The sequence below is a fragment of the Providencia sp. PROV261 genome, assembly GCF_028477945.1.
GTDB classification, from domain to species: Bacteria; Pseudomonadota; Gammaproteobacteria; order Enterobacterales; family Enterobacteriaceae; genus Providencia; species Providencia stuartii.
In genome coordinates this window covers 1-57671 of sequence record NZ_JAMPMC010000015.1, presented here as the reverse complement: position 1 = coordinate 57671, position 57671 = coordinate 1, and the positions used below count along the sequence as shown (strand labels likewise).

54 protein-coding genes, 1 tRNA gene and 3 pseudogenes (1 of these 58 running past the window's edge) are annotated in these 57671 nt (G+C 40.8%); 31 read left to right on the top strand and 27 right to left on the bottom strand.

All coding sequences use genetic code 11. The features are described from left to right. From PR675_RS10970 to PR675_RS10955, 4 genes are all read left to right on the top strand, one after another. Positions 1-416, top strand: the end of a protein-coding gene (locus PR675_RS10970; RefSeq protein ID WP_004915840.1) for an ABC transporter permease. Its footprint begins 742 nt before the window's first position; only the last 416 of its 1158 coding nucleotides appear in the window; its start codon lies off the left edge, out of view; the stop codon is at positions 414-416. 404 nt (positions 417-820) lie between these two features. Next, positions 821-1228, top strand: a complete 408-nt coding sequence (locus tag PR675_RS10965; RefSeq protein WP_004915844.1) for a DUF350 domain-containing protein — start codon at positions 821-823, stop codon at positions 1226-1228. 16 nt (positions 1229-1244) lie between these two features. After that, positions 1245-1973, top strand: coding sequence for a DUF1190 domain-containing protein (locus PR675_RS10960; protein ID WP_004915846.1), 729 nt, complete (start codon positions 1245-1247; stop codon positions 1971-1973). A 2-nt stretch (positions 1974-1975) separates the two neighbouring features. Then, the gene (locus PR675_RS10955) at positions 1976-3172 is read left to right on the top strand and encodes a glutathionylspermidine synthase family protein (protein WP_060561478.1); all 1197 of its coding nucleotides are present in this window, start codon (positions 1976-1978) and stop codon (positions 3170-3172) included. A gap of 168 nt (positions 3173-3340) precedes the next feature. Here the strand turns inward: PR675_RS10955 and PR675_RS10950 are convergent, their stop codons facing one another. Next, positions 3341-4216, bottom strand: a complete 876-nt coding sequence (locus PR675_RS10950; protein WP_060561477.1) for a U32 family peptidase — start codon at positions 4214-4216, stop codon at positions 3341-3343. Between the two features lie 13 nt (positions 4217-4229). After that, the gene (gene ubiU, locus PR675_RS10945) at positions 4230-5225 is read right to left on the bottom strand and encodes a ubiquinone anaerobic biosynthesis protein UbiU (protein WP_004915849.1); all 996 of its coding nucleotides are present in this window, start codon (positions 5223-5225) and stop codon (positions 4230-4232) included. Between the two features lie 347 nt (positions 5226-5572). Between ubiU and ubiT the strand changes: the two genes are divergently transcribed. Together ubiT and PR675_RS10935 are read left to right on the top strand one after the other, a co-directional pair. Beyond that, on the top strand, positions 5573-6097 hold the full coding sequence (ubiT, locus tag PR675_RS10940; protein WP_014657334.1) for a ubiquinone anaerobic biosynthesis accessory factor UbiT: 525 nt from the start codon (positions 5573-5575) through the stop codon (positions 6095-6097). Then, complete coding sequence (locus PR675_RS10935) at positions 6091-6594, top strand: GNAT family N-acetyltransferase (RefSeq protein ID WP_004915851.1); 504 nt, start codon at positions 6091-6093, stop codon at positions 6592-6594. Before ubiT ends, PR675_RS10935 begins: the two co-directional genes overlap by 7 nt. Here PR675_RS10935 and PR675_RS10930 read toward each other — a convergent pair. Beyond that, on the bottom strand, positions 6567-6878 hold the full coding sequence (locus PR675_RS10930) for a GIY-YIG nuclease family protein (protein ID WP_036942694.1): 312 nt from the start codon (positions 6876-6878) through the stop codon (positions 6567-6569). The genes PR675_RS10935 and PR675_RS10930 overlap by 28 nt on opposite strands. Positions 6879-7174: 296 nt before the next feature. On the opposite strand from PR675_RS10930, the gene PR675_RS10925 reads away from it, so the two are divergent. Next, positions 7175-7426 carry a DUF1471 domain-containing protein gene (locus PR675_RS10925; protein WP_004915853.1) on the top strand — a complete coding sequence of 84 codons (252 nt, stop codon included), beginning with the start codon at positions 7175-7177 and terminating at the stop codon, positions 7424-7426. A gap of 114 nt (positions 7427-7540) precedes the next feature. Next, entirely contained in the window at positions 7541-7978 is a 438-nt protein-coding gene (locus PR675_RS10920; RefSeq protein ID WP_060561476.1) for a YhbP family protein, read from the top strand. Here PR675_RS10920 and nrdG read toward each other — a convergent pair. Together nrdG and nrdD are read right to left on the bottom strand one after the other, a co-directional pair. Beyond that, positions 7975-8439, bottom strand: coding sequence for an anaerobic ribonucleoside-triphosphate reductase-activating protein (gene nrdG, locus PR675_RS10915; RefSeq protein ID WP_014657338.1), 465 nt, complete (start codon positions 8437-8439; stop codon positions 7975-7977). The genes PR675_RS10920 and nrdG overlap by 4 nt on opposite strands. A 4-nt stretch (positions 8440-8443) precedes the next feature. Continuing rightward, positions 8444-10582 carry an anaerobic ribonucleoside-triphosphate reductase gene (nrdD, locus tag PR675_RS10910; RefSeq protein WP_014657339.1) on the bottom strand — a complete coding sequence of 713 codons (2139 nt, stop codon included), beginning with the start codon at positions 10580-10582 and terminating at the stop codon, positions 8444-8446. A gap of 1778 nt (positions 10583-12360) precedes the next feature. Between nrdD and PR675_RS10905 the strand changes: the two genes are divergently transcribed. The 8 genes from PR675_RS10905 to PR675_RS10870 all read left to right on the top strand — a co-directional run bounded on the left by PR675_RS10905 (position 12361) and on the right by PR675_RS10870 (position 19699). Beyond that, positions 12361-12912, top strand: a complete 552-nt coding sequence (locus PR675_RS10905) for a fimbrial protein (RefSeq protein ID WP_004915868.1) — start codon at positions 12361-12363, stop codon at positions 12910-12912. A gap of 214 nt (positions 12913-13126) precedes the next feature. Further along, positions 13127-13705 (top strand): fimbrial protein, encoded by a 579-nt coding sequence (locus PR675_RS10900; protein ID WP_004915870.1) that lies wholly within the window; start codon positions 13127-13129, stop codon positions 13703-13705. 57 nt (positions 13706-13762) lie between these two features. Continuing rightward, the gene (locus tag PR675_RS10895) at positions 13763-16282 is read left to right on the top strand and encodes a fimbria/pilus outer membrane usher protein (protein ID WP_060561475.1); all 2520 of its coding nucleotides are present in this window, start codon (positions 13763-13765) and stop codon (positions 16280-16282) included. A 28-nt stretch (positions 16283-16310) separates the two neighbouring features. Then, on the top strand, positions 16311-17042 hold the full coding sequence (locus tag PR675_RS10890; protein ID WP_060561474.1) for a fimbrial biogenesis chaperone: 732 nt from the start codon (positions 16311-16313) through the stop codon (positions 17040-17042). 31 nt (positions 17043-17073) lie between these two features. After that, a complete protein-coding gene (locus PR675_RS10885) occupies positions 17074-17502 on the top strand; it encodes a hypothetical protein (RefSeq protein ID WP_060561473.1) in 429 nt (142 codons plus the stop codon). Then, the gene (locus tag PR675_RS10880) at positions 17495-18028 is read left to right on the top strand and encodes a fimbrial protein (protein ID WP_004915879.1); all 534 of its coding nucleotides are present in this window, start codon (positions 17495-17497) and stop codon (positions 18026-18028) included. The genes PR675_RS10885 and PR675_RS10880 overlap by 8 nt, the downstream gene beginning before the upstream one ends. Continuing rightward, on the top strand, positions 18028-18561 hold the full coding sequence (locus PR675_RS10875) for a fimbrial protein (RefSeq protein ID WP_004915882.1): 534 nt from the start codon (positions 18028-18030) through the stop codon (positions 18559-18561). Before PR675_RS10880 ends, PR675_RS10875 begins: the two co-directional genes overlap by 1 nt. A 13-nt stretch (positions 18562-18574) precedes the next feature. Next, positions 18575-19699, top strand: a complete 1125-nt coding sequence (locus PR675_RS10870; RefSeq protein WP_306169839.1) for an adhesin — start codon at positions 18575-18577, stop codon at positions 19697-19699. A gap of 604 nt (positions 19700-20303) precedes the next feature. On the opposite strand, the gene PR675_RS10865 is transcribed toward PR675_RS10870, so the two are convergent. From PR675_RS10865 to PR675_RS10830, 8 genes and pseudogenes are all read right to left on the bottom strand, one after another. Further along, a complete protein-coding gene (locus tag PR675_RS10865) occupies positions 20304-21257 on the bottom strand; it encodes a hypothetical protein (protein ID WP_036942710.1) in 954 nt (317 codons plus the stop codon). Between the two features lie 752 nt (positions 21258-22009). Then, complete coding sequence (locus tag PR675_RS10860) at positions 22010-22459, bottom strand: GNAT family N-acetyltransferase (RefSeq protein ID WP_004915894.1); 450 nt, start codon at positions 22457-22459, stop codon at positions 22010-22012. Positions 22460-22737: 278 nt separating this feature from the next. Beyond that, positions 22738-23124, bottom strand: coding sequence for a 2-iminobutanoate/2-iminopropanoate deaminase (gene ridA / locus PR675_RS10855; protein WP_004915899.1), 387 nt, complete (start codon positions 23122-23124; stop codon positions 22738-22740). 104 nt (positions 23125-23228) lie between these two features. Further along, complete coding sequence (gene pyrI / locus PR675_RS10850; RefSeq protein WP_004915901.1) at positions 23229-23693, bottom strand: aspartate carbamoyltransferase regulatory subunit; 465 nt, start codon at positions 23691-23693, stop codon at positions 23229-23231. Positions 23694-23706: 13 nt separating this feature from the next. Next, positions 23707-24642, bottom strand: a complete 936-nt coding sequence (pyrB, locus tag PR675_RS10845; RefSeq protein WP_014657345.1) for an aspartate carbamoyltransferase — start codon at positions 24640-24642, stop codon at positions 23707-23709. 15 nt (positions 24643-24657) lie between these two features. Further along, complete coding sequence (locus PR675_RS10840; RefSeq protein WP_004915905.1) at positions 24658-24807, bottom strand: hypothetical protein; 150 nt, start codon at positions 24805-24807, stop codon at positions 24658-24660. Between the two features lie 469 nt (positions 24808-25276). Next, a pseudogene (locus PR675_RS21005) lies at positions 25277-25413 on the bottom strand (IS6 family transposase); the annotation flags it as partial. Between the two features lie 170 nt (positions 25414-25583). Further along, on the bottom strand, positions 25584-26573 hold the full coding sequence (locus tag PR675_RS10830) for a LacI family DNA-binding transcriptional regulator (protein ID WP_014657347.1): 990 nt from the start codon (positions 26571-26573) through the stop codon (positions 25584-25586). A 347-nt stretch (positions 26574-26920) separates the two neighbouring features. Between PR675_RS10830 and PR675_RS10825 the strand changes: the two genes are divergently transcribed. The 4 genes and pseudogenes from PR675_RS10825 to PR675_RS10810 form a co-directional block, all read left to right on the top strand. After that, on the top strand, positions 26921-28165 hold the full coding sequence (locus tag PR675_RS10825) for an MFS transporter (RefSeq protein ID WP_060561471.1): 1245 nt from the start codon (positions 26921-26923) through the stop codon (positions 28163-28165). Between the two features lie 30 nt (positions 28166-28195). After that, a complete protein-coding gene (locus PR675_RS10820; RefSeq protein ID WP_004915914.1) occupies positions 28196-29404 on the top strand; it encodes an adenosylhomocysteinase in 1209 nt (402 codons plus the stop codon). A gap of 84 nt (positions 29405-29488) precedes the next feature. After that, complete coding sequence (locus tag PR675_RS10815) at positions 29489-31366, top strand: metallophosphoesterase (protein ID WP_060561470.1); 1878 nt, start codon at positions 29489-29491, stop codon at positions 31364-31366. A gap of 111 nt (positions 31367-31477) precedes the next feature. After that, positions 31478-31846: pseudogene (locus PR675_RS10810) on the top strand (HAD-IA family hydrolase); the annotation flags it as partial. 107 nt (positions 31847-31953) lie between these two features. On the opposite strand, the gene argF reads toward PR675_RS10810, so the two are convergent. Then, positions 31954-32979: an ornithine carbamoyltransferase gene (gene argF / locus PR675_RS10805; RefSeq protein ID WP_014657351.1), complete on the bottom strand. Its 1026-nt coding sequence runs from the start codon at positions 32977-32979 to the stop codon at positions 31954-31956. Between the two features lie 163 nt (positions 32980-33142). Between argF and rraB the strand changes: the two genes are divergently transcribed. Further along, positions 33143-33556 (top strand): ribonuclease E inhibitor RraB, encoded by a 414-nt coding sequence (gene rraB, locus PR675_RS10800; RefSeq protein ID WP_060561499.1) that lies wholly within the window; start codon positions 33143-33145, stop codon positions 33554-33556. A gap of 172 nt (positions 33557-33728) precedes the next feature. On the opposite strand, the gene PR675_RS10795 is transcribed toward rraB, so the two are convergent. From PR675_RS10795 to PR675_RS10770, 6 genes are all read right to left on the bottom strand, one after another. After that, positions 33729-33926, bottom strand: coding sequence for a heavy-metal-associated domain-containing protein (locus PR675_RS10795; protein WP_004915936.1), 198 nt, complete (start codon positions 33924-33926; stop codon positions 33729-33731). A gap of 61 nt (positions 33927-33987) precedes the next feature. Continuing rightward, positions 33988-34449, bottom strand: a complete 462-nt coding sequence (gene cueR / locus PR675_RS10790) for a Cu(I)-responsive transcriptional regulator (protein WP_004915938.1) — start codon at positions 34447-34449, stop codon at positions 33988-33990. Positions 34450-34493: 44 nt separating this feature from the next. Next, positions 34494-34763 (bottom strand): glutaredoxin family protein, encoded by a 270-nt coding sequence (locus tag PR675_RS10785; protein WP_014657353.1) that lies wholly within the window; start codon positions 34761-34763, stop codon positions 34494-34496. Between the two features lie 58 nt (positions 34764-34821). Further along, positions 34822-37320 (bottom strand): heavy metal translocating P-type ATPase, encoded by a 2499-nt coding sequence (locus tag PR675_RS10780; protein ID WP_036942728.1) that lies wholly within the window; start codon positions 37318-37320, stop codon positions 34822-34824. A 203-nt stretch (positions 37321-37523) separates the two neighbouring features. Next, positions 37524-40664 carry an efflux RND transporter permease subunit gene (locus PR675_RS10775; protein WP_060561469.1) on the bottom strand — a complete coding sequence of 1047 codons (3141 nt, stop codon included), beginning with the start codon at positions 40662-40664 and terminating at the stop codon, positions 37524-37526. After that, the gene (locus tag PR675_RS10770) at positions 40664-41884 is read right to left on the bottom strand and encodes an efflux RND transporter periplasmic adaptor subunit (RefSeq protein WP_053110795.1); all 1221 of its coding nucleotides are present in this window, start codon (positions 41882-41884) and stop codon (positions 40664-40666) included. Before PR675_RS10770 ends, PR675_RS10775 begins: the two co-directional genes overlap by 1 nt. A gap of 308 nt (positions 41885-42192) precedes the next feature. Between PR675_RS10770 and PR675_RS10765 the strand changes: the two genes are divergently transcribed. The 3 genes from PR675_RS10765 to PR675_RS10755 all read left to right on the top strand — a co-directional run bounded on the left by PR675_RS10765 (position 42193) and on the right by PR675_RS10755 (position 43526). Beyond that, on the top strand, positions 42193-42483 hold the full coding sequence (locus PR675_RS10765) for a YdgH/BhsA/McbA-like domain containing protein (RefSeq protein ID WP_230089100.1): 291 nt from the start codon (positions 42193-42195) through the stop codon (positions 42481-42483). 29 nt (positions 42484-42512) lie between these two features. Beyond that, positions 42513-42866: a helix-turn-helix domain-containing protein gene (locus PR675_RS10760; RefSeq protein ID WP_060561468.1), complete on the top strand. Its 354-nt coding sequence runs from the start codon at positions 42513-42515 to the stop codon at positions 42864-42866. A gap of 261 nt (positions 42867-43127) precedes the next feature. Further along, a complete protein-coding gene (locus tag PR675_RS10755) occupies positions 43128-43526 on the top strand; it encodes a MerR family transcriptional regulator (protein ID WP_004915954.1) in 399 nt (132 codons plus the stop codon). 75 nt (positions 43527-43601) lie between these two features. Here PR675_RS10755 and PR675_RS10750 read toward each other — a convergent pair whose 3' ends face one another. The 4 genes from PR675_RS10750 to pepA all read right to left on the bottom strand — a co-directional run bounded on the left by PR675_RS10750 (position 43602) and on the right by pepA (position 49428). Further along, on the bottom strand, positions 43602-44102 hold the full coding sequence (locus PR675_RS10750; RefSeq protein ID WP_004915956.1) for a GNAT family N-acetyltransferase: 501 nt from the start codon (positions 44100-44102) through the stop codon (positions 43602-43604). 217 nt (positions 44103-44319) lie between these two features. After that, the gene (locus tag PR675_RS10745; protein WP_004915958.1) at positions 44320-47214 is read right to left on the bottom strand and encodes a valine--tRNA ligase; all 2895 of its coding nucleotides are present in this window, start codon (positions 47212-47214) and stop codon (positions 44320-44322) included. Positions 47215-47227: 13 nt separating this feature from the next. Further along, positions 47228-47677, bottom strand: coding sequence for a DNA polymerase III subunit chi (locus PR675_RS10740; RefSeq protein ID WP_060561467.1), 450 nt, complete (start codon positions 47675-47677; stop codon positions 47228-47230). Positions 47678-47916: 239 nt separating this feature from the next. Beyond that, positions 47917-49428 carry a leucyl aminopeptidase gene (gene pepA / locus PR675_RS10735; protein ID WP_004915960.1) on the bottom strand — a complete coding sequence of 504 codons (1512 nt, stop codon included), beginning with the start codon at positions 49426-49428 and terminating at the stop codon, positions 47917-47919. Positions 49429-49706: 278 nt separating this feature from the next. Between pepA and lptF the strand changes: the two genes are divergently transcribed. After that, positions 49707-50804 carry an LPS export ABC transporter permease LptF gene (gene lptF, locus PR675_RS10730; protein ID WP_004915961.1) on the top strand — a complete coding sequence of 366 codons (1098 nt, stop codon included), beginning with the start codon at positions 49707-49709 and terminating at the stop codon, positions 50802-50804. Beyond that, positions 50804-51880, top strand: coding sequence for an LPS export ABC transporter permease LptG (gene lptG / locus PR675_RS10725; RefSeq protein ID WP_004915962.1), 1077 nt, complete (start codon positions 50804-50806; stop codon positions 51878-51880). Before lptF ends, lptG begins: the two co-directional genes overlap by 1 nt. Before the next feature lie 79 nt (positions 51881-51959). Here lptG and PR675_RS10720 read toward each other — a convergent pair whose 3' ends face one another. Together PR675_RS10720 and ampH are read right to left on the bottom strand one after the other, a co-directional pair. Further along, on the bottom strand, positions 51960-52382 hold the full coding sequence (locus PR675_RS10720) for a hypothetical protein (RefSeq protein WP_004915963.1): 423 nt from the start codon (positions 52380-52382) through the stop codon (positions 51960-51962). 394 nt (positions 52383-52776) lie between these two features. Next, a complete protein-coding gene (gene ampH / locus PR675_RS10715) occupies positions 52777-54003 on the bottom strand; it encodes a D-alanyl-D-alanine-carboxypeptidase/endopeptidase AmpH (RefSeq protein ID WP_004915965.1) in 1227 nt (408 codons plus the stop codon). A gap of 464 nt (positions 54004-54467) precedes the next feature. Here ampH and PR675_RS10710 point away from each other — a divergent pair. From PR675_RS10710 to PR675_RS10690, 5 genes and pseudogenes are all read left to right on the top strand, one after another. After that, a tRNA-Leu gene (locus PR675_RS10710) sits at positions 54468-54552 on the top strand. A 294-nt stretch (positions 54553-54846) separates the two neighbouring features. Next, positions 54847-55188, top strand: a pseudogene (locus PR675_RS10705) (Arm DNA-binding domain-containing protein); the annotation flags it as partial. Between the two features lie 116 nt (positions 55189-55304). Beyond that, positions 55305-55529, top strand: coding sequence for a transposase (locus PR675_RS10700; RefSeq protein WP_072197236.1), 225 nt, complete (start codon positions 55305-55307; stop codon positions 55527-55529). A gap of 228 nt (positions 55530-55757) precedes the next feature. Further along, entirely contained in the window at positions 55758-56021 is a 264-nt protein-coding gene (locus PR675_RS10695) for a hypothetical protein (RefSeq protein WP_052038336.1), read from the top strand. A 221-nt stretch (positions 56022-56242) separates the two neighbouring features. Next, complete coding sequence (locus PR675_RS10690) at positions 56243-56866, top strand: hypothetical protein (RefSeq protein WP_060561465.1); 624 nt, start codon at positions 56243-56245, stop codon at positions 56864-56866. Positions 56867-57210: 344 nt separating this feature from the next. Here PR675_RS10690 and PR675_RS10685 read toward each other — a convergent pair. Further along, positions 57211-57671 (bottom strand): Hcp family type VI secretion system effector (locus tag PR675_RS10685; RefSeq protein WP_272582744.1); only part of this gene is annotated, 461 nt, incomplete at its 5' end.

Here is a 57671-nt window from a genome sequence, read left to right as displayed (position 1 = left end):
AAGAGGCGCCATTGTATCAATTGTGGATGCTCACTTTTCCCTTCTTGCTTGCCGTAATTGGGTTAGGGAAGTTGGTCACTGAGTGTTTGCGTAGTGTCGAGATGATTTATCTGACATTAGCGTTTATTACAACACCTGTCTTTTACATGTCCGGTACGATATGGCCCTTACAAGCCATGCCTGAATGGGTACGAATGATTGCTTCGGCTTTACCATCAACATGGGCAACGAGTGCCATGGCGGGTATCAATCAAATGGGGCTACCTTTTAGTGGCGTCTTGATGGATATTGTGATGATGTTAGTGCTCGGTGTGATTTATACCGTAATTGGTGTCTTAATTGGCATGTTGCGTGATGGTGAATTACGTCAGATTTCTCATATTATTCATCGTTGGCGTAAACAACATCATAATTAATATTATTCTTCTGGCGTGTTTGATTGTCAGAAAATAAAAAAAGATTGCAGTTGGTGGTAGCCAGCTGCAACACCACTAATCATTTTGCTCTCAATATTATTATCTTTATCTGTTTGGTATTCTTACTTAAATATAAGTGTTTTTAACATTAGATAAGAAAAATCCATTATTGGTTTATTCGTGACAGGATTGTCATCATCAATTAATCGTTTAGACCTCATGCAGTTATTCTATTATTAATAAAGCGACTTATTTGATACTACTACTCTATCATGCTCAGTAAAAAATGAATCATTAGATCATAGTCTCTAGATAAAAGTAAAATGCACTGAATTATTTATAATCTCTTTATTTTTGAAAAAGGTTAAGCTACATTTATTCCTTTTTCACGGAAATATAATTTCATGGATTTTACAGCTATACTTTCTGCTCTACTCTCCTTTATTAGTTATTTTGCAATTGGTGCTGTTATGGTACTTGCATTCCTCTTTATTTATACACGTATATCGCGTCATAATGAATGGGTATTAATTAAACAGAATAATACCGCCGCTGGCCTTGCGTTTATTGGTGCGATGCTAGGTTATATCACTCCGTTGTCGAGTGCGATTTCTCATTCTATTAGTATTCTTGACTGTATAATATGGGGTGTTATTGCATTATTAGTTCAATTGCTTGTTCTTGGTGCAACAAAAATCTATATGCCAAAAATCAGTGAAAAAATAGAGCAAAATAATATATCCGCAGGCCTCTTTTTAGGTGGAACATCACTTGGATTTGGTATTTTGAATGCAGTAAGCATGAGCTATTAATGAATAATGATGTTCTATGAAAAATAAAAATAAAATCAAAAGAAAACAGCGTAAGTATAATAAGGCTCAAGAGGGGCCTGAATTAAAGCGTATTGGCCTTGATGTAAAAGATGAACCACGCAAAGGCGCTAATATACTTACGTTGGCAATTATGGGAGGAGCCGTTTTTTTGGGGTTACGCAGTTGCAGTGACGAATCACCAACACCCAAAATAACGATTTTCAAGGGGCTTAATGATTGTGAGCTTGCAGGTTATACCAACTCTTTTTGTAAACAAAAACAAGAAGAAGCACAACAAGAATTGAATAGAAGCATGGCGATTTACAATCGATTAGTTGATTGTGAATATCATTATGGGAAAGATAACTGTGTTTTAGTTCATCGTGCCCTTAATATAAGAGAATATCAGCAATGCTTATTACAATCAAAGCCAGAATATTGCGATAGCATACAGCGTGATGTTTATGGCCCCAAATTGGCTGGTTTTGCGCTTAATGAATTTCCGCAGCCAGCAAGTAGTAGTCATACAACCAGCTCTTACTCAGGCTCTCATTACTATTTTTCACGAGTTCGTCCATTTTATCGCGCTAAAAATGAACCGAATATTTATCATGAGCTAGGTTCATCCGATAAATGGGTTGCTGATGGTTCGAATAGGCTAAAGCCTGCGAAATATAGTAATAATTCGACTAAAACAACATCAAGAGGGGGCTTTGGGCATAAATCGGGGAGTAGAGGTGGTTAATTATGTTACGAATACCTGTAAAGCCACGCGAAGATTTAGTGCGAATTACGCAAGATTATGGTTTTGACTTCCATATTATCGACAATGAAATTTATTGGGATGAATCGCATGCTTATTGTTTTACATTAGCGCAAATTGAATCTGGCATCGAAGACCCAACCGAAGAGTTGCACCAAATGTGCTTAGAAGTAGTCAATTCTGCTATCAATGATGAACGTATTTTAGAAGCATTAGCCATACCTGAATTATATTGGGATGCGATTGCAAATAGTTGGCGAAATAATAAATCATCACTGTATGGGCGAATGGATTTTTCATGGAATGGATATCAGCCTGCAAAGTTGCTGGAATATAATGCAGATACCCCGACATCACTTTATGAATCGGCATTTTTTCAATGGCAATGGTTATCTGACATGACAGATAGAGGTATGCTTCCTGCAAATGCCGATCAATTTAATTCGATACAGGAAAAGCTTATCCAGCGTTTTTTATTGTGGCGCAATGAGCACCCTTTTTATTTTTGTTGCTGCGAAGGCTCCATTGAAGATAGAGGAACTGTTTTATATTTGGAAGATTGTGCGCGTCAAGCAGGGCTACAGACACAATTTGTTTATGTGGAAGATATCGGATTAGGCTTAGGTGGTGTTTTTACGGATTTACAAGATCAAATTATTCACCAAGGCTTTAAATTATATCCATATGAATGGATGTTCCAAGATGATTACGGTCCAGTACTACGTAGTGAACGAACAGAATGGGTAGAACCTTTATGGAAATCCATTTTAAGTAATAAAGGACTATTACCGTTATTATGGCGTTTTTTTCCTAATCACCCTAACTTACTTCCTGCCTATTTTGCGGATGAGCAGAGCGATATTGTGGGAAAATTAAAACAGGATATGGGGAAAGCGTGGCAAGGGTTTACGACAAAGCCATTATTTTCACGGGAAGGCGCTAATGTTTCATTATTTTTTAATAATGAGCAAGAAGTGATCACGCAAGAATTAGGGATGTATGCTCATGAGCCTAGAATTTATCAGGCGAGTGCTTTTTTGCCTAAATTCGGTAATGACTACACTTTAATTGGGAGCTGGGTGGTGGGGGATGCCCCAGCAGGGATCGGTATACGTGAAGATAACTCTTTAATCACAAAAGATACTTCTAGGTTTGTTCCTCACTATATTATGAATGAGTGAGAGTGAGAGTGAGAGTGAGAGTGAGAGTGAGAGTGAGGTAATGCAGTGACCCGTGCAATTTATTCATTTTTCAAAAATAAAATCAATGAGATGCTTTAGGATGAATACACAGCGGGAAGCTGGTGTTTGCTCCCGCTTTTTATCCAATGGCGCTGATTGATATTGCGGCTAAGGCAGCATTTCTAATCCTGCCACTTGCCTCCAATAACCATTACAACTCTTGTCATTGATGACCAGTGGCGCTTCTCCGGTTTGATTCGCTTTAAATTGCGCCAATATGTCTAGAGACTCAATGTTCTCCGGCGAAATACGTACAATATCAACCAAATCAATCATAGATGTTTGCTCATTACCTAGGTTGTAGCAATAGCCACTTTGTGTCTGTAACCCGTTGAGAGTAAACACTTGCTGTTGTTCTTGAGAGAGCACCTTTCGCCCCTGAGGATAGTGAATGCAGCAAGTTTCACAATCATCTTTGGCACGATTTTCTGAGCGGGCAGTAAAACAGCGAGCAGAGTAGGCCAGCGGTAAATGACCATAACTCATCACTTCTACTTCAAATTTGCCACGTATCCCCAATTCATCGCATTGATTGAGTAAATTGATCAACCAGTCACGAGAAAGCTCTACAGGCATACACCAACGCTGCATGCCTTGGCGTAATAATATATTGAGGGTCTGTGCGTTATAACAATTCAAACCATGGCCAGCAATAAAAGGAAGATGGCGCTCAGAGAGCATATTGACGACACCAAAGTCATGGGCTTCAACCAAAAAATCGCCATTATCAACGAGTTTACTTATTTCTTTAAGTTCGGAAGGTGCCTGCAATAGCGCTAATGTACTTAAGATAATCTGCTTGCCACTTAGCGCTAGCGTTTTTGCTAATTCAATCCAATCAGCCGGTTTCATTTCACGGCGCTTGCTACAAACCGTCTCACCAAGATAAATAATATCGGCTTCACTTTGTGCTGCTTGCTGATAAAAATCATATAGCTCTTGTTTAGGCCAGTAATAAAGAACTGACCCTAATGCATACTTCATCATCTATTCCTTATTATTGCCATTTACGATGATAAGCGCCTAATGTGGTTTGGCTGCCTTCAGAAAGCCCACCCAGTACTTTTATCCATTGTGGATCTGCAATAAATTGCTCTGGGTTTGCATGATATGTATCGATAGCTTTTCGCCAGATGCGTGTCACTTCGGTGACGTAAGCAGGGCTGCGCTGGCGGCCTTCAATTTTGACCGAGGCGATATTCGCCGCCATTAGGTCTGGTAGTAATTCGATGGTATTGAGGCTAGTTGGCTCTTCGAGTACATGATATCGATGGTCATCCACCAAATAACGCCCTTTACAGAGAGTGGGGTAGCCTGCATTTTCATGACTTTGGTAGCGATCAATAAGCACTTCATTTAAGCGTGACTCCATGCCATGAGGCGTTTGTTGCCAACGAACGAAACGCGCGGGCGAGCATGCCCCAACAGTATTGGGGGATTCACCCGTTAAATAGGAAGAGAGATAGCAGCGTCCTTCCGCCATAATACATAGGCTACCAAAAGCAAAGACTTCTAAGGGGACAGGGCTACTTTTAGCGAGTTGTTTGACTTGATGAATAGATAGAACCCGAGGCAGTACAATCCGATGAACATTAAAATTGCGGGCATAAAAGCGAATCGCTTCGGTGTTGGTTGCTGAAGCTTGAACGGAGACATGACGTTCAATATGAGGGTATCGGTGTGCAGCATACTCAAGCATCGCGAGATCGGCAAGGATCAGGGCATCAGCCCCTAGCGAAGCCGCAAGATCGACCGAATCTTTCCAACGTTGAAAGCCATCTGGGTGAGCAAATGTATTGATAGCAATATGAAGTTTACGCTGATGTTGATGTATGTAGCGCTCTGCTTCTTGCAATTTTTTTTCAGTAAAGTTGAGTCCAGCAAAATGGCGTGCGTTAGTATCATTTTTCAAGCCAATATAAACCGCATCGGCACCGTTATCGACAGCGGCTTTAAGGGCCGGTAAGTTGCCTGCTGGGCAGAGTAATTCCATGGTATCTGTTCCAGTTTAAATTTTCGACAACTTAGCATTCTAGTCAACTCATGCGATGTAAATTTTGATTTAAGGCATTGAATTGGCTGTTGGCTATCTGTTTTTGTGGCTTATGAGGTCATGACTCCATGAGCTTTTTGGCATAATAAAAAATAAATGCTGGCGAGAAGTGTAAACCTTGATATAGGATCAAGTGAGTACTTATTTTCTCTGGCATGATATGACTATTCTATTATTGAGTATGTCGATATAAATGCCTGTTCTAATACTGATTTGCTACCGAGAGGCCGTAGCTGATGCTGGGGTGTGTATTTAACGGGCAGGCAATTGATACGGGAGTCAGTGCTGTGTTAGCTAAAATTCGTTCTCAACTTATTTCAAAAGGGCCTTCATTATTGAAGTTACCTTTAAAAGTGACCCCATTTGCAGTGCAGCGTCAAGTACTTGAGCAGTTACTGAGCTGGCAGTTTCGTGAATCGGTCAAAGAAGGGGAATTGGATTTTCTCGAAGGGAAATGGCTGAAAGTTGAAGTCAGTGACCTTGATTTAGTCTGGTTCATTAGTTTGCAAAATGGCATGTTAATTGTGCGTAATCAAGAGCAAGCCGATGTCAGTGTCTGTGCTACAGCCAATGACCTGATCCTTATCGCGGCGCGTAAAGAAGATCCTGATACGCTGTTTTTTCAGCGCCGTTTGGTCATTGAAGGTGACACCGAATTAGGGCTGTATGTAAAAAACCTTATGGATGCTTTTGAGCTAGACAATATGCCGACACCCCTGCGTTTTGCATTACTACAATTGGCCGACTTGATTAAAACGACTCAACAAAATGAGGACACAGAGCATAAAGGCTCCGTGGTTGCCTCATGCTAATTCGTGTTGAAATTCCTGTCGATGCTATGGGGATCGATAAGTTACTGCGTGACACTTTCCCGACGGAAGCAGAAGCCGATCTGGTACAAAAGCTACGAGAAGACGGCTTATTGACTCTGGGTGTTGTTGCCACGAATGACAACGGCGAAGTGATCGGTTATGTCGGCTTTACACCTGTCGATGTCAACAATGAAGACGTTCAATGGGTTGGCCTTGCACCGCTTGCAGTGAGTAAAGCGCACCAAAAACAAGGCATTGGTGGGCAACTTATTTATGAAGGGCTAGATAGTCTTAATGAGTTTGGCTATGGTGCGGTTGTGGTATTAGGAGATAGCAACTATTACCGCCGTTTTGGCTTTGAACCTGCCTCAAAATATGAAGTTTTCAGCCAGTGGCCTGAATTGCAAGAGCATTTTATGATTTGCGGGCTAGAAAATGGCAGCTTGAGTGACCACAAAGGGCGGGTGACTTACTCTTCACACTTTGATGTATTCTGATGCATTAAGTAATCAAGGATATTAATGGGCTGGTCAATAACCAGCCTTTCTTTGGCGGCTTTACTCAGTTGTTTTATCTGATATTCCAATCTTGACGCGGTAGCGCGATCCCCAGCTAAACAATCAAATACTAGCGTGAGCGGCATTTTCCCCTTCAACGCTTTTGCGCCTTTTCCCTCTTTATGTTGGGTAAAGCGGCGCGAGACATCTGTGGTGATCCCACAATATAACCTGTTATTTTTCTCTCTAATTAGGTAAATGTACCAGTTTTTCTGCGTAGACATTTTATTTTGTTGCCCTATTTTTGACTTTCTGTGCTGAAATTTAAGGGGAAATAATTCATAAATAGACTAAAAATCTCGCGAACAAGGATAGCCATAACTTATTAAATTATAAATAAAAAATGACACATTAAAGTCATAAATTTGTAACCTAAAGCGTGGTTTTGATTCAAAATATTTGAACTATAACAGCAAAATTAGCTAATTTTCATCGTAACTAAAAGAGCATAATATGATCCATATCACAGGGGGAGAACAAAAATCCCTGATAAAAATGAATATACAATGAGGAAAACATTATGAAAAAATCAACATTAGTCGCTGCAACTTTGGCTTTAAGTGCTATTTCATTTGGTTCAATGGCTGCTGAAGAAGTTCAACATTCTAGCCAACCAGCTGCGGGTTATGTTTCTGTATCAGGTGCTGTTAGTGTTAATGACCTGACTGAAAAGTTAGCCAAAAAAGCTGATGAAGCTGGTGCAACTTCATTCCGTGTTATCTCAGCTGGCGGTGAAAACTCAATGAATGGTGTTGCTGCAATCTATAAATAATTTATAGTACCTAGCAAATGTAATACCAAACGTTCAGAACAGCTTAAGCACGCTCAGCGATAGGATGTACATATTCAAAGAGCGTGTTCTGAACGGTCAATATGGGCTTTTGCTATGAATGATGAACACGCCTTACAACATATCCAACGTTACTTTTCTCGCCAACACGTCTTTTCTCTATTTACTTGCCACGGCAATGATATCTGGCCTGCCAGTTGTTATTATGCATTTGATGCTAAGTCGATGAGTTTATTCTTTATGACCGATCCTGCTTCACGCCATGGTCAACTGATGACTGAAAATTCTCACGTCGCAGGGACTGTCTCTGCCCAAACGAAAGTGGTTAGCCAAATCCAAGGGCTACAATTTATTGGGCAAGTGATAGCGCTGGATGGGAGCTTACGACAGCAAGCCCATCAATTTTATTGTCGTCGCTTCCCTGTGGCATTGACGGCAAAACTGCCTGTATGGCGTTTGCAGTTACAAGAAGTCAAAATGGTCAATAATAAATTGGGTTTTGGCAGCAAGCTCTATTGGTCTAGAAATCGCTAGCGTAATTTATGGATCACTTGATTACTGCTTCCTCGCCAAAGTAACGCGGGGTCATGCAGCGCTTTTACAAATTTCCCATCAACCAGTACATTGATCAAACTCACCACCTTATGTTGCTCGGCGGTCAGTTCGGCAAATTGATAGCCTGTCCATAGCCAAATGTCTTTATCTGGACAAACGGTTTTTACACGTTTAACCAACTGAAAGATCGCTGATAAGTTAGCGGGATGTAGTGGATCCCCGCCGGAAAGGGATAAACCTTGCCGACGGATACGGGTATCTTGTAAGTCTTGAATGATCCTATCTTCCATTTCCTGAGTGAATGGAATACCTGAATCGAGGCGCCATGTGCTTTGGTTATAACATCCTCGGCATTGATGAACACATCCTGAGACGAACAGTGTGCAACGTGTGCCTGGACCATTCACGACATCAACAGGGTAATATTGATGATAATTCATACTATTAACCTAACTGCCCATTACCTAGGTGTTTGATACGTCGCTTCACTTCTTCTTGCTTGCCTGCATTAAATGGGCGTGCATCAGGGCTGCCAAGGTAACCACATACTCGGCGGATCACTGAGACACGGTTAGTATCATGGTTACCACAACGAGGGCAAACAAAGCCTTTACTGGTACAGTTAAACTCACCCGTAAATCCACACTCATAACATTCATCTATGGGCGTATTTGTTCCATAATATGGAACATGCTCATAACTGTAATCCCAAACATCTTCAAGCGCTTTGAGGTTATGCTGCAAATTAGGATACTCGCCATAGCAGATAAAGCCCCCATTTGCGATGGCAGGGTAAGGTTGTTCAAAGTCTATTTTGTCGTATGGGTTCACGCGTTTTTCAACATCAAGATGGAAGCTATTTGTGTAGTAGCCTTTGTCTGTCACACCAGCTATTACGCCAAATTCAGCAGTATCAAGGCGGCAAAAACGATCACATAAGTTTTCACTAGGTGTACTGTACAGGCTAAAACCATAGCCAGTTTCTGCTTTCCACTCATCTGTTGCTTGGCGTAGGCGGTTAACAATCGCGATGGCTTTTTCCCTTAAGTGCTCACTGTCGTAAACATGGTTTTGCGTACCAAATAGTGCATTGATGGTCTCATGTAGTCCGATATAGCCGAGCGAAATTGAGGCTCGACCCTTTTTAAAGATTTCTGCAACGCTATCATCAGCGGCTAATCTTACACCGCAAGCCCCCTCCATATAGAGAATTGGCGCGACACGTGCTTTGACGTTTTCAAGGCGTGCGATCCGTGTCATAAGGGCTTTTTTAGCAATAGATAAACGTGCTTCTAACAGTTGCCAAAATGCGTCTTCATTGCCTTGTGCTTCAATGGCAATGCGAGGCAAATTAAGGCTGATCACCCCTAAATTATTGCGACCATCATGAATTTGTTGCCCCGCTTCTTCGTAGACCCCTAAGAAGCTACGGCAGCCCATGGGGGTTTTAAACGATCCGGTCACTTTAACAACTTGGTCATAATTAAGGATATCGGGGTACATGCGCTTGCTAGCACATTCAAGGGCTAACTGTTTGATATCATAGTTAGGATCACCAAATTGGTGGTTTAACCCTTTTTTAATGGCAAAGACCAATTTAGGGAATACGGCTGTTTTACGATTTTTGCCTAAACCTGCAATACGATTTTTCAAGATGGATTGTTGGATTAAGCGCGCTTCTTTCGAGGTGCCAAGACCAAAACCAAAGGTGACAAAGGGGGTTTGCCCATTCGCGGTATGCAATGTATTGACTTCATATTCTAGGGATTGGAAAGCATCATAGCACTCTTTTTCTGTTTGGCAGTCAGCATAACCTTGAGCATCATTGATCCCCCACGTTTCAGCCGTTTTAAGATGTTTTTCATAGCTGATGCGTACATAAGGAGCCAGAATTTCATCGATGCGATTAATCGTCGTACCACCATAAATATGGCTAGCAACTTGCGCAATGATTTGTGCAGTCACGGCGGTTGCTGTTGAAATTGATTTTGGTGGTTCGATCTCTGCATTGCCCATTTTAAACCCTTGCGTAAGCATGCCTTCAAGATCGATCAACATACAGTTAAACATCGGGAAAAAGGGGGCATAATCAAGGTCGTGATAGTGTATTTCTCCTCGTTCATGAGCGATAACGACATCACGAGGCAAAATATGCTGTTTGGCATAGTGCTTAGCCACAATACCAGCAAGTAAATCACGTTGAGTCGGGATCACTTTACTGTCTTTATTGGCATTTTCATTAAGCAGTGAAACGTTGCTTTGTTCGATAAGGCCACGAATATCATGGGTAAGTTGGCTGCGTTTTTCGCGAGCACTATCCCTATCATGGCGATATTCAATATAGGCTCGAGCGAGGTCTTTATAAGGGCCTGACATTAGTTGATTTTCAACAGCATCTTGGATCTCTCGAATATCGACTTTTTCACGGTTGCCAAGTTGCTCTGTGACCGTTGTAGCAACTTGAAGGCAATAGTCATCATCCTGAATATTCACAGCCGCTGATGCACGTTTTATTGCCTCTTGAATTCTTTGGAAGTCAAAGTTCACTTGGCAACCATCTCGTTTAATCACAACCGTTTTCACTGAAATGCTCCTTGTTGAGTTATCCACAACCTTAAACCTAGCGATAAGTTTCCGCTGCATGTGCGAAGGGAATGTGGATAAAACTGTGAATAAATACTATATGTAGTGTTTGATTATGTAATTAAAGCACAATATATAGTTTATTGCTCTTTTTTAGCTATCGATAATTTGATCCACAACAAGGAAAAAAATAAATTGTATGAATATCAAAAGCGGAGGAGATGAAAAATAAAAACGCCCCTAATTATTTAGGATGATGGCAACCTTGAGCACGTGATAGGTTTTCGAACAAATGGTTCTTTCCAACAGCGAGATATATCGAACGGTGACCTAAGTTGTGTCATTACTGCAATTGGCAACTTAAATGAGACTCTCCTATGCCATCATCATTGGATGAATGGAATATCACGCTCCCCCTGAACTGGCTTATGCTCTTTCCCGCGGAAGAAGCCATATTTCCCACTTTTTGCCGTTCAAGAGCTAGCGCATTTCTGACAAGATTTGGCGGGTTATATAGGCAAAGTGGCCACCAAAACTGCGGGCCAAATTATTTTGTTGACCATTATCAGAGCATAGGCGTGGCTCTGGATATTAATATCCAATTGATAATCGATTAGTCGTATTGTCGATGGAGGATTTGAGTCGGTGAAGATTTTGAGGATAGGGCTTTGATAAGGGTATTGTTGGCATTTAAAGAGCGCTGATATGCGATGATGAGTAATATTTTTATTTCACTGTTAAAAAACAATAAATTATCATTAAATAAATTTAATAGCGAAAATCGATAACGCATTTAATGAGTAATTAAGGTGAGTTATATTGTATTTAATGGGTTACACCTATGTTTATTATGGGTGTTCTTAGAGTGTGTCTAAGTTTATGAGTATTTTTTCTATTTTTTAATGGCGCCAAAAAATAAGCAATATTGAGGTTTTTTGTTTTATTATTGAAAAAAATAAAGCTATATCTCTTATAAAAATATCAAAATAATTAAATATGTAACAAAATGAAAATAGCGTTAAATAAAATCAACATACTCTCATTAAGAATAAGACATTGTTTGGAGATTTATATGATTTTGATTATCATGATTTATTGTAATCCATTGATATATAGGAACCAAATTAATATTTGGTTATGTCGATGCCATTAATAACAAATATTTAATAGTTATCACCTATCGAAATATGGAGACTTATCGTTAAAAACGTATTTACTCTAAATGGGGTTGGTTCTATATTCGCCATCAATTTATTATTTCAAAAATATCAAAATAATAGTTTTATTTTATGAATTTTTATTTGAGAAACTAAATTTAATATGGCAATAAAAATTCATTAAATATAAATATTGAGATTGTTTAAATAAAATAAGTTAGTGTAATTATTTCACGGAATGTTAATAATTAAATGTTAGATGTTTCTCCTATTTTAAGCCGATGAAATCAGTAATTAATATTTTAATTCCGGATACTATGCTCAACATTTTCGGGGAAATCTAACAGAATTTATTCTGTTCAGTCATGGTTAACTATGACGGCAAAATGTCAAATTAATTAATTCTATTTTAAGATTATATATAAATAAATTATATGGGTTAGCCTTAGCCTATAAGGAACTATTTGTCTCTTAGATATGGATAAGGGATAGGTAGCAGCAGGGACGGTGTTTTTATTAATGATGTAACCTTTGCTTTATCAACAAAAAATGAAATTAACACTCTTCAATTTATGTGTGGTGACTGGTTTCTATTGTCTTTTTACTAGAAAGGAAAAATAAATGAAATTAACAAAATTAGCAGTTGCAACTGTATTTGCGGCGTCTGTTGTGTCATTTAGCGCAATGGCGGATAACACCGGAACGATTAACTTTGTGGGTACAGTTGTGAACACGCCTTGTAATATCGAGCAGTCTTCTCTGAAACAAACCGTTGATTTCGGTCAGCTGTCTCGTAAAGCGTTGGAAAGTGGTAAGCCTGCGGAAGCAGAGTTCGAGATCAAATTCACCGGTTGTGACTTTGCTAACTTTGGTAAAGATACTGAAGGTAACCCTGTTGCGGTGAAATCAATGGAACTCGTGTTTACTGGCCAAAGCTATGCAGATAAAGGCAACACGCTGCTGGCAACTTCCGCGGGGAATTCGAACAACCTCGGTATTTTGATTGATGGTTTTGAGTTCGGTAAAGCCACAGACGTTCTCCCTCGTATTGCCAACACAAATGGTGAAAATACTTTAATTTTTAAAGCATTGGCGAAAGCGGTTGATACCACTAAAGATGTTGCGGAAGGGCGATTCAGCGCCATCTCTAACTTCCGTATCACGTACCAGTAAGTCGATACATTGACCGTCAGTGAACGCTGGCGGCCAAGGGGCTCACGAAGAGGGGTAAAGTGCAATCTCGCCCTCTTCGTCTTCTCAATCGAAAGTCAATAAATTGATTTTCTTCATGGAGTTAACAACCTCTAACGACTGCCGTCAAACAGTATTTGTTTGTTAACAGTCATAACACAGGTGGATTTTTTTACTGTCTGCAAGGGAGAAACGGGTGGCTGTTTATCAACGCGTGAGTTTGCAAACAACAGGGATCCTCTTTTCGCTGATTTTGGGGGGCACATCGGCTTTTGGCGCCAACGAGGTGGGCATGCGCCATGAAGGTGTCACTCAACTGGTTGGCAGTGTGATCTCAACACCATGCTCGATTGTGATGTCAAATCGCGACCAAACGGTCGATTTTTCGTCGTTAACGTTGACGATGCTCTCAACCGCCGTGGCGCGTGAACAACAAACACGCCCTTTTGACATTGAGCTTCGTGACTGTGGCAGTGTGTACAGCACCCTTGACAGTAAAACATGGACAATACGTTTTGACGGGCAAGGGGCCGATAATATCGACGCATTTGCCTTGCAAGGGCCTTCTCAGGGGTTGGGCGTATCCGTGCTGGATAACACGAAAAATATCGTGATCCCTGGGGAAACCTATCCTTTGTTTGACAGTGTGTTACGGCAAGGTCAATCGGGGCAAACCCTCTTTTTGCGCTATTTTTTACGGCTCGAGCTGACAGGAAAGCCGCTACAAGCAGGACGTTATCACGGGCTGGTTCGTTTTTTTATCGATTATCAATAAAGCACAGAAGCACGTCTTCAATGATGACATTGAGGAGGCATTCTTGCTGTCTTTGGGATGGTACAGAGCATGATGTTCAAACTTAGCAAAGTCAGGCAGGCCGTTTTATTGGCGGTGAGCGTCAGTGCATGCACGGTGTCTGCAACAGAGTTCAATACTGACGTATTGGATGCGGAAGATATGCAAAACGTCGATATGAGCCAATTTTCCGTTGCGGGTTATGTGCCTCCCGGAGACTATGTGTTAACCGTGTTTGTTAACGGCCAGCGCTTAGGGGCGCCTCGTGATATCACGGTCTTAGCACAACATGCCATTTGCATACCGGCGAACTTACTGGATCTGATTGGCCTGAAAGATTCGGCAAAACAAAAAGTCACCCTTTCCGAGGCGGGGCAGTGCCTTGATTTTTCCGCGTTAACTGGGGTGAAATCGACGGTTGAATTGTCCACACTCTCACTGAAAATCACCATTCCCCAGTTATGGATGGAATACCGTGATCCAAACTGGACACCCCCGGCGTTATGGGAAGAGGGGGTGAATGGTGCCTTTGTGGATTATAGCGCCAATGCGTCTGTCATCGAAGAAAGTCGCGGGAGCAAACGGGTCTATTTATCCACCAATGGTACAACAGGTCTTAACCTCGGTGCTTGGCGTTTTCGTGGTGACTATAACGCGAACTACCAAAAACAGCACGGTGGCAGCAACCCCCAAGAAACCCACCGTTTTGATTTTAGCCGGCTGTATGCGTTTACCTCCTTGAAGAAATTAGCCTCTATTTTGACCATTGGGGAAAACTACTTCTATTCTGATGTGTTTGAGTCATGGCAATACAGTGGTATCGCCCTCGAAAGTGACGACCGCATGTTACCGCCTAAATTGGTGGGGTACGCGCCGGAAATTATTGGCGTGGCGAACACGAATGCCACGGTGATTGTGCGTAGCCAAGACCGCGTGATCTTAGAAACCACGGTGCCCCCGGGGCCGTTTCGCATTCAGACCTTGGACAGCGGCGTACGAGGGGTGCTCGATGTCACTGTGCGTGAAGAAAATGGCGAAGAGAAAACATTTAGTCTCAACACCGCCTCACTGCCTTATTTAACCCGCCCGGGGCGCATTATTTATAAGTTAGTGGCGGGTAAAACGCGCTATGACGGTCATCGCCTAACTGGTAAGCCGGTGATCAGCGGCGAGTTGTCTTATGGGTTATCTAATGCGTGGTCACTGTATGGGGGGACGCAACTGAATGGGGATTACCAAACCGCAGCGATAGGGATTGGACGAGACTTGTTTGCATTTGGGGCATTGTCACTCGATATGACGCAGTCTTTTGCCCGCTTTACCCATCACACGCTGCAAGGCCGCTCCTATCGCCTCAACTATGCAAAGTCATTTGATGAGTTACGCACGGATATTACCTTTGCAGGGTATCGATTTGCCGATAGAGATTACCGCACATTAAGCCAATTTATAGATCAAAGCCGTAGCGGTCATGTGGCGCGTGTGGCAAAAGAAAACTACCAAATCTATCTGAACAAGTATTTTGATAATTTCAGTTTATCGTTGAATTATCAATACAGTACTTATTGGCAAGATAAACCGCAAACGCAATATGGTTTATACGCCAGTACCAATATCAGCATACCTAGGCTATCGCAGCAAGATGCCAATATTTCATTATCGGCGACGCGTACCGAGCGTGATAACGGCTATAAAGATGATGCTATCAACCTGTATTTAACGGTTCCTCTGTATCGCGGGCACAATATCACCTTCTCCGAACGCTATTCACGTGCCGGTGAGTATAACCAATATAGCCACAGTGTCGGGTATAGCGGCTATAGCGATCGTGATAATTACAGCCTGAATGTGGGGTATAACCACGGACAGCATATGCAGAGTCAGTCGAGTTTCAGTGGCTATTATTCACGCGATCTGTCGCAGGCTAACTTATCCACGAACGTCAGTTATGTGCCACAACAATATCGCAGTTTTGGCGCCTCGATTAACAGTGGGATCACGGCGACGGCTCACGGGGTAGCACTGCACCGTTCAGCAAATGGCGATACCCGCTTAATGATTGAAACACCGGGGGTGGGGGATGTGCCACTGGACAGTGGCGTCATCAAAACCAACCGTTTTGGGATTGCGGTTATTCCTAACGTGAACAGTTACCGTAAATCGACGGCGTCGATTAACACCAGTCAGCTGCCAGAGAATTTAGAAACGTTACAGTCAACGACCGACATTACCTTAACCAAAGGCGCGATAGGTTACCGCCGTTTATCGGTGATGAAAGGGGAAAAACTGTTCGCCATCGTATCGTTGAGTGATGGCAAAAATCCCCCGTTTGGGGCCAGTGTGCGCAATGCTGACAACCGTGAATTGGGCATTGTGGGTGAAGAGGGGGTGACGTGGTTGGTCGGTATTTCCCCTCAAGAAATCCTGTCTGTTTATTGGGCCGGAAAGAAGCAGTGTGAATTACGCATGCCTGACAATGTCACGTCATTATCCAGCATGTTATTGCTGCCTTGCGCTGCGCCCGCGCTGTCAACGGCAAATGTAACGCCAGCAAAATAAGTCTTTTATTCGTTTTATGAGGTCAATGATGTTGAATTTAGGTCAAAGATTATGCCATATGTGGGTGGGTATCGCGGTATTTGTCTCAATAAGTGCCTACAGCGCAGTCACATTAGATAGAACACGCATCATTTTTCCGGGAACGGAAAAATCGATTAACGTCACCATTTCTAACGATAACCCTGAAGAAGCTTACTTAGCCCAAAGTTGGATTGAAGATTTACAGGGGAATAAGCTCACCAAAGGGGCTATTTTGGCGACGCCGCCGTTGCAACGCATTGAGCCCATGAGCAACAGTTTAGTGCGTTTAAGCACGACGCCGGCACTGAGCCAATTGCCACAAGATCGTGAGTCGGTGTTTTACTTCAATTTGCGTGAAGTGCCCCCTAAATCCACCGATGGCAATACCTTACAAATTGCCTTGCAATCACGGGTCAAACTGTTTTATCGACCGGCCAGTATTTTGCCTGAATCGGACACTAAGTGGGCGCATCAAGTCACATTAACAAAGATAGCGAAAGGTTATCGCATCAATAATACCACGCCATTTCACTTAACGGTGATTGGGCTAGGGAACAGTCAAGCCGCGGCTGAGCACAATTCATTTGATGTGGTTATGGTGCCGCCTAAGTCAACACAGGATGTGGTATCCCCCGCACTGTCCACACCGTATCTGACGTACATCAATGATTATGGTGGTAAGCCCACGCTGGCATTTCGTTGCCAAGGTGAGACTTGCACGGTAACGGGTGAGCCGTAATTTTCAGCGTATGAGCGAACGGGAAAGGACGATGCGTAAACACAACATGTTCATCAAAACAGCCGGGTACAACGCGGTACTGTTTGTTCTTGGCAGTGTCTTGAGCCAATGGGCGATGGCTAATAGCCCTGTGGCGAATACACCGATTAATCAATCGGACTACGAACCGCAGCATCAAGGCCAAATACAGGTGAGTGCCACGCTATTTAATGCCCCCTGCAATTTGTCGTTAGATAACACGCTGCGTTTGATTGGGTGTGGCGCGGGAAACAAGTACCAAGAAATGGCGGTGTTTAATGCAGCAGCCAATACCCCAGCGAGTGTGCGGCTTTACGATGTACAACGCGGGGTGTTTTCAGTGCGTTACCCGCTGTCTTTGCTAAATGGGGATAATCCAATCGACCTACCGACATGGATGAAAGATGGGCACACGGTGCGTTTAGAGGTGAGCTATGAATAGGGCAGCAAAGTATATTTGGCTGTTTTCGGTGGCGCTTTTCGGGGGAGCTTCTCAGGTACGCGCGGCCAATAGCTTAGATATTGAGTTGAGTGGTGAGCTGGTCAACACGGCATGCCAAGTGGCAGCCGGCTCTCTCCATCAGAAAATCACACTGTATAACTTGCGTTGGCAATTGATTAATGAAAATGGCACCAGCGCGGTGACGCCCTTTACCATTGCCATCGATAAGTGTAGTGCAACGGATTTACAAAAAAGTATTCAATTAACGTGGAAAAGCAGCGAATTAGTCACGATTGGCGGTGAGAGTTTTTTAACCACCAAAGGCGACAGTGGGGTCGTCTTGGGGCTGGTCGATCATGATGAAAAACCCCTTGTGTGGAATAAGCCGATGACGATGGGTGATGTCAGTGTGGTTGACGGCTTACAACAATTTGATTTTGGTGTTTTTGTCCGTAAACCCGCCACTGGCGAAGCTAATGTGGGCGATTTTTCCGGGATCGTGACCTTTCAGGTGGAGTACGAATAGTGATAAGACTGAATAAGCTCAAACAGCCTCTCGGGTTACTCCTGTTATTGACCGTATTAGAGAGCCACGCTGACGTTTTGGTGGATGTGACCGCCACCATGGTAGATCCCGCTTGTAATATTCGCAGTGAAAACAGCAGCTCACCGCTGAAAATTGGTTTCGGCACACTTAACCCAAACTCACTGAATACATCGGCGGCAGTGAACGATTTTTCACTCTATATCACGGGGTGTAATTTCAACAATACATTAGCTATCGTGTTGAGCCCCAAAGGGGGCAGCAGCGTGTTATATAACGGGAAAAATATTTTAGCGACCAGTATCAATGGGCTGGGTATTGATTTTAAAGAGGTGACGGGCGGTACGGTGCGTGCATTGGAAGTGAGTAAAAAGCAACGAATTTACCCCGAACGGGTGGACGCGACATTGTACCGCATGGATTTACAAGCGCAATTAGTGAGTACGGTGCCGATCAATCAATTGGCTCTGGGGAAATTTACGTCAACCGTCACCCTTTCTGTGACTTATCATTAGTAGGATCATGATTATGTTGAACTTAAAAGGCATTATTCTTACACACGGGTTGCAGTCTTTTAAAAAAAAGAAAATCGGCTGGGGGGGCATTGCATCAGGCGGTTTATTACTTCCCTCGATTGCCCTAGCAAACTATGCACCGATGATCCAAAACCCAAATGATGGCTATTTGATCACACTGGCGAGTAATAGCGCAATCGTTTCGACGCCTGTCACCGGCTCTGATGGTAAAAATTATTATCGTGTGGGGGAGCCGATAGTGATTAGTAGCATTGACTCAGCGGTTAAAGCAACGGGAGCGGCAAAATGTATTGGTAGAACTTGGGGGGGAACAAGTACGAGGATTATTGGTAGTGATAGTGCTTACCACAGGCTATTCATGTATGTCCCTGAAGCCGCTACGATAGAAGGCAAACCAGGTTATCGCATCAATAGTAACGTCGTGATGACCGTTGAGAGTAGAATGCTTAATTGGATCAATATTACGGGAGCTGGAGTTTGTGCGAATGCTTCGAGTACAGCGATGATAGCGTCGGCATCTAATTTTGGAGTACAGTTTCCCATCACCGTAACATTTTATATTAATGAGCGCATTATTGATGGTCAGGTGATGATTGCTGCTATGCCTCTTGGGGGGTATGTACGTGCATTTATGAACCCTAAAGTACCGCCAATCTATACATCTTGGCCATTAGAGGAAACAACGGTTCCAATGCGCTTACTCTCTTCAACATTAAATGTGGGCTCATCGTGTAATACCACCACGACCACTGGGCAAGCGGGGACAGTAAACTTACGGCATGGACACTTAAACACATTAAATTACGATAGTGTTGTCACTGAACAAGTGACTTATAACTGCAAGTTCGCTATTCCAACAAATGTCAGGTTACGCCTTGATTATGCAACAGACAATGACCCACAGAAACGTTTACCAATGACGAGTAGCCAAAATAGTAATCATAAAATCTACAGTAACTTGACCATGACCGATGAAACAACGGGTCAAACGGGTAAAGATTTTAAAATTGAGATTAAAGACCTAAGAACAATTAAAATTACGAGTCATATCCAAGGAACAAATGCCGCCGCGGGGGATTATAAAGGTTCGGCTTGGTTGATAGCGACATTTGATTAATTGTTTATGTTTTTTCTCGATAAGATAAAAGTAAGTTAATAAACGGCCTTGATAAAATATCAAAGCCGTTTATTGACAGGGGCAGGAAATGAGAAAATCTTCCTTAGCTAATTTTGAATATTTCATCAATATCAGCCCCCTAAGGGGATAACTGTTTTTCTTTTTCAGCGCTAATTAATAGCCAGTCATCACTGGCTGTTAATTGCCAATTCATCAAGAGTACTATTTAACTATTGTAACTTTACCATCAATAATGGATAGATAAGGCGTTGTTGTAAAGATTTCACCATCTGCATATTTTTATAATTATAAAATGCAATATTTAACTTGGTGATAGTTTTAGTCTAGAAAGAACAATGGGTTATCAATAATTAATAGCTTCCTACAACTGTGTATTACTGATTAATTCTTTTTGAATTTTGCTATTTTTAGCATTGGATTTAAACTAACCCTCTTTAACAGTTGTCTCTTGCTCTGCTAATAATGTCTATTCTTCATTAATGGGGAGAGAGTGGACATGGCTCTATCATCATTTGTGTAGGGCCATGTTTAACATGGCCCGAGTTTGAATTACTAATGAGGATTATTGATGTTTAAAGTATTATTATCTAGAAATAATAAATTTTTCACCATCAAAGCGTAATTTCGGATTAATACCAATAGACTGACCAGACTCTAAATCTTTAAAAGCGATTGGTGACTTAAAAACTGAAATAACACGATTATCAAGGTATTTAGAGATCTCACTATTACTAGAAATATTGAGTGGTTTTAACTGATACTGCTCTTTGTCGAAAAGCATAGAAAAACCAAGGGAGTTATAATATGATTCAACGCTCCCTCCATCTGCGGAACTTGATTCTTCTAACATCTCATTAAACAATAGTTTTATTTTTTTCTCATCTTGTCGGTTAAAAGCATCCCATATTTCGGTGTAAATCTCTTTTAATTTAGCTTGCTGATCAAGAGGGAGGTCATTAACAAACTCGATGTTATCATTAAATTGGTATGATGTAGTCCACTTCCAAGCTGGAAAATCTTCTCTGATATTAAATTGTTGAGTCATTCTATAATAATTATCATCGTTACCAATGAATTCAACCTTTAAATCATCCACTAGTTCTCCCCAGCTAATGTTCGAATTTTTATAGTGAGATGCTTTTTTTATGTTAAAATCAATATCTTCGTTTGGTCTGTAACTAATAAGTGAAATATGGTTTAACTTATCACTTTCAAATCTATCTCTAGCTAGAAACTCAAAATTACACTCAGCACCTGTAGTGAAAATTTCGGAATTTTTATTTAGTGAAAATAATACAATTCTGATTTTATTATTTTTTTCTTTAAGAAAAGAACCAATACCAAATGTAGTGTTAAATTTATTCATATCAACATTATATATTAGCTTTACATCATTAATATATAGTTCTATCCCACATTGATTTAAATCAATACCTATTTTATAGTCATATTTTTTTAGTTCATTATCATGCATTTTTGTGGCAGCAACATTAGATGAAATGAAGATCAACATTAATAATAGTATTTTCTTAATCATAATTTACCCGTTAAAATGATAAATAGGTATCGTACCTTCAGCCTTAGGAGCGAGAACTATATCTTCTGGGAGAAATTCTCATTTAAATTTATTGGTAGTAGAACCTGTTAATTGACTTGTTCATTTCCCACTATACCAGCTTTAACCTCAAATTTATAATTGAATTTAAGTTACGGTTAAACCGATCCTATTTTTATCCACCACTAACCTAAAGTTAATACTGCCACTAAATTCCCCTTCTAATTTAGAAGTGAGCTTCATTTCATTATCAAAAGTTAGTTTTAATCCGCTGTCTAAGAGCCGAGCTTCAATGAAAAGGCCTTGTATAGCCATTCAAGTCTGGCTTATTGCGTGATTCCTCTTTTTCTTCCATATGCAGACAGAACTTACGCCATTTTTCTCTAGTTTCTGTACGAGTGAAAACAACATTAATAATATCAATTCATAATCCTAAACCAATAAGTGGTCCGAAGGAGAAGTCAAAGGGGTTGTTGTTAGCATTGTAATTAATATCGCTAATAGATATTTTCTAATGCTCGACTATATTTTAATGCATTGATATATAAGTGAATTGTTTTGAGATAATCAAGGGTGACTCTAAAGATAAACCTCAATAGCATATTATTTGAGCAATACTTATTATCCTTTGTGATGGCTTTAATTGCCAATCCCATTGAATACAAAAAGACCCCCAATAATTGGTTGCCCAGTTATTGGAGGCCACTTCAAGTCACGCCTTTAAATCAAAAGGGTTATTGTTTGATTAAATCAAACTTAGCTAAATACTCCCCCCAATCAGCTAGGCCTTGAAATTCAAACCCGACACTCTGATAAAAGTGGTGTGCACCCACGTTATCGGTGTGATAGCCAATCATAATGGCAGGAATATTATCCTTATTTGATGACTTTATCTCATCAATTAATAAAAGCATGGCCTGCAAACCATAGCCTTGACGCTGATGAGATTCATCTATCATAAAGCGATAAATCCAATAATTCCCATCGTCAGGGTCAATGCCATACATGACTAACCCAACGAGTGTTTCTTGATGCTGGATCCCTTTAACGATAAACCGTGGTAAGAATTGGACTTCGGCAATTGAATATAAATTGGAAGCAATAAATTGTGATTGTTCCTCTGATACTTGCAAATCAGCACAATCTTCCCAGTTATCTTGATTCAGCTCAACAAGTGTTACCATTAACTTCTCCTTTTTAGAGAAGTAAACCTTCTCTAAATTATGAATGAATAGAATATGCAGTGAATTTATTTAGATTGTTTTTACGCATGGTAACCCCCTTAGTGAAATTGATGGCATAGCCGAATTGGCAATTTAAAATGCGGCTCAAATATGCCGGAATGGTGATGAAATAACAAGATAGTGCACAAAATATTTTATTGTGCTGGTAGGAAATACATTGGGGCATTGATAAAAAAACCTGCCAATTTTATTTAGCAGGTTTTCCAATGATAGATAAATTATTTACGAACAGCGATCGCTTCGATCTCGATTTTTACATCTTTCGGTAAACGGGCAACTTCAACGCAAGAGCGTGCTGGGAATGGTGCATTATGCTGCTTGAAAAACTCTTCATAAGTTGCATTTACGGTTGCGAAATCGTTCAAATCTTTCACAAATACCGTGGTTTTCACGATATTGGCAGCGCTAAGGCCTGCTTTTTCTAAGATAGCTGCCACGTTTGCGAGTGATTGACGAGTTTGTGCCGCGATATCTTCAGGCACTTCACCTGTTTTTGGATCAACAGGGATCTGGCCAGATGTAATGACCATACTGCCTAAGTCAACACCTTGAACATAAGGGCCAATAGCTGCCGGTGCGTTTTCTGTACTGATTTCGTATGACATAAATACTCCGTTTAATCAGGTAAAAAAGTGGTAACTTTCGCTTATAGAAGTTCAGTATAAAGCTTTGAAGCTCACATACAAAGCCGTGGTCACACGAATCTCATTTATTGGTTATTAATAACGGCGTCTCTGTCGAACTCTTTTTCACAAAATTTACAGGTTAGCGCCACTTCTTTGCCCATTTTTTTCACCTTAAAGCTACTAGACACCGGCTCATTATGGCTAATACAGTTACTATTTGGGCAAATCAATACATTGTCGATATATTCAGGTAATCGTAACTCTAATTTTTCAACCACTTGGTAGTCTTCGATACGATTAACGGTTGCTTCTGGTGCATACATCGCTAATTGGTTGGCTTGCTCTGGTGTCAAAAAAGTATTTTCGATTTTGATTAAATCTTTTTTCCCCAAGTTATTCGAGGGTAAATTTAAACCGATGGTAATGCGCTCATCTGTTAAGGTGAGTTTAAATAGACTCAATAGCTTAAAACCAATTTGAGCAGGAATATGGTCGATGACAGTGCCACAACTAATTGCTTCAACTTGTAATTTATGATCGTGTGTCATGATGTGTTTCTCCTCAGATGGCCAATTCTTTATTTAAAACCAGAGACAACAAAGCTTGCCTTGCGAAAATGCCGTTACCCGCTTGTTGGAAATAGTAGGCGTAAGGGGTCTTATCAACATCAACAGTGATTTCATCAACGCGCGGTAATGGATGTAAAACTTTAAGATTGGGTTTGGCATCTTGTAAATCTGTGGCACGGAGTACAAATTGCGCTTTGACATTGGCATATTCAGACGGGTCTAAACGTTCTTTCTGTACTCGTGTCATATAAAGGATATCCAACTCAGGCAGCACTTCATCAATATTGTTATGTAAGCTGTATGTGGAGCCTTTTTCTTCAAGAAGATGCAGGATATGGATTGGCATAGATAGCGCTTCTGGCGCAATAAAATAAAAGTGATTGCCTTCAAATTTAGAGAGGGCTTGTGTCAGTGAATGGACTGTTCTGCCGTATTTTAAATCACCCACCATTGCGACTTGTAGGTTTTCAAGACGACCTTGGGTTTCTTGGATAGTAAAGAGGTCGAGTAGTGTTTGTGTTGGATGTTGGTTTGAACCATCACCAGCATTGATAATGGGAATTTCCCCCGCAAATTGGCTGGCTAAGCGTGCAGCACCTTCTTGTGGGTGGCGCATCACGATAGCATCGACATATTGGCTGATCACCGAAATGGTATCTGCGAGTGTTTCACCTTTTTTCCCCAGTGACGTGTTGGTGCTGTCAGAAAACCCCACAACAGATGCTCCTAGGCGGTGAATTGCGGTCTCAAAGGATAAACGTGTGCGAGTCGACGCTTCGAAGAAACAACTGGCGATGACTTTATGTTTTAAAAATTCTGGCTGAGGTTGCTGTTTTAGGGAGGCAGCCACTTTGAGCACAAGTTCAAGGTCGGTGCGATCTAAATCATTAATTGAGATTATGTCGCGTAGGTATAGAGGGTTCGGCATCGTTGTTCTCCTGTGTCAGCAAGACGTATAAGGTGAAAGGCCAAAAAAAAGCCCCTCAATGAGGGGCTTTTCTTGAAATACGGAGGGGAAAAACAGGCTGTCCAGACCGCCAGAAGGCAGTGCAGTGGAGGTGTTCTTTGAAACAAATAGAGCAACAGCGTTCATGTTTTCTCCCGGCAAATTGTGGCGCATTATACGCGTGTCTTTTCATGACGCAAGCGTTTGCATACAGAAAAATAGATTTTTTTGCGTCTAAGTCCACTTACGTTTCCAGTTATTTTGTATAAAAACAGTCAAATCAGAGAGATATTTGTCATTGACTGAGTCGCTTAGCGAGTCGTTCTAATTTAACCATCAATAACACCCTGACCTTTATCTAAAATATCAGGCTCATACATCTGCCACCATGCTTTTTCTTTGAGGTAAATTTCGTTAAACGGATCACCCTGTTGGGGTAGCAATAAATCCGTCACTCCATTAGGACTGCCTTTTTCTATCCGCAATCACGGCTGACCATGATTATATTTCGGAGAAGGTAAGAGTTGCAGAGGTGCTGGAGATTGCGCTAACACCGACATTATGCGCATAGCACTCATGCCCAGCACTAATTCCATCGGCATCGAATGCTCCCCAAGAGCTGCCAAGAAGAGACAGCTCGAATAAATTGATATTTTTTGAGTTTTTATGGAGTATCGGTGCATATTCAATAAACCAACGATAATTTGTCGAGCGATGAACCGACATACCGTGTTTGGCCAGCATATCACTGACTTTAGTGACATGACTTTTCCTAAAGAAGCGAGCAATGACCTTAATGTCGTTCACTTCGACAATTTTTGCAACAAGCCCACAAAAAGTGCAGTTTATCCTATAATCAACGCATCAAATACTCGACCGTCTCCTTTCACTTAAAATCAAGTTTCTTGATATTTATTCGAGGATTAAGCTTGTGTCGACCCTCTAGTAACAACTTTTAACGTAACGAACTGTTTTTCTATGATTTGTGGATTATTTGATATTTTTTCCAATAGCATTTTGATAGCGATTTCCCCTATGTATTGAGTCGGAATTTGTACGGTAGATAATTCTGGGTTCAAATAGCTGCAAAGATCTGTGTCATTGAATCCTATTACTGCCACATCGTTAGGAATATGAATGTTCAGGTGTTTTGCTGCCCGATAGATAGCGCCTGCTAAAATATCGTCATCACAAAAAACAATATTGGGTTTTTGCTGCAGTAATATCTCTGCATTCTCAGTTGATTGCGCGAGATTGAATGATGAATACACGATATGTTTAGATTTTTCTGGATTTTCTAATGAATTGAATTGCTGATCAAAAAGTTCATGCCGCGTTAAGAAGTGTTGCCTTGGAAGATCAATTCTAAAAGAACCAACTCTGAATCGTTTCATTTTACTTGCAATGTAAAATATAGATTCGATCGCTTTTTTTACCTCTAAGCAAATATCGTTGTTTTTTTCGTCATCAGACTCAATAAATATCAGTTTTTCTCGGTAATATCTTAATAATTCGATGTTTTTCTTGTCACATGAGTAAATTATACCGCCACTGATAAGCTTACTTTGAAATAATGATATTAGATGCTCATGCCATTGTTTGTTAGCATAACTATCTAAAAGAATTAAAGAATAACCAGATTTGGTTGCGAAAATTTCTGCTGCGTGAACAACTTTTGCAAAATAAGGTTGCTGAATATCTGGGACAATAAAGGCGATAGTCTTAGAATTCCCACTGCGTAAAACTTGCGCATTAATATTGGGATGATAACCAAGTTCTTTTGCAACGCTGAGAATTTTTTCGCGCGTTTTATCAGATACTCTGCCATGATAACGACCACTGAATACGAGAGATACTGTTGATTGTGATACATTCGCTAAACGGGCGACATCTTTGCTATTAACCGTAGACATTTCCTCTCCAACAATAAAAAACATAATCAATAGATAAATAATAATATATTCTTATATCAAATAGGTAATGACCGCATGTATTAATACTAAGGGATAAAACCTATTTGAGCCTACTAATTTATCAGTATTCTTCAATGATATGATCACCATCAAGTCATACGTATAACCTATTGTGAAGTACATCACTTTATTCTTACTAGTTAGTGAGTATATTAATTGAACATGATAAGCGTTTATGGGATAGACTGTGATTAATTTAAGTTAAAAAATATTTTTAAGTGCAATGCCTCGGCTCCCATAATAAATAAGTGTATTTATATATTATTTCGTGAGGTAAAAAGACTATCATGAGTATAATCACTCGATTAAAAATAGTTTCATTTTTACAGTTTTTCATATGGGGCTCTTGGTTAGTTACCTTTGCATCATATATGCTCAATACCCTTCATTTTAAAGGTGGGGATGTAGGGTTAATATTTAGCACACTAGGAATAGCATCATTATGCTCACCTATTTTAATCGGTCTAATAGCAGATAAAATCAACAATAGAAAATTAGTTTATGTCACAACTCATTTGATATCAGCATTTTTTCTAATTCTAATGGCGCATAGTTCTTCATTTAGCTTACTTTTTTTAATGACATTGTTTCATCTTCTTTTTTATATGCCAACAATGTCGATATGCAATAGCATAATTTTTGAAACTATTGGTAAGGAAAAATTAAATTCAGAAGAATATTTTCCTAAAATTAGAGTGTATGGGACGGTTGGGTTTATATCCGCAATGTGGATAATTAGTTTATTGGAATTAGAAACTAGCTATTATCAACTGTACATTGCTGCAATTGCTTCTGTTATTTTGAGTATTTATTCTATTGTTTTTATCTCAATAAATAATCACAGTAAATCTGTAATAGATGCTCCTCATGCTTTTGAATTTAGCGACTTAAAAATTCTATTTGGAAAGCCTCAAGTGGTTGTTTTTCTGTTTTTTTCTATGCTCTTAGGATCTGTTTTACAGATCACAAATACATTAGGCGTACCTTTTTTACAAGACCTTTCTGAATTACCTGAAGCCAAAAATTCAATTTTTTCAGCGCATCCGACAATATTCTTATCAATATCGCAATTTTCTGAGGTCTTGTTTATATTGCTACTCCCATTGTTATTAAGGTACATAAAAATAGAGAAAATTTTATTACTAAGTATGATTGCGTGGATATTACGTTTTGGATTATTTGCTTATGGCGATTTTACATATATAGGAACCATGGTGTTATTTCTTTCTATGATAATTTATGGTTGTGCATTTGATTTTTTTAATATATCTGGTTCTTTATTTTTGGAAAAAGAAATAACCCCGGAATTTCGATCTACCGCGCAAGGTGTATTTACTACATTGGTTAATGGTTTTGGTACTTTTTTAGGGGCAATACTGAGTGGTTGGGTATTAGACCTTAATACAACGAATGGTGTTGTTGATTGGAAAATGTTCTGGATTATATTCACTAGTTATACGCTTGTATTTACACTAGCTTATGTGGTCTATCTGATTTTTACAAAAAACAATGTTAAAAAAATTCATGTTTAATAAAAATGTAAAATTTTTGAGGTATATATTATGTTAGATATCGATCAGTACTCTATTCAAGATATGAGTTTGGCAGAACTTGGGATGAAGCGTATCAATTGGGCAAAAACACATATGCCTATTATGAAGCATTTAATAAAAAGACTTGAACAGGAACAGCCTTTTAAAGGAATGACTATTGGCATTTGTTTGCATGTTGAAGCGAAAACAGGAGTATGGCTTGAAGCTTTAACAAAAGGTGGCGCAAGAATTGCCATTACAGGCTCTCCTGGTTCGACACAGGATGAAACAGCCGCAGCATTGGTTAAGTATATGAATGTCAGTGTTTTTGCGAGAAGAAACGAGTCATTTGAGGATCATATTACCTATTGTAAAAAGGTATTAGAAATGAACCCTTGCATCATTGCTGATAATGGCGCTGATTTGCATGAACTAGTCCTGACTGATCCTAAATTTAAGTCGTTACAAAAGACAATTATTGGTGCAACTGAAGAGACAACAACAGGGGCAAATCGTTTACGAGAAAACTTTGTTTCTCAACTTTGGCCAACACTCATTATTAATGATACTCAGTCTAAGCGAATTATAGAAAACAGATATGGCGTCGGTTCATCAGTTGTTGAAAGTATTGCTCATGCGACTAATGTGATGATACACGGTAAAAAGGTTGTCGTTATCGGATATGGATATTGTGGTTCTGGTGTAGCGCAGCGCTTCAGAGGAATGGGGGCTCATGTTACTGTTGTTGACACAAATCCACTGACTCGGTTGGAGGCACATTTAGAAGGTTTTCAGACCGCGGAACTTTTGGATACTTTGTGTGATGCTGATTTTGTTGTCAGTGTAGTGGGACGAGATAACATACTGACCTCGAAGCATTTTACGGCAATGAAAGATAATGTCATTGTGGCAAATGCAGGGCACTTTCAACGTGAAGTTGATATAAAAGCGCTGAATTCCATCACATCTAGTTGCGAAGACGTCACGCCTAATATCAACAGATACCAACTGAAAACAGGTAAAAATATATTTTTAATGTCTGATGCAAATTTAGTCAATTTATCCGCAGGTAATGGTAATCCTATTGAAGTTATGGATTTAGGGCTGGCGCTACAAACATTAAGCTTAGAAAAAATAGCACTCAGTAGTAAAACATTAAAAAATATCCCACAACCAGTTCCTTTTGATATAGAAATGAAAGTGGCGCAACTCGCCTGTGATAATTGGATCACGCATTAATTTGAGTCAAGGCGTAATGACTTAATAAACATTAATGTTTAGTGCAAAACAATTATTATAATAAATTAATTTTGAGATAATAATATGAAGAGAATATTTCTTGGTTCATTATTAATAAGCGTTTTAATCTCATCATCGTATGCTGATAATTTAGTTGAGGTTAATATACTCAGTACATCAGATATCCATTCTTTTATTAGTGATGATAACTATTACAGTAATACTAAAAGCGAAAATTATGGTTTGATATCATGGATAGGCACTATTGAAAAGTTTAGACGTGACCATAAAAATACTTATTTAGTTGATACTGGCGATCTTTTATCAGGAAACCCAATCGGTAATCATGTCATTAAACGTTATAATCAGAATGATGCCTATTATAATATTTCTCCTATTATATGCAGCTTGAATGCCCTAAATTATGATGTCGCAACTCCAGGTAATCATGATTTTGATAATGGCATTGATTTTTTAAAGAAGTCTTATTCAGGTGCAAACTTTCCTGTGGTTTTAAGTAATGTTATTGATAAAGAAAAACAGGAAAGCCTTTATCCTGAGTATATTATAAAAGAAAAAAATGTAATCGATGACGTAGGTAAAAATCACTTATTGAAAATTGCTTACATAGGCTTGGTTCCTCCGCAAACAATGCTTTTTAATAAAAGTAAACTGGAAAATAAAATTATATTTTTTGATATGCTAGAATCTGCCAATAGCGCAGCAGATAAGGCTAGAAAGGATGGTGCAGATCTTGTAATTGCTTTATCCCATTCAGGGATTGATGTATCACCAATTGAATATGGAATGGAGAATGTAGCATATTATCTTGCAAGAAATCCAAATATTGATGGTGTTTTATTTGGTCATACTCATGAAATATTTCCTTCTAAAAAAACGATAGCGCATGAAAATATTAATATTGAATCAGGAAAAATATTTGATAAGCCAGCTGCACAACCAGGGAAATGGGGGGAGTCAGTATCTGCAATAACCTTTAACCTTGAAAAAAAGAATGGGCAATGGCTTATAAAAAGTAGTAAAGGTTATCAGTTAGAAAAAAGTGATGTGCCTGCTGCGGAAAATACTATTAAAAGTGTATTATCATGTATAAATGATACAGAAATAGACTTAAAAAAAGATTTAGATAAGGAGGTCAGTCTTGATCAATTTAAAATTGATAATAATTTTAATTTAATAGGAAATGAAAGTTTAACAACACTCCTTGTTGATTCAATTCATGATTATATGAAAAATTACACAAATGAAAATGATAAGCTGCTTGTTTCTATTTCACCTTCTTTTTCATTAAATGACGATAATTATATCATTGATATACAGGATAGAAAGCTTACGAATAGAGACTTAAATCAAATTTTCTACCCTGCTTATTTATCCGCCCTAAGAGTAAATAAACAGCAGATAATTGAATGGTTAGAAATGAGCTCGAATATATACAACTCCCCTGATGGTGACTCTACTCCTTTGATAAATAATCAGTTTCATAGTTTTCTATTTTACCCAATAATAGGGTTGACATATGATGTAAATATTAGCAATCAGCCGTTATACGACTTGTCTGGTAAGCGGAATGAACAGGTGAAAAAAGGAAGGATATCTAATATTCGTTATAATGGTATAGAAATAACGGACGAAGATTCCTTTATTATTGTTGCTAGTAAATATGCGCCTTTTTTTCAAAATAATAAAGATAGCCCTTATTTAGATATTGGAAATGAAAGAAATATTGATATTTTCAGTAAATATATTTCCTCACACCATGAATATTCTAAACCTAAAAATAATTATCGCATAATTTCTGACTTACCAGTACAAATGCATTTAGTATTACCGCATTACACAGACAAGTCAGCGACGTTCTTATGGAATAATCAATATGAACTGAAGTTGAATAGCCAAGATAAAAAGTGGATGACTTACCAAATAAAAATAAGCAAGTGACATTTGGAGACTATTTTAGGTCGTTGAGAATGGCTAAGGTAGTCTCCATTTTTAGTTGACCGTTACAGCTTACCTGTATTTAAAGTTTTTGGTTGCCGTTCGGTCGGATACTATTGGATTGCGAGTGATGATTTAGCGGCGGGTGGTCGCCTTGGCTTATGGATGGCGCTACAAAATGTCATTGAATTGGGTATCGATTCAGTTGCCCATTGCATTAAGGTTGATGATGCGGCACCGGGTATTGAAGAAGGGCGTAATGCGGGTATGTGGAGTGTTGGTCTTGCTTTATCAGGTAATGAGTTTGGTAAAACATGGGATGAATATCAAAGCATGTCAGCCGATGACACCACACAATTACGCCAGCAAGCAGCTAATAAATTATTTACTGCGGGGGCGCATTATGTGATAGGGACATTAGCTGAGTTACCTGATCTTATAGAGAAGATAAATATTCGACTGGCTAATGGCGAAAGACCTTAAGTCACCGTATCGCCGATTTCAATTAGGCTGAGTTCGAGTCTGTGCGATATTGTGGTGCCTATTACCTCAACTTTTATGAGTAGGCACCACCGACCTAAGCCACTCAATTAAATAACACCACGAGGTAATTCAGGTGCTAATGTTGCAACCATTACCGCTTTGATTGTGTGTAAACGGTTTTCTGCTTCATCGAACACAATGCTGTAAGGGGATTCAAAAACCTCTTCCGTGACTTCCAAACCTCCCCACATATCAAACTCTTTAGCGAGTTGTGCGCCAAGGGTAGTATCTTCATTATGAAATGCAGGTAAACAATGTAGGAATTTGACATCTGGGTTACCAGTGAGCTTAATGACATCCATATTCACTTGATATGGCTTAAGTAAATGAATTCGTTCAGCCCAGACTGCTTTTGCTTCACCCATTGACACCCAAACGTCGGTATACAGGAAATCTGCACCTTTGACCCCTTCAGCGACATCCTCAGTGAGCGTGATTTTCCCTCCCGTTTTCAGTGCCGCTTTTTGGCAAATTTCAACTAATTCAGCTTCCGGCCAGCAACTTTTTGGTGCAACTAAACGTACGTCCATCCCCGTCAGTGCGGCGGCTTCTAGCATGGAGTTCCCCATGTTGTTACGCGCATCGCCTAAATAAGCAAATTTAATTTCGGATAGAGGCTTGTTCGGTTGATGTTCTCGGATAGTGAGTAAGTCGGCTAATAACTGTGTGGGATGGAATTCATTCGTTAATCCATTCCATACAGGCACTCCCGAATGTGTTGCTAAGGTTTCAACCGTTGACTGACTAAACCCCCGATATTGAATACCATCATACATCCGACCAAGCACTCTCGCGGTATCTTTCATGGTCTCTTTATGCCCGATTTGACTACCGGAAGGGCCAAGGTAAGTCACTCTAGCTCCTTGATCAAACGCTCCAACTTCAAAGGCGCAGCGTGTGCGTGTAGAGTCTTTTTCAAAGATAAGGGCAATATTTTTACCCGCGAGTAGCGGTTTTTCGAGGCCAGCTTTCTTCTGTGCTTTTAGCCATGCTGACAGTTTCAATAATGAATGAATTTCGTTAGGTGTAAAATCAAGTAACCTAAGAAAATGCTTTTTATAGAAGGGGTTCATAAAATTCAGCCTTTTTTATTTGAATTAATATTCAATTTATATTCATAAAAATTCAAAATCAACCCCCAATAGAAAAGAAATTATTCATTCAGGTATGGTGTCACTGGCAGCCCTATGGGAGAATGGCCTAGAGACTAGCGATAATGAAAAAAGAGGTGTGGATATGGTGGATAAAGCTGAGTTAGAGGCACAATACGAAGAAACGCGTCTAATTATTGAAGAGTTACTGGAAGATGGCAGTGATCCTGATGCATTGTATGCAATTGAACACCATTTCTCAGCAGACAATTTTGAACTACTAGAAAAAGCAGCAGTAGAAGCCTTTAAATTAGGTTATGAAGTCACTGATGCGGAAGAGCTGGAAGTCGAAAATGGTGTGACGCTAATGTGTTGTGATGTGATCAGCGAAAGTGCACTTAATGCAGAGTTGATCGATGCGCAAGTTGAACAGTTGATGAAGTTAGCTGAAAAATTAGGTATCAACTATGATGGTTGGGGAACTTACTTTGAAGACCCTGATGCTGAATATGATGACGAAGACGAAGACGGCGAAGAAGATGGAGAACGTTTCCATTAATTCGGCAAAGGCTGTAATTTAAACCGTGTAATTGCCTGCTTTTGATATGTTGATCCTAACAACAAAGCAGGCACATGATGACCGAAAAATAGTTAACGATTCAATCCATATCCTAAATAACTGGCTAACATGGCATATCTATCTTAGTCAGCCAGCTATCAATAAACCTTTCTTAAGCTGGATCTGCTGGGTACCCTGCTGTACTGAGTGCGGTACGGAAAATACTTTCATCAATACGGCTGTTGATCTGCACTTTTTTCGTCGCAGGGTCTGCTTCAACCTGTGCTTGCGCATCAATATCTAATACCACTTTTTTGATTGATTTCGCGCAGCCATCACAAGCCATTTTTGGGATAGTTAAATTAATCATTTTTACACTCCTATTATCAATACGTTAATCAATATAAAGCTTCCCCCTATTGGAAGGTCAATCAATTTTTTACCATACGCATTGAGAAATTATCGAATCGACGATTTTTAGCTGGCGGCGTCTCATCGCGCTTTGTTGGGTTCACTAAATTTTCAATGATCGGACAATCAGGTTTACTGTCGCCATGGCAATGTTGAGTCAGTGTTTCTAATGTTTTAGCGATAGCTTGTAGTTCATTGATTTTTCTTTTTAGCTCGGAAAGATGGGTGAGTGCCATCGCCTTAACATCGGCGCTAGTGCGTTCTCTATCCCGCCATAAGTACAGTAAAACAGAAATTTGTTCAGTGGAAAAACCGAGTGCTCGAGCGCGGCGGATAAGATTAAAGCTATCGACATCGGATTGATTGTAATAACGGTATCCTGCATCGGTACGCTTAGCCTTGGGGAGCAAACCTGTTTGTTCATAATAACGGATCATTTTTGCTGAGATACCAGAAAGTTTGGCTGCTTGACCAATATTCATAATTTTACCTCTCCAACAGTATGATACCCCTTGAAACAAGGTGCTTATGACTTCTCTTTTGCCCGTTTAAGAGCGGCGATAATGTTTGGTTTTTGTGAGGCAAAAGTGCCGTAAAATAGATGCTCTCCAATTAGGGTAATTGGCGCGACGCGTACACCAGTACGCGCCTTCGCCTCAGCCATAATTTGTGGGTCGGTCAGATCCCGCTCGTCAAATGTAAGTTGCTCTTTAACCAACCACTCTTTGAGCAATTGGCAATCGGGGCAGGTGGGGGTGGTGTAAATTGTAATTTTAGGTTGAGATGTCAGCGCCATCATGTTCTCCTTTCGATTGGTATAGCCAGACCTGAGCAAGGCCTGGCTTGTCGATTGTTTATTGAGTGATACCTTCTTTCATCGGTGCTTGGAAGCGTTTAAGACGTAAGGCGTTACCTAATACAAAGACGCTAGAAAGAGCCATTGCCGCCGCCGCTAAAATCGGTGAAAGCAAAGTGCCATTAATTGGGTACAGTAAGCCTGCTGCCACTGGGATCAAGAGCGCGTTATAAGCGAACGCCCAAAATAGGTTTTGTTTTATATTACGGATAGTCGCTTGGCTTAAGGCAATTGCATCGACAACACCACGCAAGTCACCTGACATTAAGACCACATCTGCCGCTTCAATGGCGACGTCTGTTCCCGTACCGATAGCCAACCCAACATCGGCTTCGGCAAGTGCAGGAGCATCGTTAATACCATCCCCCACAAAGGCGACTTTATTGCCATTACTACGGAACTGTTTTAGTGCTGCGACTTTGCCGTCAGGCAGTACTTCGGCAGCCACTTCATCAATACCGAGTTGCTTAGCGATTGCAGCAGCCGTTGCCGCATTATCACCGGTGATCATCGCCACTTTTAAGCCTAATGAATGTAAGGCTTTAATCGCTTCTGGGGTGGTCTCTTTTATTGGGTCAGCAACGGCAATAATTGCTGCTAAACGCCCATCAATTGCCGCATACAGCGGGCTTTTGCCTTGTTCGCCTAAGCGTAATGCGGTTGGTTGGAAATGGCTCACTTCTAAGCCGAGTTGTTTCATAAAGCGGTCTGCCCCGACAGAAACTGAACGGCCTCCTACTTTCGCTGAAACACCAAACCCAGGTACAGCTTCAAACTCTTCGATTGCGGCAAATGAAATCCCTTTTTCTTTTGCGGCAGCCACAATGGCTTCGGCTATCGGATGCTCGGAGCGGGTTTCAATCGCAGCAACTAAGGCTAAAACTTCATCATATTCAAATCCTTCTGCTGGAACGAGATCAGTTAATTCAGGGCGACCTTTTGTTAACGTACCGGTTTTATCCAGAGCGACGACACTGACATCACGCAGAGCTTGTAAGGCTTCACCTTTACGGAAAAGAACACCTAATTCCGCTGCACGACCAGTACCGACCATAATAGATGTTGGTGTCGCAAGGCCCATCGCACACGGACATGCAATAATCAATACCGCAACGGCGTTGATCAGAGCAAAGGTGAGCGCAGGATCTGGGCCAAAAATCAACCAAATAAAGAAAGTGATAACTGCACCTGCCATGACCGCTGGCACAAACCACATCGTGACTTTATCCACTAATGCTTGGATTGGTAGTTTGGATCCTTGCGCTTCTTCAACTAAGCGAATAATTTGTGCTAATACGGTGTTTGAACCAATTTGGGTCACACGGAAACTGAATGCCCCTGTTTTATTGATAGTACCGCCGACAACCTCAGAGCCTATTTCTTTTGAGACAGGAACTGGTTCACCGGTGATCATGCTTTCATCGACATAAGAAGCCCCTTCGATAACAACACCATCAACAGGAATTTTTTCACCCGGACGAACGAAAACAATGTCGTCGGTGGCGACTTCATCGAGTGGAATTTCGATCATTTTGCCATCACGTTCCACTCGTGCTGTTTTGGCTTGTAAGCCAACAAGGCGTTTAATGGCTTGAGACGTCTTCCCTTTTGCTCGCGCCTCCAATGTGCGACCAAGCAGAATTAATGTCACGATAACGACCGCGGCTTCGAAATACACATTCGCAGTGCCAACGGGCAGAATTTGTGGCATAAAGGTGGCAACAACGGAATAGCCGTAAGCGGCTGCCGTACCGACTGCAACCAGTGAGTTCATATCCGGTGCAGCACGCAGCAACGCGGGAACCCCTTTTTGGAAAAAGCGCAAGCCTGGGCCGAATAAAACGAGAGTGGCTAACACAAATTGGATATACCAATTGAGTTGCTGACCGAGAGTATTTGCAACCCAATGATGAATACCCGGAATAAAGTGAGAGCCCATTTCAATAATAAATACTGGTAGCGTAAATATTGCGGCAGTAAATAGTGAACGGCGCAGTGAACGCTCCTCTTGTTCACGACGTTCATCCGCTTGCTCATTCACATTAGTGCTGGCATCGGATAAGCGACGAGGCTTATAACCGGCTTGAACAACGGCAGCTTCTAAGTCAGCGGCAGTGACGGCTCCAGACAAATGGCGAATGCGAGCGCGCTCGGTGGCTAAATTGACACTCGCTTCAATAACACCGGGTATTTGAGTAAGTGCTTTTTCAACACGACCAACACAAGATGCACACGTCATCTCTTCAATGGCTAATTCTGTGATTTCTTCTCTGACTTTATAGCCTGAACTTTCAATCGCACGGATCGCGGCGTCTACATCAACATGCTCTTTAAATGTAATGTCTGCACGTTCAGTTGCTAAGTTCACGACGGCGGTATCAATATTATCGACCGCTTTTAAGGCACGTTCGACACGGCCTACACAGGATGCACAGGTCATTCCTTCGACTGGTAAACTCAGCCTATTGGCTGAAGATTGAGATAGATTCGTAGTCATTGATTTACCCTCTTAAGTATCATCATGCGTAAAGCCTAACGTTTACCTTAAGGGGAAGGTCAAGCATTTTTTTTATTATTATGTTCAAAAAAGAGATAGCCACAGTCAAATGTAACTATCTCTTTGTTTTATATGCAATATAATAGGTTTGTATTATGAGTTCGCTAAACTATCGTTGTTTAGCGAACTGTTTTTGAGGTCGATTATGGGGATTTTTTACCCGCTAATTTACGTATCATCATGTAGAAAACAGGGGTTAATAGTAAACCAAATAGCGTTACACCTAGCATGCCGAAGAACACCGCAACCCCCACGGCTTGTCTCATCTCTGAACCCGCTCCCGTCGCTAAAACAAGCGGGATCACGCCAGCAATAAAGGCAAAGGATGTCATCAAAATAGGGCGTAATCGTAGATGAGCGGCTTCTAATACGGCGGCTAAAGGATCTTTTCCTTGTTTCTCTTGGGCGATCGCAAATTCAACAATCAAAATCGCATTTTTTGCAGCAAGGCCGACCAGTACAATGAAAGCGATTTGTGTGAAGATATTATTATCTCCATTGAGCAACCATACGCCGGCAATAGCAGAAAGTAGAGCCATTGGCGCGATTAATAGTACAGAGAATGGTAATGACCAACTGTTATATTGAGCAGCCAAGATCAAGAAAGCAAATAGCACTGCTAATGGGAAAATATAGAGTGCTGAATTACCCGCTAACTGCTCTTGATAGGTTAGATCTGTCCATTCAAAGCTCATGCCTTCGGGCAATGTTTCACGTAAGATCTTCTCCATCGCATCAGTGGCTTGTCCTGAAGTAAAGCCAGGAGCCGCGTTGCCGGTGATATCGACAGAAGGGTAACCGTTATAGTGGATCACGCGATCAGGGCCATTTGTACGGGTAATCGTCACTAAGCTACTCAGAGGGATCATCTCCCCATGCTTATTACGTACCTTGATGAGTTCAATATCTTTAGGATCCATTCTAAAGGGCGTATCTGCTTGCACAATGACGCGATAGGTTCGACCAAAACGATTGAAATCATTGACGTAGAGTGATCCCAAATTAATCTGTAATGCATCAAAGATATCGGTGAGCATAACACCTTGCGCTTTGGCTTTTTCGCGATCAATATCCACATCGATTTGTGGCGAATTGGTCTGGAAACTTGCCATCATGCCAGTTAATTCGGGGGCTTGCATTGCTTTCATCAACACTTGCTCTTGCACTTGCGCTAACGCATCAAAGCCAAGAGCAGCCCTATCTTCTATTTGTACCTTAAAGCCCCCCATCGAACCCAAGCCGGGAACCGGAGGTGGAGGGAATATGCCAACAAAACCATCCGGTATTTGACTAAATTTACCCATTAGGCGTTCGGCGATGGCATTTGCTGATAGTGAAGGATCTGTACGCTCATCAAACGGTTTGAGCATTGCAAACATGAGTGCTGAATTCGGTAAGTTAACGGGGCCATTTACAGAGAGGCCAGGGAACGCTACCACGTTTTCAACACCAGGCTCCATCAGTGCGAGGCGTGACATCTCTTTAACAACCGCTTCTGTTCTATCGAGAGAAGCACCCGAAGGCAATTGCGCGACGCCAATTAAGTAATATTTATCCTGTGCAGGAACAAAGCCATTAGGAACCACTTTAAACCCGAGTGCGGTTAGCCCAACAAAGCCAAGATATAGCACAAGAATAATTAAACTTCCTCGTATGCAGCGGCGTACAATCTGAACGTATTTGTTGGATAATGCATTGAAAAAGAGATTAAATTTAGCGAAAAAGCGACTAAATATCGCATTGATAATGCGAGTCAACCAGTCTGGTTTGCTATTTTTATCATGGGGCTTCAGTAAGATAGCACTGAGAGCAGGAGATAAGGTCAATGAGTTAATCGCAGAAATAATCGTTGAAATCACGATCGTTAATGAAAATTGTCGATAAAACTCACCTTGTAAACCGGATAAAAATGCGGTTGGAATAAAAACAGCCGCTAATACTGATGTAATGGCAATAATAGGGCCTGTGACCTCTTCCATCGCTTTAAAGGCGGCTTCTTTTGGTGTTAATCCTTCCGTGATATGCCTTTCAACGTTTTCAACGACGACTATCGCGTCATCCACCACTATCCCTATTGAGATAACTAAACCGAATAGCGATAGTGTATTGAGAGAAAAGCCGAATAGGTACATAAAGGCAAATGTTCCCACGAGTGATACGGGAACAGCTACTAACGGAATGATTGATGCTCGCCAACTTTGTAAAAAGAGCACCACGACAATAACCACTAATATGGTGGCTTCAAGTAAGGTGATAGCGACCGATTTTAGTGAGGCGCTGACAAAAATAGTTGGATCGTAGGCAATTTTATAGTCGATCCCTTCGATAAAGTTAGCCTGTAAACGAGCCATGGTTTCTCGTACCGACTCCGCCACTTCCAACGCATTTGCTCCGGGGCTCATGACAATCTGTAAGCCAACCGCGTTTTGCCCATTCAGTAAGCTGCGAAGTGAATAATTATCGGCACCTAGCTCTAATCGAGCGACATCTTTTAAATAGGTCGACTGCCCATCTTCGCCTGTTTGAATAATAATATTGCCAAATTGCTCTTCGGTTGTGAGTCGACCAAGTGCATTGACGCTGATTTGAAATGAGGACGTTGAGTTCGGCTGCTGCCCAATCGAACCTGTAGCGACTTGAATATTTTGTTCGCGAATAGCCGTAACGATATCATTTGCCGTTAAGCCTAATGATGCGACTTTTGTGGGATCAATCCATGCTCGCATCGCATATTCACCTTCCCCCCAAACTAATGCGCTGGCAACACCGGGTAATCTAGCAATTTCATCACGCACATTGAGTAAAGTGTAATTAGAGACAAACAGTGGGTCATAGACATTATTGGGTGAGTACATATGGACGACCATTAGGACATCCGGTGACGTTTTTTCCGTTGTGACGCCAATTTGTTGAACTTCTTGAGGCAAGCGAGGAATGACGCGCGAAACTAAGTTTTGCACTTGAATTTGTGCAATATCGGGGTCGACATCTTGCCTAAAAGAGATGGTCAGTACCATTTTTCCATCGGTCGACATTTGCGAGCTCATATAGAGCATGCCTTCTACCCCATTAACCGCTTGTTCGATGGGGGAGGCCACCGTATCAGCGATCACCTTGGGTGTTGCACCTGGATAACTGGCGATAACCTGAACCGTAGGGGGAGTCACGGATGGATATTCGCTTAGGGGCAATTTATAAAAGCTCAAAATCCCTGCTATCAATATAAATATTGATAAGACCATGGCAAAGATAGGGCGCTGTATAAAGAAACGGGGAAAATTCATTATCTGTTTTCCTCTATTTCATCTGAAGGTTGATGTTGAGTTTGGTGAGGCTCTTTTGTTGATGAAGGATCCATTGAGGTGTATTCAGGCATCACCGCCATACCCGGTCTAACAAGGCCTTTAATAATGACCTTTTCACCCGCAGTTAAACCCTCATTGATCACTCTAAGGCCATCAACTAGGGCACCTAACTGGACAGGGCGATATTCAGCTTGGTTATTGTTATCAAGAACCAAGACATAGTTTTGCCCTTGATTAGAGCCGATTGCTTGGTCATCAATTAAAATGGTGGTTTTTTTAGGGCCGGTAGGAAGTTGTGCACGAATAAAAGCGCCGGGAATCAGTTTCCCCTCTTTGTTAGCAACGACGGCGCGCACTTTTACTGTGCCTGTTGTCCGCTCTATTTGGTTACCAACAAAATTCAGGCTTCCTAAATAGTGGGTACTTTTTTCATTCGGTAATTGTATGGTAACGGGCGGTAATGTGGCCTTAGTATTGCTTATTGTTGATGATTGTAACCCCGCTAATTGATGAAAAGTGGCTTCATCAATATCAAAATAAGCATATATTGGGTCAATTGAAACAATCGTAGTTAAACGTGTTGCACTACTGGTGTCGCCACCAGTCACTAGGTTCCCTTCAGTAATAAAGGCTCTATCGACTCGGCCTGCAATAGGGGAACGAATTTGCGTATAAGATAAATTGAGTTTGGCGGATTCTACCGCGGCTTTTGCTGATTTTACTTGTGCATTATTTGCGGTCAGCGTGGATAAGGCATCATCATAATCTTTCCGCGAAACGGCACCTTTATTTACTAATCCTTTGAGGCGTTGGTAATTTCTACTAGCTTGAGCCGCTAAGGCTTCTGCTTGGCTTAATTTTCCCTCAGCCTCAAGCAAGGCGATTTGAAATGGATGAGGGTCGATTTGGAAGAGTAAATCGCCTTTTTTAACCAGTTGCCCTTCAGGAACGTCTACAGAATTAATCCGTCCACCCACGCGAGAGCGTAAATCAACCGTTTTGGGTGAAGCTAAGTAGCCTGTAAATTCAGAAAAAGGAGTCATTTCTCGTTGGATCACTTCCGCGACAGGCACTTTAGGGAGCATCGTAGAACTTGTCGTTTCGGGTTTATTATCATTATTAGCATCTTGTGCGATAGCGAGGCCGCTTATCCCCATAGCCACAACAAATGTCGCATATATTCCGATTTTCATCTTCATAATAAACTTTACCTAATTAATTGATTTCATTGTTAGCTTTAATGTTGAATAACCAATGTTGTGTAAGGGTAAAGGTTACAGTAGTTGTAAGGTCAACCGTTTTAATGCAAGCAGGTGTGGGAATATATTGAAGGACAGTGTTTACGTTTATTTTTAATTAAATAAATTGAATACTCTCAATAAGGTTATCTTAGAGATAGATATAAAAATAAGTTTGCAAAAGCCAAATAAGTTATTGACCTTGTATCTACTTTAAGGTTTTTAATATTCATCATTAATTAAAACACGGACATAAATAAGGATTAATGATGAAAAAGATTATCGCTTTATTTGTATTAAGCCTAGTTAGTTATCAAGGCGTCGCTGCAAATAATCAAACATATTCTCAACAGGCATCAAATAAGGTTACTGAGAATTATTTATCTGTAGATACGCATAAAAAAATACTCAGCTCAGCCACATTTATTGGTGATGCGAGTTTATCATCAATAGAAACGCAAGCTCAGGAAACGGCAAAAAAGATAGGGGCGAGTAGTTATAAAATTGTTGGAGCAAGTGGCGAAACTAAACTCCGAGGACATGTTATATTTTATCAATAAAATCCTTTGATTTTATAAGGAGATGAGTGATGAGTCATCACACCATTAGAGAAAATGTGATACAAGATATTCTTTTATGGATTGATATGAATGTGGATAAGCCACTGAATATTGCGGAAATCTCTCATAGGGCTGGCTATTCAAAATGGTATTTTCAACGTATTTTTAAAAATACCGTGGGCGTCAGCTTAGGGCAATATCTTTTAATTAAGAGGCTATTAAAGGTGTCATCTGATTTGAAACAGACAAATGACAAGATTATTGATATTGCTTTTAGATACGGTTTTGATGGACAGCAAGGGTTAACAAGAGCTTTTAAGCGTAAATTGAAAGTAACCCCTGCTAAATATAGGAGAGAAACCGCACTCAGGTACCATGCGTAGTATAGCGTATTTTGATAACAATCGTGTCATAAAGTATTAAGCCTAGCTAGCCAGCTAGATAATGCAATAAACTAAAAATTGTTGGTCTAGCGGCTAGCTGAATAGGTTAACCTTTGATGGTTTTACTTTTAATTTGTTGAAATAAAAACATTAAATAAGAAAAATAATCAAATCATCGTTTTTCTTGACCTTACAATAATGGTAAGGATTAGCATTATTGAAAATTTAAAATAACCTATCTCTGTTTTTAGGTGGAAGAATATGAAAATAGGTGAAGTATCAAAATTATTCAATATTCCAAGAGAGACAATACGGTTTTATGAAAAAGAGGGCCTAATCGTTCCTCCGAATAGAAATGATAATAACTATCGCAGTTACAGTGAAAACCATATTGAACGACTCCGTTTTATAAAAAATTGCCGTAGTCTTAATATGTCTCATCGTGAAATAAAAAAACTATTAGATCTGGTGGATAATAATAGTGATGATTGTGAGCTCGTTGAGGGCGTGATTAACTCACATCTATTTAATATTAGAGAAAATATCGAAAAGCTGAAAAAGCTCGAAAGAGAATTGATTATCTTACAAGATCATAGCAATGAAATGAATAGCAATCATAAGTGTGGGATAATAAAAAACTTATTATCTAAAGAGATTTGATCTTTAACGTTATACGATTTTCTATCTATATAGGTAATAAGGATAGCAGCTTGGCTATCCTTATGGAGACTGTGATTACAGTGCTTTTAGCATACGGATTTCACAATCGCTGTGGCCTGTATTGCCGAGTGGCTCATCGATAAATTCAAAGCCTAATTTCTCATACAGTTTAATGGCTGCTTGTAAATCTGCGGTTGTTTCTAGGTAGCAGCGTGTATAACCTTGTGCTTTAGCAAACTCTAATGACATTAGTACAATCTGCTTAGCGACCCCTTTACCTCTTAATACCGAAGAGAGATACATTTTTTGTAGCTCGGCTGTTTCATTATCACCGCCAGCTAATTGTGATATGCCACCACCACCGACAATTTTACCGTCCATTTCAACGACCCAGTAAGCACTACGAGGCTTGCTATAGACTTCATAGAGCGTATCTAAAATAGGATCGGCTACCGCAAAACCTTTATCAGCCGTTAAGCCATGTTCTGCTGAAACTTCACGGATAACCGCGGCAATCCCCGCATTATCTTTTTGTTCGATTAAACGAATAGTGTGGGTTGTTGTATTTGTTGTCATGAGAAACTCTCTTTATTTATTGTTTTGTACTACTCAGTGAGAGAGAACCAGAAGGGAACTTCAATCTGAGATCTGCGAACGCAGTCGTATCATAATAATCGATTAATTAACGTGGGTATAGGGTTCGGGATTGATTTACTTATTTAGATAGGTGTTCTAATAAAAAACCCCTATTGGCGAACCAATAAGGGTTTTAAGTCAGTGTGAAAGAGGCAAATTATAGCGACGCAATGGTCACTTTTTGTGCTTCTAACTTACCTTTAGCTTCAATGTTAGCCGCTAGGCGCTCGCGCTCTTTCTCAACAACGGCAGCAGGTGCACGGCTGACAAAACCTTCATTAGCGAGTTTGCTTTCGATAGACTCAATCTCTTTGAGTACTTTCTCTAACTCTTTATCCAAACGCGCTAACTCGGCATCTTTATCAATCAGGCCTGCCATTGGGATCAATAGCTCAGTACCGCTAACCAGTTTTGTCACAGAAACTGGCGCTTCTTCACCGTCTGCCAGTACCGTGATACTTGCAAGGCGTGCCATGGATTTAATAAAGTTTTGGTTTTCTGCAACGCGACGTTTCGCATCTTCAGAAGCACCACGCAGTAATACATCTAGTGGTTTACCCGGCGAAATATTCATTTCGGCACGAATATTACGGACAGCAATGATAGCTTCTTTGATCCATTCCAAATCACTCAGTGCTTGCTCGTCCACTTTAGCTGCATCAAATTCAGGGAATGGTTGTAGCATGATGGTATCTGCATCAATCCCTTTGACGACTTTCACACGTTGCCAGATAGTTTCCGTGATAAATGGAATAATAGGGTGTGCTAAACGTAATAGCGCTTCTAATACTTCGATCAGCGTGAAACGTGCTGCACGAGCTTGCGCTTCATTACCTTTGTGAACAGCAGGTTTTGATAGCTCCAAGTACCAGTCACAGAATTCGTTCCAAGTGAAATCATACAAAATACCCGCGGCAATATCATAACGATGGGTATCGAGGGCTTCACGGTACGCTTTGATGGTTTGGTTGAACTGAGCCATGATCCAGCGATCAGCCAAAGAGAAGCTCATTTCACCACCGTTCTGACCACAGTCTTGATTTTCTGTGTTCATTAGGACAAAGCGGCTTGCGTTCCATAATTTATTACAGAAGTTGCGGTAGCCAGACAGACGTTTCATATCCCAGTTGATATCTCGGCCTGTTGAGGCAAGCGCCGCTAAGGTAAAGCGTAGTGCGTCAGTACCATGTGCTTCAATACCGTTTGGATACTCTTTGCGAGTACGCTTGGCAATTTTTTCAGCCAATTGTGGCTGCATCATATTGCCAGTACGTTTCTCAAGCAGATCTTCTAACGAAATTCCGTCGATCATGTCCAGAGGGTCGATAACGTTCCCTTTGGATTTAGACATTTTTTGGCCTTCTTCATCACGGATCAAACCCGTCATATAAACGGTTTTGAACGGTACTTGCGGTACGCCGTTCTCATCTTTAATGAAGTGCATGGTCATCATGATCATGCGGGCTATCCAGAAGAAAATAATGTCGAAACCACTGACCAACACATCGGTAGGATGGAACGTTTTCAGTGCTTCGGTATTTTCAGGCCAGCCTAATGTTGAGAAGGTCCATAAACCGGAAGAGAACCAAGTATCCAATACGTCTTCGTCTTGGCGCAGTGCAATCTCTGCCCCCAAGTTGTTTTCACGACGAACTTCATCTTCATCGCGACCCACATAGACATTACCTTTGTCGTCATACCATGCAGGAATACGATGACCCCACCACAATTGGCGAGAGATACACCAATCTTGGATATCACGCATCCAAGAGTAATACATATTTTCGTATTGGCGAGGTACGAATTGAATACGACCATCTTCAACCGCTTTAATGGCATCTTCTGCTAGCGGCTTAGTACGAACATACCATTGGTCAGTTAGCATTGGCTCGATAACGACGCCACCGCGGTCACCATAAGGCACTGTTAAGTCATGCGGCTTAACTTCAACCAATAAACCTAACTGCTCAAATTCCGCGACAATCGCTTTACGTGCGGCAAAACGCTCCATACCACGGTAAGCTTCTGGGATTTCACTGCTATATGCGGTTGATGGGTTACCGTGAGTATCAAAGACTTCTGCTTCACTACGGACATTACCATCTAAATCCATCATGTTGATCATAATGAGCTGATGACGTTTACCGACTTCATAGTCATTAAAGTCATGAGCAGGGGTAATTTTCACGCAGCCGGTGCCTTTTTCCATGTCGGCGTGTTCGTCACCGACAATTGGAATACGGCGATTGACGATTGGAAGAATAATTTCTTTACCAATTAAATCTTTATAACGGGGATCTTCTGGGTTAACCGCCACACCAGTATCACCCAGCATAGTTTCTGGGCGTGTGGTTGCGACAACCAGATAATCTTTACCTTCGGCTGTTTTTGCACCATCTGCAAGTGGATAGCGTAAATGCCACATGGAGCCTTTGATTTCACGGTTTTCGACTTCCAAATCAGAAATCGCAGTGTGGAGTTTAGGATCCCAGTTAACGAGGCGTTTACCACGATAAATTAAGTTATCTTTATAAAGACGAACGAAGGCTTCTTTAACGGCTTTTGATAGGCCTTCATCCATTGTGAAGCGCTCGCGCTCCCAATCAACAGAGTCACCTAAACGGCGCATTTGTTGTGAAATGGTGCCACCAGACTCTGCTTTCCATTGCCAAATTTTGTCAATAAACGCATCGCGGCCGTAATCGTGACGAGTTTTGTTCTCTTCAGCCGCGATCTTACGTTCAACAACCATTTGGGTTGCGATACCAGCATGGTCAGTACCTGTTTGCCACAGCGTATTTTTACCTTGCATGCGTTGGTAACGGATCATGGTATCCATAATCGTTTGCTGGAAAGCATGCCCCATATGCAGGCTACCTGTGACGTTTGGTGGTGGAATAACGACACAGAAACTCTCTTTGCTAGTATCCCCGTTTGGTTTGAAATAACCGCTTTTTTCCCAATGAGCATAGCGTGCTTGCTCTATTTCAGCGGGATTATAAGTTTTATCGAGCGAAGGCTCGGCAATCGCATTATCTGGTTTCTTATCCATTTTTATATCGTATTCAGTTAGTTGGCGGCGTCGCCATAGTCAAATTGAAGCCGACGCTGCGGTAAATTTTATACCGTTCACGCGCCAACTGTTTTAAAGTTTCATCAATAGGCACAAAGTCTATCACTTCATGGAATGCAGTGGCAAAGTCTGCAAACTGGCTCTGAAGATTGATCAGAATATCGCGTTGGGCATTTCCGCGTTTCCCCGGCCAGCAAATTTCAATCGGTGCGCCATAACGAGGCCCTTCACCAGCGAGGTTATGAGGCACGAACTGATGAGGATCTCTTTGCCAAAGTGACTCATCCAGTTTTTCTGCTTGCTCAGCGGTTTCACACGCGACTAAAACACGCTTACCATCACGCCACATTTGCGCCGCAAGTTCGCAAGCAAGCCATTCATGGGCTTCTAACTCCACTTGCAGCGATGGTTGTTCAAGCAAATAAAAGGTGGCGTTTTTCATCTCTTTCTTTATGGAATAGAAAAATGTTATGCAAAAAGGGTATTGCGACAGGCAATACCCTGAAATGAAGATGGGGCTATTTTAGCGTATCGCACTCTTGAGTGCTATATACTCGTCATAGTTCAAGTTGCAACGCCAATTTGACTCGCTACACCTTGAGCTATTTAGCGTCTAGACCCATGACGCGAGTTACAACGCAATGGTCTGTAACTCGCGTCATTATAGGACATCAATTAAGACTAATCGTCGCCGTTCAGGCCAGCGCGGTTCAGTAAGAACTGTGACAACAATGATACAGGACGGCCTGTTGCGCCTTTTGCTTTACCTGAACGCCATGCTGTACCAGCAATATCCAAGTGCGCCCAATTGTATTTGGTCGCAAAACGAGCGAGGAAGCAGCCCGCAGTAATTGCACCCGCAGGACGACCACCTGTATTGGCTAAGTCAGCAAAATTAGAGCTGATTTGCTCATAGTATTCATCAGCTAACGGTAAGCGCCATGCACGGTCACCCGCTTGCTCAGAAGCGTTTAATAACTCATGAGCTAGCGGGTTGTGGTTTGACATTAAGCCAGTGTAATGGCTACCTAACGCAATCACACAAGCCCCTGTCAATGTGGCGATATCGATAACCAATTCCGGCTCAAAACGCTCGACATAGGTGAGGGTATCACATAGCACTAAACGACCTTCGGCGTCAGTATTAAGTACTTCAACCGTTTGCCCTGACATCGTGGTGAGGATATCACCTGGGCGATAGGCTCGTCCTCCTGGCATATTTTCACAGCCAGCCAGCACACCGACCACGTTGATTGGCAACTGCAATTCGGTGATAAAACGCATCACACCGTAAACCGTTGCAGCACCGCACATGTCATATTTCATTTCATCCATGCTATCTGCTGGCTTGATAGAAATACCACCTGAGTCAAATGTGAGGCCTTTACCGACTAATACAATAGGTTTCGCTTCAGGATCAGGGTTACCTTTGTACTCCATGATAGACATCAGCGATTCATTTTGTGAGCCTTGACCAACAGCGAGGTAAGCATTCATGCCTAGCTCTTTCATCTGCTCTTCACCGATAACACGTGTTGTCAGCCTATTTTCAGAAATGTCAGCTAATTGACGTGCTTGTGATGCTAAATATGCCGCATTACAAATGTTTGGTGGCATGTTGCTGAGATCTTTCGCGGCCTTAACACCGGACGCAATGGCGAGTCCATGGGCGATAGCACGCTCACCGCTCGTTAATTCACGGCGTGTTGGCACATTGAAAACCAACTTACGCAGTGGACGGCGATGTTCCGTTTTATTGCTTTTCAATTGATCAAAGACGTAGAGCGACTCTTTTGCCGTTTCAACAGCTTGACGTACTTTCCAATAATTATTACGGCCTTTAACGTGTAACTCAGTTAAAAAACAGACGGCTTCCATTGAACCAGTTTCATTCAATGTGCTGATTGTTTTCTGAATAATCTGTTTGAATTGACGCTCATCTAGCTCACGTTCTTTACCACAGCCGATGAGTAGAATACGTTCAGACAGGATATTTGGTACATGATGGAGTAGTAGGGATTGCCCTACTTTACCTTCAAGTTCCCCGCGGCGCAGCAGGGCGCTGATATATCCGTCACTTATTTTGTCCAGCTGTTCAGCTATAGGGGACAGACGGCGTGGTTCAAAGACTCCGACAACGATACATGCGCTACGTTGTTTTTCCGGGCTACCACTTTTTACACTAAACTCCATGCGTTCTCCTGAATCTTAAAGACAAAGGCCCATGCTCCCGCTAAAATTAGCGTTACAGCATAATCTACCTCATAGAGAATGAACTCTTTATGTTAAACTGAGCAGATATCTGGTATTTCAATAATATTAAGCATGTTCTGATTGGGTAATCAGTATAGAGAATGCTTTTATATCATTCTAGTCATACAATGAGCCAGAGTATATGTTAACAAATGGTAGATATTGAACGAACTTAGCCATTTTCCACCCAAAAGACAAGTTTTCACAGGCGTATAAGCGTGATCATTATTAGATATTTGGTACGGGAGACCCTGAAAAGTCAGCTAGCTATCCTTTTTGTGCTAATGTTGATTTTTTTTAGTCAGAAGTCCATCGATATTCTCGGGGCTGCTGTTCAGGGAAATATTCCTTCAGATTTAGTATTACCGTTACTGGGATTGGGCGTGCCTGAAATGGCGCAATTGATCCTCCCTTTAAGCCTATTTCTTGGGCTACTGATGACATACAGCAAACTGTACACCGAAAGTGAAATTACGGTGATGCATGCATGCGGGCTCGGGAAAAGCGTTCTGGTTAAGGCCGCTCTGGTGCTTGCAACGTTGACCGCATTGGTCGCAATAGGCAATATTGCGTGGATGCTTCCTTGGTCGTCGCAATATCAAGAACAGGTGCTGGCAGACGCTAAAGCTAACCCTGGGCTAGCTGCCATGGTGGAAGGGCAATTCAAAACCACCAAAGATAGAAACATCGTATTGTATATTGGCGACGTCAAAGGTAATGACTTTAAAAATGTCTTCTTAGCACAATTGCGCGCCACTAATGAACAGCGCCCATCGGTAGTGGTCGCCGATAGTGGCTATATGCGAGAAGATGCCGATGGCCGACAAATTGTGGTATTGGATGAAGGAACTCGCTACGAAGGAACGGCATTATTACGTGATTTCCGCATCACCGACTTTAAAAATTATCAGGCGGTTATTGATCACAAACCAAGTGATGCCCGCAATGATAGAGTCGAACAAAAAAATATGCTTCAGTTATGGAAGGCGAATGACTTTGATTCCAATGCAGAATTCCATTGGCGTTTGACGATTGTCTTCTCGGTGGTGGTGATGGCATTAATGGTAGTGCCGCTGAGTGAAGTGAACCCTCGTCAAGGGCGGGTATTGAGCATGCTGCCAGCCATGTTGCTGTATCTTATTTTCTTCCTATTACAAAGTACATTGCGTAATAGCGCAGAAAAAGGGGATGTCGATCCGAAATATGCAATGTGGGCAGTTAACTTAGGGTATCTGGCTTTAGCGATTATCCTAAACGTATGGAATACCGTGCCAATGCGCCGTTTACGCGTCAAATTTAATAGAGGGGCTGCCTGATGTTTGGTGTTTTAGACAGGTACATTGGACGAACCATCCTCAACTCTATTTTAATGACCTTGTTTATGTTGGTGTCCCTTTCAGGGATCATCAAATTTGTCGAGCAACTACGTAAAGTTGGTGATGGTGAATATACGACCCTAGGCGCTGGGGTATTTACGTTATTAACGATCCCAAAAGATATCGATATTTTCTTTCCGATGGCGGCGCTGCTCGGAGCGTTACTAGGGTTAGGTGCTTTAGCATCACGTAGTGAGCTGGTGGTTATGCAAGCTTCTGGCTTTACACGCTTGCAAATTGCACTGTCCGTGATGAAAACAGCGATCCCTCTGGTTATTGTGGCGATGTTGATTGGCGAATGGGTTGCCCCAAGCGCAGATCAATGGGCGAGAAATTATCGCGCAGAAAAAATTGTGGGTAACTCATTAGTTGTGACAGATGAAGGGATGTGGGCGAAAGATGGCCCTGATTTTATTCATATTCAACGCGTCTCTGATACCACATCGATTCAAGAAGTGTCTATCTACCGCTTTAATGAGCAGCATAAGTTAACATCGGTGATGTTTGCTTCAAGCGGCGCTTATGACAAAGACAATCAATTGTGGGTGTTGTCTCAAGTTGATGAGTCTATTTTAAGTAGTGAGAAAAAAATTACGGGCTCCCAGCGCTTAACTTATGAGTGGAAAACGAACCTGACACCCGAAAAACTCGGTATCGTTTCCTTGAGTGCAGACTCCCTTTCGATTCGCGGGCTTTATCAATATATCGCTTACTTAAAAGAGAGTGGGCAGGTAGCCGCAGTCTATGAATTGAGTATGTGGAAAAAGATCTTAGCGCCTCTATCCGCAGCAGTGATGATGTTTATGGCCGTTTCATTTATCTTCGGTCCATTACGTACTGTACCGATGGGGGTACGTGTCGTCTCTGGGATTGTTGGTGGCTTCCTGTTTTATGTCCTAAATGAAGGGTTTGGTAAGTGGAGTTTGGTCTACTCCATACCGCCTATTATTGCGGCGTTACTACCAAGCGTCCTATTCCTTGGGGTCAGTATTGTCTTGCTGGTGAAACGTAAGTAAGCCAATTTTAAAATCGATAATATTCCAATAAGCCATCGTATTGAGTAATGCGGTGGCTTATTTATTTGTATTAAACCAATCAATACTTGAAAGGCTCAGGGAGAGTTGGATGAGTAATAAAAATTCTAATTTTGAGTAAGTTACCAATAAATCGATTACCTAGCTCACTTATTTTGGCATTTAATTTATTTTCTTGAGGATGGAAAATAGGGTGTGCTTTTTTATTGCCAGTAGCTGCTTTCACGATATTCTCGTGCGTGATGCCATAAAACCCCATTACAGGGAGTTTTAATTGATTGGCCATGACTTGTGCATTTGAGAATCGCCCCCCTTCAGCACTATGACAACTACATAGTTTTATAAGCGAAGGGCTCTGTTTTATGCCTTTAATTTTATCCGCTAGCAGCGCATGGCAATTGGCGTTAGTCACTTTCGCAAAAGTGCCATCTCGCATTTGCAGCAACCCTTTCTCACCATGCGTTTTAATAATAATTGATGACATAAAATTCTCTCCTTGAATTGTTTATGTCACTAGTATTGCGATGAATATGTCTTGGTGCTTGCAAAAACCAATGATTGATAGTTATACAGTAAGAACAGTATTAATAAGCCATCAATATAATATAAAAAGATTTGTGCCGTGATGCGTGCTGTCACTCTATTAAATAGGCTCTTACTGGTTATTATCGTGATCACAAAGGATAAAAATTAATCGCGTAAGCACCGTTACCGACCAAAATCGCTCGGTAACAGTTGAGAAAACTTGCTGTTTAGCAATGACAACACGCAGTTATTTATCAACCCATTGCTAATTTAAGGGCAACAAGTTGAATAAAATAGTGTCTTAGGGTTGGGGCATAACTCGCCAGTGCATTCATTGCGTCGGCGGTACGCTTTCAATGTTTTCCATACGCATGGTTAGCCGATAGAGCGGCCACCATATCATTAACCCCCACGGTTAACTTACTAAACTTACTGCTGTCTTTGCGGGTCATCACCACAAAAACGCCGATATTTTGTTGTGGGATCATCGCCATATAGCTATTAAACCCACCTCCACCACCCGTTTTCTGATAAATCCCCGGCCGACCATTTTGTGGCTTCATATAAACCCAGCCAAGGCCAATACCATCCGCATGACCTGCAACATCCATGCCTTTGACATCAAGTAATTTTTCTCTTGGGAAGTAAATACCTTGCTCACGTGCTGCTGTGGCTTTTCTTAGGTTTTTATCCGTCGATAAAAATTGCTGCATCCACTTTTGCATATCCGCAGGCGTAGAATAGACACCACCGCTTCCTGCCGCCGCTAACGTGTTATGGCATGGGCTTGGCTTAGTGCCTTCCATCAACCTTGCGCATTGAGAGGCGTTAGGCGTATAGGTTGTTTCGGTCATTTTGGCTGGAGAAGTTACATAACGACTGAACAACTGTGGATAGGACTGCCCCGATGCTTTAACCATTGCATCAGCAAGCAGATCATAAGCAAGGTTTGAGTAAGCAGCTTCGGTTCCCGGTGTCGCATCGAGTTTACCATTTTTTAGCCAGTTCCAACGATTATCCTGCGTTGGCCAAATAAAAACAGGTCTACCCCATTTCCCCCCCGGCTGCTCACGTGGTAATCCGCTGGTATGGCTTGCTAAATGGTATAAACGGATAGGGTGGCCACTACTATTATCAGGTACAGTGACGCCATGATAACTGTATTGTTGTAGAGGATCCGTTATCAGTAATTTTTTATCCTGCTCCAGCTTAATTAAGATTTCACTGGTCATTAACTTAGTGATAGAGGCAATCCTAACTAGCGAATGAGGGCCCGGTTTTTTACCATTTCCGGGGGCGGTTTCCCCATAATAGCGTGATAGTGTTTGGTTATTATCAATAACAATGATTGCCATGCCCCGAGCATCGCTTTCGTTAAAAATGCGATTTGCATACAGATCGACAATCTTCGCAACCCGCTCATAGGTTCTTCTATCGCCTTCAAACACTCGCCAGTCATTCGACTCAGCGTCATTATTGCCTTGTAAAAACTTAGGTTGTTTTTCTGTCGTCGTCGAGCAAGCTGCTAATGCGAGAGACAATGCAGACACTGACAGAATTTTTAGAAACGATCTCTTCATGTTTAGGAGCCAGCCGATAGGTAATTTTGCAGATGGTCGAGCAGACCAAGGTTATTTTTTCTTAGCGAAGACCTTCATTAATGCACCGATTAGGATGCCAATAACTACGCCAGTCGCTATCCAGCCTATAAAACCCATGTATAAATACCTTTACTAATTCAACAATGTGCATACGCTAGCAAAAATCGTATGAAGTCGCCAGCAGCCTTGATGAAGCAAATGATTAAATCAAATATTTGACTAAAGTAACATATGTCTAGGCTGATCATTAAGCAAAAAGCATTAAATGGCTAATAGAGAGAGTAGTTATTCAATTTTAGAAAGCAGGACGGTATATCAATCAGGGAGATATTAAGCAACATGCTTTTTTTTTAATCGAACAAACTGAATAATCAAGATAAATGTTGCTAGTCGAGACAAGGCAAGTATAATAACCACGTTTTCCAAGAAACACATCACTTCGTGCCGGAGTGGCGGAATTGGTAGACGCAGTTGATTCAAAATCAACCGCCTTCGGGTGTGCCGGTTCGAGTCCGGCCTTCGGCACCACTAAAGTGAAAATTAAGACGCTCAAGGCGTCTTTTTTTATGCCTGAATCTTAAGGTTACAAGGCTTTCCTCGCATTTTTAGTCAATGAATGTCAATCCAGGCCAACCCGTATTAGCCTCCTTGTGAGTATATCTGTCGCTTCGATAATATTTATTATGCATTATTGATGGCATTGCTAATGATAGTACATGCAGGCGCATCCTGTAGCGTAGGCACGTAGTTATCTATGTAACGCGAAATCATCTGAGATATCTCGTATATATACCCAGTCTGGGGGGGAAGAGAACAAAGAATATGGCATTAACTGATACGAAAGTTCGTGCAGGTAAACCAGACGAGAAAGCTTACATACTGACAGACAGTGATGGCTTGTTTCTGTATATTCACCCCAATGGTTCTAAATACTGGCGTTTCCGTTTTCGCTTTGACGGTAAACAACATTTGATGGCTTTTGGTGTATACCCTGAGATCTCTTTAGCAGATGCCAGAGAAAGAAGAGATGCAGCCAGAAAGCAAGTTACTTTAGGTATTTATCCACGCGAACACAAGAAAGAATTAAAGGAAGAGCAGCAAAAGGAATTCAATACCGTTGAGAAAGTTGCTCGTGATTGGCACGCGACCAATAAAAAGTGGTCATAAGGCCATCCTTATCTTGTGATGTGTTTTGTTTTAATATTTCCTATGCTAGTGTTCTGCTTTAATAAAACAAGACACTTTAATAATGGAATATAATCCAATTATTGAGGTGTTAAATGAAAAAACGAACAAACAGAATTTATACTACTGAGTTTAAGCAAGAGGCGGTCGCATCAGTCACCGAGCCAGGCTATAGCGTGCCAAAAGCGGCAGCTTCTTTAGGGATCACCGATAAATTATTTTATAACTGGAAAGCAAAATTCGACGCTGAGCAATCGGGTAACAGCTTGAATTCAGATGATAGAGCTGAGCTATTAATTAAGGCTTCGAAAGGAAATTAAAGAACTTAGGATGGAGAAAGAAATCCTAAAAAAGCCAGCGCCCTCCTGCTAAAGGAAACCAAGTAGCGTTTAAAACGATTAAGCAATTATCTTCACAGTTTCCCGTGCTGAAGCTCTGCAATTTAATGAAAACAAGTCGTTCTGCCTATTACGCTTGGCTCAAACTTACTTCTTATCGGCATTACTTCAATTACATTAACTTTGGTCCCAATATGGATGGGCAATTTCATGGTGTTATCACTTGATTTTGCTACAAATTTTGAGTGGAAAACCTCAGCATATTGTGGGCAGAGGAAAATAAGTAATCCTAAAGAAAGATATTTTGGTTTTCATGCTGATAAGTATACTGTCTATTATTCTGATAGAAATGGAAAATGGGGGTTTGAAGAAATAAGATGTATAAAGAATCAAAACGGCGATGATTCTTTTATCAAGTTATCTATAGATGAAAACCCTATGCCTAAGTGGTTCAATGATGCAGAAAAAGATTAAAAGTAGATCACTTATACAATACAAGTTAATGTTGCCTTGTAAGGCATACTAAAGTTAATGATGTTGGTGAGCCCACCAGCATCACGATTAATGGGGAGTGGACAGATCGTCTGTAACCTAATCAGAATAACATTACATCTATAAAAATACATTGATGTTTGATTTTGAATCAAAAGTAAGATAAAAGAATATTAATCTATTTATATGATAAAGGTCAAATTATGACACCGGAAGAAAAGGAATTATACGGCTCGATGATCGATTCAGTCGTTAAAGATGTCGAGGATATCGCAAATACGGCTTATCTAGGCGGTAAAAGGTCTATTCGTAGAACCTCTCATATGTTTTTACATCGGGAAGATTTGGGCGATCAATACGATGAGATCCATGATGCAGTATATGAAAAATATGGTAAAAAAACTAAAGAAGAAGATGAGCGAATTTTAAGTTTAATTTGGGAGATTGTTAAGAATCCTGATATTATTATAGATGCCGTTGAAATAATTATTAATGATTTAATGGACTCATCTTCTGAAGAAAGAAAGAAGAAAATAAAAATTTATGCTGAAGCTACAAAGAATATGACTAACTCATTAATACAAAAACAAATGGTTAAGAAGATGTTAGTATATACGATTGCTTATATAATAGCCCAAAAGATAATCAAAGATATCACGAAGAATGCCTTAGTGAAAAGATTTATTACTTGGCAACTGTCGGCTTTAACAACATATGGTCTTTTTGAACAAATGGTTAAAGCATCTGATAGATTGAAAATTAAATATCCAAGGTTATATTTAAAATTAAAATCTAATAATCTAGATCTTACTTATTTTTTTATTTAGCCTCATATGGGATCATTAATTGAATCTTACTATTATGGTGATAGTTCAGTATTTACGGATGAATTAATTCTTAAGCATTTAGATGGGTTAATTAGTGATGAAGAATAAAATAATTAGTGTTTTTAAAAATTCGATTGCATTTTTGTATAGACAATTTAGTGATCTTATCCATATAGCTATTACAGCAGTGCTATGTTATTTATGCTTTCTTTTTTCACCCACTCTGCCAATAGCAATAATAGGATGTGTTGTTATTATAATCGTTATGTTCTTACTTAGTATGTTTGTTTTTCCTTAAACAAATAAAAAAGTAGTAGTGTAGAAATACTACTACTTAAGGTTTATTAAAAAATATTATTCTCTTTAATACTATAACCAGATGTGCCCGCCATGTGATGGGTGCATGTAATATCTGAATAATTAACCGAGATTAGTTCTTCGGGCTGGCTCATGTTGTGGGTTAAACTATGTGGATAACGTGTTGAAAAATCAACTATTTGTGCCCCTTGAATAAGGATTGAATAATATTTTTCTTGTTTCCCATCCTGCGAAGTCCGATAAAAATCAAATATTAGTTTGAGTACTTCATTATTTGATATGGCACTAAGAATCAATGGTGATGATTTATCTATAAGTTTTATAAAGTCTATTGGTAAATGACTGACATTTTGGTGTCTAGTAATGGAGTTTTTAAATTCCAAAATAAAAATTTGATCTTCTTTTCCTACTTGGCTCTTGTTCCCGATAGAGTCTATTGAAGAACATCCTCTGGAGATAAGACCTTGTTTGTTGCCTTCCATAGTAA

Excerpts from the sequence above, each read along its gene's own strand:
- PR675_RS10965 (WP_004915844.1), top strand. The coding sequence starts at position 821 with ATGGATTTTACAGCTATACTTTCTGCTCTACTCTCCTTTATTAGTTAT.
- PR675_RS10960 (WP_004915846.1), top strand. The coding sequence starts at position 1,245 with ATGAAAAATAAAAATAAAATCAAAAGAAAACAGCGTAAGTATAATAAG.
- PR675_RS10955 (WP_060561478.1), top strand. The coding sequence starts at position 1,976 with ATGTTACGAATACCTGTAAAGCCACGCGAAGATTTAGTGCGAATTACG.
- PR675_RS10950 (WP_060561477.1), bottom strand. The coding sequence starts at position 4,216 with ATGAAGTATGCATTAGGGTCAGTTCTTTATTACTGGCCTAAACAAGAG.
- ubiU (WP_004915849.1), bottom strand. The coding sequence starts at position 5,225 with ATGGAATTACTCTGCCCAGCAGGCAACTTACCGGCCCTTAAAGCCGCT.
- PR675_RS10935 (WP_004915851.1), top strand. The coding sequence starts at position 6,091 with ATGCTAATTCGTGTTGAAATTCCTGTCGATGCTATGGGGATCGATAAG.
- PR675_RS10930 (WP_036942694.1), bottom strand. The coding sequence starts at position 6,878 with ATGTCTACGCAGAAAAACTGGTACATTTACCTAATTAGAGAGAAAAAT.
- PR675_RS10925 (WP_004915853.1), top strand. The coding sequence starts at position 7,175 with ATGAAAAAATCAACATTAGTCGCTGCAACTTTGGCTTTAAGTGCTATT.
- PR675_RS10920 (WP_060561476.1), top strand. The coding sequence starts at position 7,541 with ATGAATGATGAACACGCCTTACAACATATCCAACGTTACTTTTCTCGC.
- nrdG (WP_014657338.1), bottom strand. The coding sequence starts at position 8,439 with ATGAATTATCATCAATATTACCCTGTTGATGTCGTGAATGGTCCAGGC.
- PR675_RS10905 (WP_004915868.1), top strand. The coding sequence starts at position 12,361 with ATGAAATTAACAAAATTAGCAGTTGCAACTGTATTTGCGGCGTCTGTT.
- PR675_RS10895 (WP_060561475.1), top strand. The coding sequence starts at position 13,763 with ATGGTACAGAGCATGATGTTCAAACTTAGCAAAGTCAGGCAGGCCGTT.
- PR675_RS10890 (WP_060561474.1), top strand. The coding sequence starts at position 16,311 with ATGTTGAATTTAGGTCAAAGATTATGCCATATGTGGGTGGGTATCGCG.
- PR675_RS10885 (WP_060561473.1), top strand. The coding sequence starts at position 17,074 with ATGCGTAAACACAACATGTTCATCAAAACAGCCGGGTACAACGCGGTA.
- PR675_RS10880 (WP_004915879.1), top strand. The coding sequence starts at position 17,495 with ATGAATAGGGCAGCAAAGTATATTTGGCTGTTTTCGGTGGCGCTTTTC.
- PR675_RS10870 (WP_306169839.1), top strand. The coding sequence starts at position 18,575 with ATGTTGAACTTAAAAGGCATTATTCTTACACACGGGTTGCAGTCTTTT.
- PR675_RS10865 (WP_036942710.1), bottom strand. The coding sequence starts at position 21,257 with ATGATTAAGAAAATACTATTATTAATGTTGATCTTCATTTCATCTAAT.
- PR675_RS10860 (WP_004915894.1), bottom strand. The coding sequence starts at position 22,459 with ATGGTAACACTTGTTGAGCTGAATCAAGATAACTGGGAAGATTGTGCT.
- ridA (WP_004915899.1), bottom strand. The coding sequence starts at position 23,124 with ATGTCATACGAAATCAGTACAGAAAACGCACCGGCAGCTATTGGCCCT.
- pyrI (WP_004915901.1), bottom strand. The coding sequence starts at position 23,693 with ATGACACACGATCATAAATTACAAGTTGAAGCAATTAGTTGTGGCACT.
- pyrB (WP_014657345.1), bottom strand. The coding sequence starts at position 24,642 with ATGCCGAACCCTCTATACCTACGCGACATAATCTCAATTAATGATTTA.
- PR675_RS10840 (WP_004915905.1), bottom strand. The coding sequence starts at position 24,807 with ATGAACGCTGTTGCTCTATTTGTTTCAAAGAACACCTCCACTGCACTG.
- PR675_RS10830 (WP_014657347.1), bottom strand. The coding sequence starts at position 26,573 with ATGTCTACGGTTAATAGCAAAGATGTCGCCCGTTTAGCGAATGTATCA.
- PR675_RS10825 (WP_060561471.1), top strand. The coding sequence starts at position 26,921 with ATGAGTATAATCACTCGATTAAAAATAGTTTCATTTTTACAGTTTTTC.
- PR675_RS10820 (WP_004915914.1), top strand. The coding sequence starts at position 28,196 with ATGTTAGATATCGATCAGTACTCTATTCAAGATATGAGTTTGGCAGAA.
- PR675_RS10815 (WP_060561470.1), top strand. The coding sequence starts at position 29,489 with ATGAAGAGAATATTTCTTGGTTCATTATTAATAAGCGTTTTAATCTCA.
- argF (WP_014657351.1), bottom strand. The coding sequence starts at position 32,979 with ATGAACCCCTTCTATAAAAAGCATTTTCTTAGGTTACTTGATTTTACA.
- rraB (WP_060561499.1), top strand. The coding sequence starts at position 33,143 with ATGGTGGATAAAGCTGAGTTAGAGGCACAATACGAAGAAACGCGTCTA.
- PR675_RS10795 (WP_004915936.1), bottom strand. The coding sequence starts at position 33,926 with ATGATTAATTTAACTATCCCAAAAATGGCTTGTGATGGCTGCGCGAAA.
- cueR (WP_004915938.1), bottom strand. The coding sequence starts at position 34,449 with ATGAATATTGGTCAAGCAGCCAAACTTTCTGGTATCTCAGCAAAAATG.
- PR675_RS10785 (WP_014657353.1), bottom strand. The coding sequence starts at position 34,763 with ATGGCGCTGACATCTCAACCTAAAATTACAATTTACACCACCCCCACC.
- PR675_RS10780 (WP_036942728.1), bottom strand. The coding sequence starts at position 37,320 with ATGACTACGAATCTATCTCAATCTTCAGCCAATAGGCTGAGTTTACCA.
- PR675_RS10775 (WP_060561469.1), bottom strand. The coding sequence starts at position 40,664 with ATGAATTTTCCCCGTTTCTTTATACAGCGCCCTATCTTTGCCATGGTC.
- PR675_RS10770 (WP_053110795.1), bottom strand. The coding sequence starts at position 41,884 with ATGAAGATGAAAATCGGAATATATGCGACATTTGTTGTGGCTATGGGG.
- PR675_RS10765 (WP_230089100.1), top strand. The coding sequence starts at position 42,193 with ATGAAAAAGATTATCGCTTTATTTGTATTAAGCCTAGTTAGTTATCAA.
- PR675_RS10760 (WP_060561468.1), top strand. The coding sequence starts at position 42,513 with ATGAGTCATCACACCATTAGAGAAAATGTGATACAAGATATTCTTTTA.
- PR675_RS10755 (WP_004915954.1), top strand. The coding sequence starts at position 43,128 with ATGAAAATAGGTGAAGTATCAAAATTATTCAATATTCCAAGAGAGACA.
- PR675_RS10750 (WP_004915956.1), bottom strand. The coding sequence starts at position 44,102 with ATGACAACAAATACAACAACCCACACTATTCGTTTAATCGAACAAAAA.
- PR675_RS10745 (WP_004915958.1), bottom strand. The coding sequence starts at position 47,214 with ATGGATAAGAAACCAGATAATGCGATTGCCGAGCCTTCGCTCGATAAA.
- PR675_RS10740 (WP_060561467.1), bottom strand. The coding sequence starts at position 47,677 with ATGAAAAACGCCACCTTTTATTTGCTTGAACAACCATCGCTGCAAGTG.
- pepA (WP_004915960.1), bottom strand. The coding sequence starts at position 49,428 with ATGGAGTTTAGTGTAAAAAGTGGTAGCCCGGAAAAACAACGTAGCGCA.
- lptG (WP_004915962.1), top strand. The coding sequence starts at position 50,804 with ATGTTTGGTGTTTTAGACAGGTACATTGGACGAACCATCCTCAACTCT.
- PR675_RS10720 (WP_004915963.1), bottom strand. The coding sequence starts at position 52,382 with ATGTCATCAATTATTATTAAAACGCATGGTGAGAAAGGGTTGCTGCAA.
- ampH (WP_004915965.1), bottom strand. The coding sequence starts at position 54,003 with ATGAAGAGATCGTTTCTAAAAATTCTGTCAGTGTCTGCATTGTCTCTC.
- PR675_RS10700 (WP_072197236.1), top strand. The coding sequence starts at position 55,305 with ATGAAAAAACGAACAAACAGAATTTATACTACTGAGTTTAAGCAAGAG.
- PR675_RS10695 (WP_052038336.1), top strand. The coding sequence starts at position 55,758 with ATGGTGTTATCACTTGATTTTGCTACAAATTTTGAGTGGAAAACCTCA.
- PR675_RS10690 (WP_060561465.1), top strand. The coding sequence starts at position 56,243 with ATGACACCGGAAGAAAAGGAATTATACGGCTCGATGATCGATTCAGTC.